Raw genomic sequence first — 41,171 nt, forward strand, 5'->3', positions numbered from 1 at the left:
GCCTAAAAGTTGCAAGCTACTTAGGTTTACAGGAGAATCATTTACAAAAGCTCTGGATTTACCTGAAGGTAAAATTTCTCTTCTTATAATAGTTTGAGTTTCGTAATCAAGATCGTTGGACTGAAAAAAGTTTTTTAAATTATAGTTTGTAACATCGAAAACAGCTTCAATAATACATTTTTTTGAAGTATCTTTTATACTGTTTAAATCGGCCCTTTTTCCTAAAATAAGAGATAAACCTCCTAATAGGATAGATTTTCCTGCTCCGGTTTCTCCCGTAATAATAGAAAAACCTTGGTTAAAATTAACCTGAAGGCTATCTATTAAAGCATAATTTTTTATGGATAAAGATGTAATCAAAAGAATTTCTAGAATTTAGGTTAAAGATAGTTAATTTCAAGAAAAAGCCTTGTTGTAGTTCTTACTTGTATAATAGTAAGCTTAGAATTTTATTTCCCGCCATTGGCCAGAATACATAGGAGCAATATTGTTAAGAACATCTATTAGCTTTGTAATTTCTACTTGAGGTCCTGCACTAAATATATCTGTTATTTCGTCTGCCTTGGCATCAAAAAATGTTCTTAAAAGAAACGAATTAGGCCGTACCCTATTCATGGCTTCCAAACTTATTAAAGAATTAGCGATATTAGATTTAGCTTCCTTTTGGTTTTCACTCATTAAATCTAAACCTTCTCTATGATATTGATACATAACTTTTCTGTAGCCCTCAAAAGTTTGAGATAGCATATTGTCTACTAACATATATCTAGATTGGTTACCGTCGCTTAATTTCCATCCTTTGGTATTTTCTACCTGAGAGTAATTTACTATGGTTTGAGCTTGTCTAAAATATGGATCTCCACCGTTTAACTCGAAGGTATCCGCATCTATTCCTAAAATCATATAGACATGGAAAGCTAAGACCGAAATTAAATTAGATTCGAAGGAATTAGGGTTAAAAACCATATTCTGAAATTCCAGATATCTAAAAGTAAAGTCTTTATCGTTTACGTTATGAACTGTTGTTGTATAAGACGATCCATAAACAGGTCTTGAAGATTGCACTTGAATAGTAGCCTTAAAAACATCTCCCGAATGTTCTGTAATATTAATAAACATAGAACTTTCAATACGCTCCTGCGAAGAGAACTCCTTATCTGTCCATTTAGTGGTATTTACAAACTCGAAAATTTGATTTTCTAAGGTCTTAAAAACAGGTAAGTTACTGTTTCCTGTTTGGTCTGCATTAATAACTACCTTACAGTTTAATTCTTGTGCTTGGATTGAAAAACTAGAACACAGCAATAAAAATATGAAAATCCTATTCATGTAATTTTTTTATAATTTCGTTTAAAAGATCTTTTGCTACCTCTGCTTTAGATTTTAATTTATAAGCGGTAATTTTATCTTTATCATCAATGATGGTTACTTTATTGGTTTCAGTTTTGAAACCTGCTCCTTTATCTTGTAACGAATTTAAAACAATTAAATTTAAATTCTTTCTTTTTAATTTTCCTTTTGCATTTTCTAGCTCGTTTTCCGTTTCCAAAGCAAAACCTACTAGAATTTGATTTTTCTTGATAGCTCCTAATGATGCTAGAATGTCTTTTGTTTTTTCTAATTCAATAGTTAGACTTGGATCGTTTTTCTTTATTTTTTGATCGGCTACTAATTTAGGTCTGTAGTCGGCCACTGCTGCTGCCAAAATAGCCACATCTACCTGATTGAAATGCTTATGTGCTTCTAAATACATCTCTTCTGCAGAAGTAACAGGAAAAATTTTTACTAAACTATGATTTAAGCTAAGATGTGTAGGTCCAGAAATTAAAACAACCTCAGCTCCTAGATTAGCAGAAGCGTTTGCTATTTCAAAGCCCATTTTCCCGCTAGAGTGATTTCCTATAAAACGTACAGGATCTAAAGCCTCGTATGTGGGTCCGGCAGTAATTAAAACTTTTTTACCATGAAGAGGTAACTTTTTAACTATATCTTTTTCTATAAACGAAAGAATATCTTCAGGTTCTGCCATTCTACCTTCTCCATATAAACCGCTAGCCAACTCGCCACTTGTAGCTGGAATAATTATATTCCCATAGCTTTCCAATTTTATAAAAGATTGTTTTGTAGTTGGATGTTTATACATATCCAAATCCATAGCAGGCGCAAAATACACAGGGCATTTTGCCGATAAATAAGTAGCTAAAAGCAAATTATCGCAAGTGCCATTTGCCATTTTAGACAAGGTATTTGCTGTGGCAGGAGCAATAATAAAAAAATCTGCCCAAAGACCTAATTCTACGTGATTGTTCCATAAATCACTATCCACATCGTCAACAAATGTTGAGTGAACCGGGTTCTTGGACAAGGTAGAAAGTGTTAACGGAGTAACAAAGTCTTTTGCAGATGGTGTAATAACTACTTTTACATGAGCTCCTGTTTTTACAAAAAGCCGAACTAATGAAGCAGCCTTATAAGCGGCAATTCCAGCACTAATGCCTAAAAGGATATTTTTGCCGCTTAATATAGACATCTTGTTTATGCTTGAGTATCGTCTTCTGTGTTTCTGTAATAAATTTTATTATCTAACCATTCTTGCACTGCTAAAGCGTAAGGTTTTGGTAGTTTTTCATAAAATTTAGAAACTTCAATTTGCTCTTTGTTTTCAAAGATTTCTTCTAAACTATCGTTAAAAGTTGCAAATTCTTCAAGTTTTTCAATTAACTCTTTTTTAATTTCAGAATTAATTTGTTCTGCTCTTCTAGCAATAATGGAAATAGCCTCGTAAATGTTACCAGTAGGCTCGTCTATTTTATTTCTGTTGTATGTAATTGTATTAACAGGAGCTTTGATTTTTTTTAAATCCATTTTATTCTATTTAGCTTTTAGTACTATATTCTTCTAATTCTTTATTAATATCTTCTAACATTTCATTAGCCTCTTCCATACGTTCAGAATCACCATAATTCTTTTTGTAGTTATTGTAGTAGCTTTTGGCTTTTTCCAAACGTTCTTTTTTCTTAGATTCTATACTATTCATAGATACTTTATATGCAGAATCTAATTTGTAGAAAAATGCATCTTCTCTATATACTGAACCTGGAAAATCTAAAATAAAATTATCGAATGCTTTAATTGACGCATTATAATCTCCAGTATATCCAGCAATTTTATTGTATTGCTTTGCTATCTCGTAGGCTTTCAATTCTAATTTAAAATCTAAATCTTGGATTAACTTATTTGCTTCTGGAACATACTCTGAGTCCGGAAATAAATTAATAAATACTTGTAATTTATCTATAGCATCTCTAGTTTCTGTTTGATCCTTAGAATGAACAGGCGATAGCATATAAGTGGCTTTACCACTTAAAAAAGCTGCTTCGTCTACTTTTTCACTGTCTGGGTAAGCTGAAGCAAAACGCTCGAATTGGTAACTAGCCAAATAATAGTCTTTCATTTCATAAAAACTATTAGAGTATAAAAACATCAACTTTTCGGCTTGTGGTTTCCCGCGATAATTAGGAACAATTTGAGCAAAAAGTTTATTTGCTTTCGCATATTTCCCTTTATTATAGAGCTCTTCCCCTACTTTAAACTTTTGGGCAACATCTGGCTTTTTTAAGGCTTTTTGATAGGAGCTACAAGAACTTAAAACAGTGAAAGTTATAAATAAATAAAAAAGTTTCTTCATAATTTTTAAACAGGAGGCAAAATTAAGCTATTTTAATGGATTTTAAAAATATTATTTTAAGCTAAAATAAACGCTTAAACACGCTTTATTTAAGGTTTAAGGATAATTTAACTTTTTTGCAATTTTTTTATAAATCCTTCTATCTTCAGTTTTAAGGAATCTGTAGCTGGAACTAAAGGTAATCTTACGGTATCTTTACAAAGTTTTATTTGCTCTAATACAGCTTTAATTCCCGACGGATTGTTTTCAGAAAAAATTAAAGAAATTACATCCAAAAATTGATAATGAATCTTATAAGCTTGATTAGAGTTACCTTCTAATCCTAATTTAATCATTTTTGAAAACTCTTTAGGAAAAGCTTGACCTATAACCGAAATCACTCCTACTCCACCCGCTAAAGTTACCGGTAAAGCTAGATCGTCATCGCCTGAAATAATTGAGAAATTTTCTGGTTTATTTTTAATTAATTGAAAATATTGTCCTAAACTTCCAGCAGCTTCTTTAATAGCAACAATATTATCAAAGTCTGTGGCTAATCTAATTACTGTTTCTGGCAACATATTAGAGGCTGTTCTTCCAGGAACATTATATAAGACTATAGGTCTTGGTGAGGCCAAAGAAATAGCTTTAAAATGCTGGTAAATCCCTTCTTGAGTAGGCTTACTATAGGCTGGAGAGACCGACAAAATTGCGGAAATATGCGTGAAATCTGTTGATTTTAATTCTTCAAGTACATCGGCTGTATTGTTTCCTCCAATTCCCAAGACTAACGGCACACGATTGTTATTAGTTTTAACTATAGTAGCAATTATCTCTTTTTTCTCCTCCTTTGTAACAGTAACACTTTCTCCTGTTGTTCCACTAATTACTATATAATTGGTTCCGTTTTCTATATTAAAATTTACAATACTTCTTAAGGCTTCATGATCGACACTTAAGTCGTTTTTAAATGGTGTTATAATGGCAATCCCTAAACCTGATAATTTGTTTTTCATGAATGTAATTTATTTAATACGTTTAAATATTTTTTTAATTCGGTTTTAAAAAGATCTAAATTCTCTAAATCGGCTTTAATAATTAAATCGTTAATCCGTTTATCCATTTGAAAAACACCTACTTTAAATGGTGCTTTAGAGGCTGCAGTTAAATATTTTAACTCCAATACATCTGTTGCGTAATAACTAATTAACATATCGAATTCAGTATCTAAAAAAGCTTGTAATTCGGTGTTATTTATTCTACCATTCCATGTAAAATCTTTCGTATTATAGCAAGTATCCCAAGAATAGTCTAACTTATCTTTACTTTCTGTAAAAGCAATAATTTTCAGCTTATTAGACCTTACACTTATGGTTTGAGCCAAGGATTTTAAAGCTTCAAAATCGGTAGTTTCATCAGCGTTTAAAATTATTCCTATATGTTCTATTTTATCAGTATTAAAACGTGTTTCTCGTTTTTTTAAAATACTATTTAACTTCTTTTTTATAGATTTTTCTTTTAAACCCTTTAAAATCATTATATATTTATACTTTGTTACAAAGGTAGTAAAAGTACTCACAAAAAATTATTAAAACACACATGTTTCATCATGAACTTTAAACCTCTTTTTACACTAGTTTTTATTACATTTATTGTTGGTTGCAAACAAGAAACGCAACATTTAACACGAATTGAAGGAAAGCAAATTCCTATTACAGATAGCTTAGAAACAGACGAGAAAATTGAGAGCTTTATAAAACCTTATAGAACTCATTTAAATAAAGATATGGACAGTGTAATTAGCTATGCTGCCGATACTTACTCTAAAAGTGATGGAGAGTTAAATACGGCGATAGGAAATCTATTTGCCGATGTTATGTTTGAGGAAGGAAATCCTGTTTTTAAAAAACGAACAGGAAAAGATATTGATATGGTTCTGGCCAATCATGGAGGTATTCGTGCCATTATTTCCGAAGGCAATATTACAACCAGAACAGCTTATGAAATAATGCCATTTGAAAATAGCATTGTTGTTGCTCCAATAAAAGGGAGTCAAGTAAACCAAATGATTGCTTATTTGCTTAGGGCAAAAAGAGCACATCCTATTTCTAAATTAAAAATTGCCGTAGACAAAGACTATCAGTTAATAGAAGCAACTATAAACAACAAACCAATAGACACCTCTAAAACATATTATGTTGCCACTAACGATTACCTATATGACGGAGGAGATGGCATGGATTTCTTTCATCCAAGCGATACTTTATATGTGTTAAATTACAAAATACGAAATGCTTTTCTAGATTATTTCAAGAAACACGATACAATTAATCCTGTGCGCGACGACAGGTTTATAAAGTTAGAAGAGTAGTAATTATAAAGCTTTCGTAAGGATCTGATATATTAAAAGCAATCGAAGTCGAAGAATGACAACTAAAAAATAATTTATTTTAAACTCATGAAAAGGAGAAATTTTATTCAAAAAACATCTGCAGCAACAGCTTTAGTAACCGTAGGAAGTTTAGGGCTATCATCTTTTGCATCTACTAAAAACGCGACAAAAATTACCATACTACATACCAACGATGTCCATAGTCATATCGATCCTTTTGGCCCGGAAGACGGCAGAAACCCAAATAAAGGAGGTGTTGCTAGAAGAGCAAGCCTGATTCAGGATATTAGAAATGAAAACCCAAATACACTTTTATTAGACGCTGGAGACATTTTTCAAGGCACCCCATATTTTAACTATTACGGGGGTGAATTGGAGTTTAAACTTATGAGTAAGTTAAAATATGACGCAGCAACTATAGGAAACCACGACTTCGACAATGGTATTGATGGCTTATACGCGCAACTACCTCACGCTGAATTTGATTTTATTTCTGCCAATTACGATTTTAAAAACACCATCTTAGACACACACGTTAAACCTTACAAAATATTTAATAAAGCTGGTATAAAAATTGGTGTTTTTGGAGTAGGTATAAAATTAGATGGACTAGTTTTAAAAGACCTCTACAAAGAAACTGTTTACCATGATCCTATTGAAATTGCTCAAGATATGAGTAGAATACTAAAAGAGGAAGAACAATGCGATTTGGTTATCTGTTTATCTCATATTGGTTATAAGTATAGAAATAACCCTGATAAGCCTAGCGACTTAAAGCTTGCGGCTAACACAAAAGATATTGATTTAATTATTGGCGGACATACACATACCTTTTTACCTAAGCCAACGGTTGCCCAAAATATTGAAAATAAAAATGTTCTTGTAAATCAAGTGGGCTGTTTTGGTATTAATTTAGGACGTATAGATTTTACTTTTGATGCTGACAAAAACAAATCGGCAAATGGCGCTTCTATTATTGTCTAGTTAAGCTATAAGTGGTCTTTGATGGTATAAATTCTGAAGTTAATTTATTACTAACCGGATCTCTTTTACGCAATCTATTTTCTCCAATAACAAAGTTGAACAGAAAGAATAAACCAACCAAATGCAAGGTATGGTTTAACATAACAAAACTCCAATTGTAGATATAGTAATTACTTATATAGTGTAGAATATCTGAAAACACAAAACTTAATGTAGTAAATAAAAATAAAATAGCCTGCTTGGTATCTGAGCTTAAATAAACAATAAACGAAACAAATGCCAACACCAACAACGAGATACTTTTAGCCACAAACAAATTAACCTCTGTTGTATCGATAATTTGAGTTTTTACAACTACAAATAATTCGTATAGAAAGTACGAATTTATACTTATCACAATCAGTAAATAAGCTGCAACTACCTTATCAAATCTAATGCGTTTAATTTTTGATGCTATATAAATTGTAAGAGCTAAATAACTCAAAAAATGCATCAATCCAGAAAATTTTATCAGGGTGTTTTTGTTTAAAAATAATGAAGAAAAATCTCCTATAAAAGACAAAACAAAAAAGACTATAAACAAGTAGTGGACATAGCGATTTTTAATATAATAGAACATTACAAAAATTGGAATAAACAGAGGTCTTGTAATCTGTATCAACATGCTGTTTTCGCTTAGAGAAGCAAGAACATTTAGAATCATCAACAAAAACAGAACACAAAGAAATATCCTGTTGTAACTATATTTTAGCCAGTCTTTCACAGTAATAAACATAAGTAGGTTGACTCAAATATAATTAATTACAACGATATAAACATGCAGTTCATCGAAAAGTATGTTAAAATCTAAAAGAACCGTCTCTTTTATAAATTTAAAGATTCAAGAAATATAATTATAAAGACTGTCCGCTTAGGATTTAATAATCCATTTAAACGTTTTTACACTTCTAGTTCTGGCATGTAAGTAGAAAAAGAAAAATGCCATAACAAATAATAATGTAGAGGTAAAATTAAGTATGTCTGTCTCTGAGATATAAAAATAAGCAACCTGGATAAATTCGGAAAACACAATACATAGGCAACCTATAAATAATAGTAAGGTTTTTTTATTATCGTTATAAGAATAGTTAATTAAGGCGAAAGTTAGCAACAGAAGCATCACTATATTATAAACTAATTCTATATAAATTAAATTAGAATGGTCTATAACTGGATACACAATTGTTATTAACATATAAACAATATAAACATTCAAAACAGCTAAAATACTGAGTGATAATTTATAATTTTTAAACACCTTTTTAAAGTCTAAATCTTTTAAAACTTCAATAAGTAATAAAATATATGCCAATATATAAATGGTGTTTCCTATAACATAATAAGTGTCTAAAGCTGTAGTTGTATCGAGATAAAACTGAGCCACAGTGGATAATTCTGAAATAGAAAAAAGCACTAAAAACCCTGTAAAATAAATTGATTTATCTTTTACATTTATAAAATAAACTAAGGTGATTAACGGAACAATCAGCGATTTGGAAATAGCTGAAACAAGATACTCCCCTTGCACCTGAAAAAGCGCAAAAGAAACACAAAGCATGATAATAAATGCAATTAAAATGTTTGATTTATTTAAAATCATACAATCATCATTTGAAAGCAAATATATACAAATATAGTTATTAATCGGTAAAATACTGCTTTTTATCGATGAAATACATTTGATTTCTCAGTCCAAATATTACAAAAGGGAATAATTAGTAGCAAATCAACCACTTAGAACTATGATTAATGCGCTCTTTAAAATATAATTTTTAAATATAGCTATTAGAACGCGAACTATTATTTTCTTTTACAGTAGCCTGGAAATAAAACAGAAGGAAAGCACTTAATTCTAGCAGTATTGAAACAAACCTAAGTCCAACCATTTCTTCAGAAAGATAAAAATAACCAATCCATAAAAATTCCGAAAAAGTAATAGCTAAACATCCACAAAACAGCAAGAGAGCTTTATTGCTTTCGTTAAGAATATAGTTGAAAAACGACATAGTTAAGATAGCCAAGAGAATAACATTATAAGTTTGTTCTATAATTTGAACTACTATTAAATGATTAGTCTCAAACATAATAGGACTAATTATAGTAACCATAACATACATTATATACACATTGAGCAAAGTAAGAACTACAAAATGGATAGGGAATTTTTTAAGAACCTGTCTCAAGCTTACCGTTTTTACTATTTCTAGCAATAAGAAAACATAGGAGAGCATAAACAAACCATTACAGATAAAATAAACTGTTTCATTATAACTTTGTTGATCGAAAAAATTGATAAGATCTGCTATGGAATATGTCAGTAAAAACAAACTAAAATACAAAGGTTTTTTTTTAACTTTTACAAAATAAAAGACAGTAATAATTGGAGCTATAAGCATTTCTAAGAAGATATCTCCGCTAAAATGAAAAAGCTCAAAAAGAGAATATGCTAAAAAATTATTTGCCATAAAACACTGACTAATTGTTAGTTCGTACGCACAAATATATCTAATAAAATACAATTAATCGGTAAGTAAGCACTCTTTATCGATTAAAATATTTAATTACAGCTTAAGACAGCATTTCCATAAAATCTTGCTCAGTTATTATAGGAATACCCAAATTCTCAGCTTTAGTTTTTTTACTTGGTCCCATATTATCTCCGGCCACTACATAATTGGTCTTTCCAGATATAGAGGAAGACACCTTCCCTCCATTGTCTTCTATTAGTTTTTTAAGTTCATTTCTAGACACTATATGGAAAACACCGGAAACCACAAAAATACTACCATCCAGTTTGTTGGTTTGACTAGCTAATTTTTCTGCAGAAATCTCTAATTGAACTCCAAAACCCTTTAATCTAGCAATAATTTCTTTGTTCATTTCAACATTAAAGAAATCTGTTACACTTTCTGCAATCTTAACTCCTATTTCGTCTACGTTTATTAAGTTATCATGCGTAGCCTCAGCTATTGCATCAATACTTTTATAATGCTTTGCCAGTTTTTTTGCAACTGTTTCTCCAACATATCTAATCCCTAAGGCATATAACACACGTTCAAATGGTATTTGTTTAGACTGCTCGATACCTTGAATTAAATTATCTGCACTTTTTTCGGCCATACGTTCTAAAGGTAAAATTTGTTCTTTGGTTAATTCGTATAAATCGGAATAGTTATCAATCAAATTTTCATTTACTAACAGAGCAACCGTCTCACCACCCAATCCTTCAATATCCATCGCTTTTCTGGAAATAAAATGTTGGATTCTACCAATAACTTGTGGCTTACAACCATTGTAATTAGGGCAATAATGCTGGGCTTCTCCTTCAGTTCTTACTAAAGTTGTATCACATTCAGGACATTGAGTAATATATTTGGTTGGTAGAGAGTTTTCCGGTCTTTTGGTTAAATCTACAGCAATTATTTTAGGAATAATTTCTCCGCCCTTTTCAACAAAAACTTCATCTCCCACACGAATATCTAATTTTTCAATTTGATCCGCATTATGTAACGACGCCCTTTTAACTGTTGTTCCTGCCAACTCCACAGGCTCCAAATTAGCAACGGGTGTAATAGCTCCGGTTCTTCCAACTTGATAACTAATACTGTTTAACCTGGTGGAAACCTGCTCTGCTTTAAATTTGTAAGCAATAGCCCAACGAGGTGCTTTTGCGGTATAACCAAGTTCCTCTTGCTGATATAAATTATTGACCTTAACTACAACGCCATCTGTCTCGTAAGGCAGATTATGTCTATGCTCGTCCCAATAATTTATAAACTCAAACACGGCTTCAATAGAACTTACAAGTTTCGCTGCTTGTGGCACTTTAAACCCCCAAGAACGGGCTTTTTCAAGACCTTCAAATTGGGTGTCGAAATTTAAACTGTTTCCCACAATACTATATAATAAACACTCTAGAGGTCTTTTAGCAACCTCCGTACTATCTTGTAATTTTAAACTTCCAGAAGCGGTATTTCTAGGGTTTCTATATGGTTCCTCACCTATTTCTATCCGTTCTTCATTCATTTTATTAAATCCTTCAAAAGGCAGTACAATTTCACCTCGAATATCAAATTTCTCAGGAAAATCTCCTTTTAATCTTAAAGGCACAGACTTAATGGTTTTTATATTAGCAGTAACATTATCTCCTTGAACCCCGTCTCCTCTAGTAACTGCTCTAACAAGACTCCCCTTTTCATAAGTTAGATTTATTGAGGCACCATCATATTTTAATTCACAAGTAAATTGCAGTTCTCCGTCCACCAACTTTTTAATTCTAGTTTCCCAGTCCAATAAATCTTCTTTGGAATAAGAATTATCTAAAGAGTACATACGTTGCTCGTGAACAAGTGTTTCAAAATTTTTAGTAACCTCTCCTCCCACTCGCTGACTTGGAGAATTAGGGTCAAAAAACTCTGGATGCTTAGACTCCAACTCTTGAAGTTGTTTTAATTTTATATCAAAATCATAATCGCTTATACTCGGGTTGTCTAATACGTAATAATTGTAATTGTATTTATTAAGCTCTTCTCTTAATTGTAAAATCTGTTCTTTAGTAGTCATTTATTAAAAATTTTTTAAGCCTTTTAACATGCGATTATTTCCAAATATATCCAGTTTCAACTCCAAGTCGTTAAAACCCTTTTCCTGTAATAATTGTTTAGTTTCGTTTCCAAGATATTGATTAATTTCAAAAAACAACAATCCGTTATTCTTCAAATTTTCAACAGCAAAATCGGTAATAATCTCATAAAACTTCAAAGGGTCATTATCTTCAACAAACAAAGCTAAATGAGGCTCGTGTTTTAATACATTATTCTTAATTTCCAATTTTTCCAAATCTCTTACATAGGGAGGGTTTGATACTATAACGTCAAACTTTATGTCGAGGTTTTGCGGCCAGGAATTCTTATCTAGGATGTCCGTATTAATCAGGTTTATATCTACTTTATTTAATTCAGCATTTTGTTTAGCTACTTTTAAAGCTTCAGCACTAACATCCACAGCAAAAACCTGAGCATTTGGAAGTTCTTTTGCTAATGATATAGCAATGCATCCAGTACCGGTACCAATATCTAAAATGGTAAAAGGTTGCGAACTTAGAATTTTATGCTTTGAATACTGAATTACAAGCGAAACAAGTTCTTCCGTTTCAGGTCTAGGAATTAACGTGTGTTTATTGACATGAAAAGGAAGTCCGAAAAATTCAGTTTCTCCAATTATATATTGAATAGGTTCTTCTAGCTTTAATCTACTTAAAGCTTCAAATAAAGGTTGTTCTTCTTCTTTTGAGACACTTAATTCTGGCTCTAGAACTAGAGCTATTCTATTAATCTTTAAATAATGTAATATTAAGATATTAAAAATGCTACCTACTTCGTTGGCACCAAAAATAACGTCTAATTCTTCATGAAATATATTTTGAATGTCCTTTAATCTCATAATGCTTTTATCATCCAGACATTACACGAATAATGTCCCGTATTTCCCATTGGTTTATCCAGAGATTTAAACCCCACTTTAGAATATAGTTTTTGTGCTGAAACCATATATGGTAAGGTTTCTAAATAACATTTTTTGAATTTGAAAATTATGGCACTTTCTAAACATTTTTGGATTAGCTTTTTGCCTAAACCGAGTCCTCTTATTTCCTTTAAAAAATACATTTTTTGAAGTTCGCAGATTTGATTCTCAAAACCAGCTAAGGGAGCAATTCCTGCACCACCCACTATCTCCCCTTCTTTTTCAATTACAAAATAAACAGACCTTTCGGCACTATACGTTTCTGTCATTTTATCTAAAGAGGTATCTTCATAAGCTGTTCCTACTTTTGGTGCACCTAATTCTACTAAAACATTTCGAATTACTTCTGCCATTTGTTCATTATCCTCGGTAGATATTTCTCTAATAACAATATTATTGCTCACTTTATTATGTTATTTTTACACTGAAATTTGTCGGGATGAAGATACATGAAAAATACCTAACACGTTGTATTGAAATTGCTAAAAATGGTCTTGGAACTACGGCTCCAAACCCAATGGTTGGCTGTGTAATTGTGTTAAATAGTGAAATTATAGGCGAAGGCTTTACAAGTGCTTATGGTTGTAATCATGCCGAAGTAAATGCTATAGCAGCTGTTAAGGATAAATCTTTATTAAAAAAAGCAACATTATATGTTACTTTAGAACCTTGTAGCCATTTTGGGAAAACTCCTCCATGTAGCGATTTAATAATAAAACACCAGATTCCAAACGTAGTTATTGGAACTACAGACACACATAGCCAGGTTGCAGGAAAAGGTATTGAGAAACTAAAATCTTCCGGCTGCCATGTAATAGTTGGTGTACTTGAAGATAAATGCAAAGAACATCATAAACGTTTTTTTACCTTTCACAATAAAAAAAGACCATATATTATTTTAAAATGGGCAGAAACAGAAGACGGGTTAATTGCCCCTGAAACTAGAGATAAACAAAAACCTGTTTGGATTACCAACGAGCAATCTAGACAATTAGTCCATAAATGGCGTGCAGAAGAACAGGCTATTTTTGTTGGAACTAAAACAGTTCTTGAAGACAACCCAAGTTTAACTGTAAGAGATTGGATTGGAAAAAACCCCATTAGAGTGGTTCTAGATAGAAGAAATAGACTTTCAAAAGATTTTCAAATTTTTAATAATGAAGCCATAACCCTTGTTGTTTCAGAAAATGAAATAGAGTTTTCAACAAATTTAGCCACTAGATTTTGCCATTATTTGCATAAAGAAAACATCCAGTCTATAATTATAGAAGGTGGAAGACAAACACTTCAAACCTTTATAGATGAAAAACTCTGGGACGAAGCTAGGGTTTTTACTGGAAAAGCTATTTTTAACAAAGGTGTTAAAGCTCCCGTTTTTAAAGGAAAACAAATTCAAGAGTTTTCCATTTTAGATGATAAATTAAGAATATATACAAATAAATCAGCCTGCTAAAATTTATTTTTAACAAGCGAGATAGACAAAAAATAAAAATGATTAAAACCCTAATATTCGATTTTGGTGATGTTTTTATTAACTTAGATAAAGAAGGAGCTATGAACCAGGCTCTAGAAATTTTTGAGCTAGAATTCCTTTCAGAAGAAATAATGGCAATTAACAGTTTGTACGAACAAGGCCTAATTTCAACAGAAGAATTTATAGAATTCTATCTAGAAAACTTCCCAGATTTAACCAAAGAAACTGTTTTAGAAGTATGGAATTGCATTTTAAAGGACTTTCCTGTTCATAGATTAGATTTTATTAAGAAGTTAGCCTCAGAAGAGAAATATCAACTTATTTTATTAAGCAATACCAACACGCTACATATAGATTGGATAAAAAACAACGTTACATTTTACGAAGAATTTAAAAGTTATTTTAATGTTTTCTATCTGTCGCATGAAATTAAATTAAGAAAACCCAATGCAGATATTTATCATTTTGTATTAACTGAAAACAATCTGAAGCCGGAATCCTGTCTATTTATAGATGATACTGAAGAAAACACAATAGCTGCAAACAAATTAGGCATCCACACATGGAACATCGATCCTAAAACAGAAGATGTTACTAATTTATTTACCATTAAAAAGAACCTCTTTTGATAGATCTGTTATTAAGCATTCTTGCTTCAACCTTTATTTTTCTACTTTTCAAATTGTTTGATAGGTTTAAAGTAAACACGTTACAAGCCATAGTAATTAACTATATAACTGCTTGTTTCTGTGGCCTGATAACGTCTAAGAACCATTTTAACCTCCAAGAAATAATTTATTCAGAATGGGTTTTTGGCGCTTTAATCTTAGGACTTCTGTTCATTCTTATTTTTAATGTTATGGCTATTACATCACAACTCAATGGAATATCTGTTGCCTCAGTTGCTACAAAAATGAGCCTGGTTATTCCTTTTGTTTTTGGTATTTATATGTATCACGAAAGCACAGGATTCCAGAAGCTTTTAGGAATTTTTCTAGCCTTGTTTGCTGTGTATTTTGTCTCAGTCAAAAAAAACACGCAATTCAACTTTAAAAGCAATCTCATGTATCCTATTATTCTATTTCTAGGAACTGGAATTATAGATACGTCTATAAAATATATAGAGACATCATATATAAAAGAAGGTGGTATACCTATATTCTCTGCAACCATCTTCTTTTTTGCAGCATGTTTTGGGTTTATAGTTTTAATAATTCAAATAATAAAAAAAGAATTCAAATTTAACCCACGAAGCATTCCTGGAGGTATTGCTTTAGGTATTGCTAATTATGCATCCATCTTTTTTATATTAAAGGCATTAAACCATGAGTCTTTAGAGAGTTCTACTATTTTCACTATTAATAATGTAGCCATATTGATTCTTACATCCATTGTTGGGCTATTAGCATTTAAAGAGAAACTATCTATTAAAAATTGGATTGGAATTGGATTGGCAATTATTTCAATCTTATTAGTAACTTTGGCTTAATGAATAAAAAAGACACCTATAAAACCTTAACTAAAGCCTCGAACGAAGTCTTATTTAAAGATAAAAACAGTAAATTTTTCGGCTACGCCTACCCGGCTATTAACGAAGATCAGGTAAAAGAACATTTAGAGACACTAAAAAAACAGCATCATTCTGCCAGACATTGGTGTTATGCCTACCAGTTTGGAACAACTGAAAGTAATCTACAATTCCGAGCAAACGATGATGGGGAACCTAATAATAGTGCAGGCATGCCAATTTATGGGCAAATACAATCTTTTGATGTTACCAATGTTTTAATTGTGGTAGTTAGATATTTTGGAGGTGTAAAACTTGGAGTTGGCGGCCTAATTAATGCGTACAAAACAACAGCTCAAATGGCTTTAGAGAATTCTAGAATCGTAACTAGAACTATTAACAAGCATTTTGAAATAAGTTTTGATTATAAAAACATGAATAAGGTTATGCGTCTTATAAAAGAAAACAATCTAAAAATTGTAAATCAGATTTTAGAATTAGACTGCAAAATTGAAATTTCTGTCCGGTTAAAGGATGCTCAAAAAGCTTTTGAAAGCTTCCAATCTATATTTGAAGTCGAAATAAAAGAATTAGAAAATTAGTCCATTATTTTTTCAAAAATATAGTCTGGACATTTTATCGGTCTTTTAGTTTTCATATCTATAAAAGCTAAAACTGTAGTAGCTATTATTAAAATTTCACCTGCTTGATTTGTAATTTCATAATCAAATTCTATCCTAACTGAAGGAGCTTTTTTGAGTTGAGTTTTTACTTTAAGAACCTCGTCGTAACCGGCTGATTTCTTATAGTTCAAACTCATTGAAACAACAGGAAGCATAACACCATCATCTTCCATTTCTTTATATGAAATACCTTTCTTGCGCAACCACTCGGTACGCCCCATTTCTAGGTATAATGCATAATTTCCATGGTGTACAACCCCCATTTGGTCGGTTTCACCATATCTCACTCTTATTGGTATTTCGTCGAAATTCATATCGGACTTTAGATTATTTTTCGTAGTTTAGGCAAAGCAATAAACATGAGGATAATTTTCTTAATATTCAATAGCAATTGATTTTTTTTTTAAGAAATTTGTTCACATATTTGTCCAGCTATAAAATCAGTCGGAGATTTCATGTCTCTATAATAATTAATCTATAAATCCTTAAAATTATAATGAGTGTAACTGCGCAATCGGTTTGGAACAATTGTCTTGAATTCATAAAAGATAACATTCAGCCGCAAGCATATAAAACATGGTTCGAACCAATCATTGCAGTGAAGCTTACTGATAAATCTTTGAGCATACAAGTGCCTAGTAAATTCTTTTACGAATGGCTCGAGGAACATTACGTAAAAATATTAAAAGTAGCTTTAACTAAAGAATTAGGAGAAACAGCTAAACTTGTTTACATTATAAAAATGGAAAACACTTATGGTAATAAACAACCATTTACTGAAAAAATTCCAAGTTCTAATCGCTCTGCAGTTAAATCTCAGGATGTTGACATTCCCTTAAACAATAAAAGCCCAGAATTAAGAAATCCGTTTATAATTCCAGGAATTAGAAATGTAAAAATTGAATCTCAACTAAATCCAAATTACAGTTTTGAAAACTTCCTAGAAGGCGACTCAAATCGCTTGGCTAGAAGTGCTGGATTAGCTGTAGCATCAAAACCTGGAGGAACATCTTTTAATCCCCTTTTAATTTTTGGTGGTGTTGGTTTAGGAAAAACACATTTAGCACATGCTATTGGTGTAGATATTAAAGATAAATACCCAGAAAAAACAGTTCTGTATATTTCTGCAGAAAAGTTTACTCAACAATATATAGACTCTGTAAAGAAAAATAATAGAAACGATTTTATTCATTTTTATCAAATAATAGATATTCTAATTATTGATGATGTGCAATTCCTTTCAGGAAAAACCGGAACGCAAGATGTGTTCTTCCATATTTTCAATCACTTACATCAAAATGGGAAGCAAGTTATTTTAACAAGTGACAAAGCTCCTGTAGATATGCAAGATATTGAACAACGTTTATTATCAAGGTTTAAATGGGGGTTATCGGCAGAATTGCAAAGCCCAGATTTTGAAACACGTGTGTCAATTCTAAAAAATAAACTATATCGTGATGGTGTGGAAATGCCAGAAGAAATAATTGAATATGTTGCAAAAAATATTAAATCTAATATTCGTGAGCTCGAAGGCGCCATTATTTCTTTAATTGCTCAATCGTCTTTTAATAAGAAAGAAATCACTATAGATTTAGCAAAACAAGTTGTAGAAAAGTTTGTTAAAAACACAAAACGCGAGGTTTCTATAGATTATATACAAAAAGTAGTGTCAGATTATTTCCAGATGGACATTGATACTTTACAATCTAAAACTAGAAAACGTCATATTGTTCAAGCTAGACAATTAGCAATGTTCTTTGCTAAAAAACTTACTAAAGCTTCTTTAGCTAGTATAGGATCTCAAATAGGAAAAAGAGATCATGCCACTGTGCTTCATGCATGTAAAACCGTAGACAACCTTTCTACAACAGATAAACAATTTAGAAAATATGTTGAAGACCTTTCTAAAAAGTTAGCTGTTTAACTAAAAACTTTCCGAAATTACCGGAGTATTACTATGACTAAAATTCTAATGGTATGTTTGGGTAATATTTGCCGTTCTCCTTTAGCGGAAGGCATTTTAAGATCGAAACTTCCCCAAGACAAATTTATTATAGATTCTGCAGGAACTGGAGATTATCATATTGGTAACCCACCTGATCCTAGATCCGTAAAAGTTGCAAACAAATATGGCTTAGATATTTCCACTCAAAAAGGTAGGCAATTTTCAGTGTCCGATTTTGATAACTTCGATTATATCTATGTCATGGACAGCTCTAATTACCAAAATGTAATACGATTAGCTAGAAATAATCAAGATGAGGCAAAGGTTAAAATGATTCTTAATGAAATTTATAAAAATCAAGATCATGATGTTCCCGACCCATACACAGGTGGAATTCAAGGTTTTGAAAGCACCTATAAATTGCTAGATGAAGCTTGCCAGGAAATAGCAACGAAACTCCATATGTAACTGAGAGTTAAGCTCTGTTTTTTTTTATTCGAAATTTTTGTACTTTGTAATACAAAATTTCAATAAAAAAATCAAATGAAAAATAAAGCAAGCCTCCTCATTCTGCTAATACTTCCTTATTTCCTTATAGCTCAAGAAATAGAATTAGAACTATTTGCTTCAGATTTTAGCAGCCCCTTAGATATAGAAAATGCCGGCGATAACAGATTATTTGTTGTAGAGCGTGGCGGGCTGATAAAAGTAGTTAATTCTGACGGTTCCATAAACGGAACACCCTTTCTCGATATAGATTCAAAAGTTTTAAGTGGCGGAGAACGAGGTTTATTAGGCTTAGCTTTTCACCCACAATATCAATCTAACGGAATTTTCTTTGTAAACTACATAAATAATAGCGGTAACACGGTTATAGCAAAATATATTACAAGTCCACCAGACTCTAATACTGTTAGCGTTAGTACCGAAGAAATTTTACTTACTGTAAATCAACCTTATAGCAATCATAATGGAGGGGATTTAGCGTTTGGAAACGATGGTTATCTCTACATTGGACTAGGTGATGGTGGTAGTGGTGGAGACCCGGAAAACAGAGCTCAAAACTTAACAACACACTTAGGAAAAATGCTTAGAATAGATGTAGATACATCCCCAAACGGCAACAATTATAGTATTCCATCTGATAATCCTTTTCCAAATACAGAAAACCCGAATGCTTTACCGGAAATATGGGCTTATGGCTTAAGAAACCCATGGCGGTTTTCATTCGATAGTCAAACACAAGATCTTTGGATTGCCGATGTTGGTCAAAGTGCAATAGAAGAAATTAATATGGTACCCGGGGGGCAAGCTGGTCTTAATTATGGATGGCGTTGTTATGAGGGGAGTGAAACATACAACAACTCAGGCAGCTGCCCAAATAGTTCAGAATTAACCTTTCCAATTTCAGAATATACACATACAACTAGCGGTAATTTTAAGTGCTCAATTACTGGAGGGTTTGTACACAGAGGAAGCCAGCAACCAAATTTTAATGGATGGTACTTTTTTGCAGATTACTGCAGCAACGAAATAGGTATACTTCAAAATACAAATGGTACTTGGAACATGACTTTTACTGAACAATACTCGGGAAATGGCTGGACATCATTTGGAGAAGATATTAACGGAGAACTCTATATAGTTGGAATTGATTCCGGATCTATTTTTAAAATTACAGACCCGAATTTAAACATTTCAGAAAGTGAATTCATGGAATTAAATATCTATCCAAATCCAGCAACTAACTTGTTTACTATTGAAAGTAGAAATCCACAAACTTTAATTGAAACCGTAAATATTTTTAGCATTCAAGGCAAACTAATAAAAACAGTTACAGGAAATAACACTTCTAATGTGCAAATAAACACTAGAAATCTTTCAAAAGGTTTATATTTAACAGAAATTATTTCGACCACAGGAAATAAAAAAACCCATAAACTTATTATTAAATAAAAACCTATTAATGACAAGCCAATTCGGAAAACTCTATTTAATACCTACCACTTTAGGAGACACTGCGCCTCTGGAAGTTCTACCGATTTCAGTAAAAAAAATTATCGAACAAGTAGATGTCTATATTGTTGAAAATGAAAAAAGTGCTAGACGCTTTATAAAACAAATAAAGCCCAGTAAAAAGCAATCTAGCTTACAAATATTTCATCTTAATAAATTTACAGATATTACCGATTTACCAAGTTTCTTAGAGCCTTGTTTACAAGGTAAAAATGTGGGTTTACTTTCTGAAGCAGGTTGTCCTGCTGTAGCCGATCCAGGAGCCGATATTGTAAAAATAGCACATCAAAAAAATATAAAAGTAGTGCCAATGGTTGGTCCATCGTCCATAATAATGGCTCAAATGAGTTCTGGAATGAATGGACAAAGCTTTGCTTTTAATGGCTATTTACCCATAGATAAAGATGAAAGAAAAAAAGAATTAAGACGCTTAGAGCAGTTTTCTTTTAGCCATAAGCAATCTCAGTCTTTTATTGAAACTCCTTACAGAAACAATAAATTGTTGGAAGATATTTGTAGCGCTTTAAACGATTTTACTTTGGTATGTGTAGCCTGCGATATAACTTTACCTACGGAATATATAAAAACACAAAGTGTAAAAGAATGGAAAAAAAATAGCGTAGACCTACATAAAAGACCTACGCTATTTATTATTCAAAAAGATTAATACCTAAGCCGAGTGTTTTACCTTGGCTCTTTTATTTGGTTCAATCTTCGAGGTATCATACCCAGAGAACTTTTTAATGTAATAAGAAATAGATGTTCCGTAGGCGTCAGAAAAACCATCAGCTCCGTAACTTCTTAAATATTTCTTTACATTTCCAGGTCCGGCTAAATGAGCAGCAGCTAAAATTCCAGACTCTGTAATTTTTGTACCGTTAATTACTTTACCAGAAAAACGTTTAATGTCTTTTCTTAACACCCATTTGTTACGTTCTGCATTTGCTATAAACGCCTTTTCTTGCAATTCTGGATTGCTTAAAAAGTGAACAGGGTTGTAAATGCCTATCAATTTTAATGTTTCTTTTCCAAATTGATACTTCCCCAAATAACCAAAAGTATTTACAGTAAAGTAATCTCCTCCAGATTCTTTAAAGCCTAAAGCTTCTTTGAACCCTACAAAGGATTTTCCTAAAGTTGGTGAAAAAGGTGGTTGAATTTCGTGAATTGGAAATAGGTTGTCTTGAGAAACAACACCTGGAACTTCATTGTTAAATGCATATCGAGGTGAGGTATAATTTTTCTCTTTAACCGATTTGTTCATATAAATCGATCCAACAACCAAGAAACATATTGTAAGTGATAAAACTAAATAACTCCCAATATTTTTTATCATATCTTTAAATTTCTTCAGTAAATATCTAAAAGATAATCACTTGAAAATTTCAGTGTGCAAAGATAGAACATTTTTTTAATATCTGAAAATTAATCGATTAAGTGTTTCTAAAAGTAGATTCCGTGGAACTTGATACCATTTTTATCGTTAAACTCCATAGTTGGAAATGGTACTTTTACCAGATTAAAAACATCAAAAAGTGTCTTTAAAACATGAGATTTTGTTTTAATTCTGGTTAAATCTACATCTAAACTCAAATAATATTGTCGGTAAGGATCTGAATGAAATACAAAATCTTCATTTAAGGAGTTTGTTCCAGAAACCATTCCTTCTGCTCCGTATCCAAAAGCTACATTTAACCATTTGGGAATTTTACTATTTTTAAAAAAAGAATGTAAATTTAAGCTTAGCCAATAAGTCTGACCATTATAATCTTTTAAAAACTCTTCCAAAAGTCCGTCCCCTAATTTATCAGGATTTTGTAGTGCGTATTGAGTTCTGTGGAACGAATACTTTAATGTGATACGTTGTTCTCTCCAAAGTAATTCTTGTCCCACAAATAATCCAGTTCCAACAATATTGGCCGCCATATCTCCCCAGGAAAAACCCCATTCTTCCGAAAAACCATCAAACACCTCTACAGCTGTTAAAAATCCTAACCCAAGACCAGCGCCATATATTAATTGAGATTTTTCATTTGCACCACTCCAATTTAAAGTACTTGCTCCTAACCTGCTTAATTGATATGAAGAAAAAACATGTCCTAGTTTATCCATCTGCATCCATTCGCTATTATCATCAAACGTATGAAAATTAGATTTTTCATAATCAGCATACCACAACTGATTTAACCCAAGCAAAGTTAAGCTAGCTAAAGAAACTTCTGTAATTACAACAGCATTTCGTCTAGATACATTTAAAGTATCATTGGGTTCTAAAAAACTATTTAGTTTACTTTGAGAAAAAGAAGTCACAGTAATTAAACAGGCAAATATGGTATGTTTAATTCCCATTTAAAACCTATCTGTTAATTCCTTGAGACGACAAGTATCTATGATATTCTCGAGCATTTGCATTATGTTGACTTAAAGTCTTAGCAAATTTATGATAGCCTAGCCTTTTGGCATCTGCAGCAAAATAGAGATATTTATGTGATTCTGGATTTAATACAGCATCTATAGCTGTAATATCTGGCATAGCAATAAGCCCAGGAGGCAAACCAGTATATTTATAAGTATTGTACGGAGAATCTATATCCTTATGTACATTTAAAACTCTTTTAATAACGGTACCTTGGTATTGTGGCAATTGGTATGCTGCAAATTTTAAAGTAGGATCAGCTTGCAAAGGCATACCTATACGTAATCTGTTTAAGTACACGCCAGCTATTCTTGGTTGTTCTACAGCTTGTTTTGATTCCTCATGAACAATAGATGCCAAAGTCATTACTTCATTTTCTGTTAAACCTATCGCTTTGGCTTTGGCTTTTCTACTGTCGTTCCAGAAACGTTTATATTCTTTTAGCATTCTATCTCTAAAATCTAAAGCTGAGGTATTCCAGAAAAACTCATAACTATTAGGAATATACATACTTAAGGCATTTGCCATAGTAAAAGAGTTATTTGCTAGAAACTCCTCGTTAGTCATTACTTGATACAACTTTAAACTATCTGGTTCTATTTGCATGGAGACTCTTCCCGCTAGAGATATTAAATCTGGCTGATTGTTAAATGCTAAGGTTATTGGCAGGTTTTTACTTCTAATGGAATTAATAATATCATTATTATTCATTCCCTTCTTAATAAGGTATCGTCCTGCTTTAATATTGGACGTGTACTTTTTTTGTTTTGCAAGAGCGTCAAACTTTTCAATATCTTTTAGCAAAGGTTTTAATTGCTCTCTAACTTCCATGTAATTAGCATTAGTTGGAATATAGATATAAGCCTGGTCGTTATTGAATGCCGTGTTATCCACTAACATGACTCTGTAAATATAATTAGCAAATATACCAGCTATTACTAGTCCTATTAAAGCTATGGCAACAAGAATTTTTTTAAAATACATTAATTAATACGTTGAAGTAAATATTCATTTTTATAAGAACCATTAACATAGTTCCAGTCTTTTTTTAAACCAATTATCTGAAAGCCATGTTTTTCAAAAAGCTTTAAACTAGCTTGATTATCTTCGGTAATATTACAATACAATTGGTGTAAATTTAAATGTTTTTTACAATAATTGATTAGTAACCCGAGAGCTTCATTTCCAATTCCTTTTTGTCTTTCTTCAGTTTCTTTGATTAAAATTCCTACTCCAGCCCTACTATTTTTAGGATCGAAATCGAAAAGATCTATCATTCCAAGGGCAATATTACTATAATTTGAAATAACTAAACGCAATTGTTTAACTTCATATATATCTTTATGTGCATTTTCTAGATATTGCTTAATCAAAAATCTGGAATATGGAGTTTGAGTATGACTAATTTCCCAAACGGCTTCATCATTTTCAACACTGTGAATAAAATCTAAATCCTCTGGCTCTAAAGCTCTTAAATATATTTCTTTTCCTTGTAATGTTAGCATGTCCAAATTCCTTTAAATACTTTAACTGCGGGTCCCATAAGCCAGATATCTCTATAAATACCTTGTTCTTCTTTAAAAGAAACCTGTAGCTGTCCTCCTTCTGTTTCTAAACTTACTAAATGACTTTTTGTTTGACCTGTTTCAAACATGGCAAGCGCAACAGCAGTTACTCCAGTACCGCAAGATAAAGTTTCATCTTCTACTCCCCGCTCATAGGTTCTTACTTTAAAAACATCTTCTGAGAGTTTTTTAACAAAATTAACGTTAGTACCAGATTGATTATAAGGTTGTCCATAACGAATTCTTGAACCTACCTCTTTAATTGGTAAATTAATTAAATTATTCTCTAATTGAACATGATGTGGAGAACCAGTATTTAAAAATACATATTGCTGATGGTTTTCAATTGAAAGAACATCTTGCATTTGAAGTTTTATCATATTCTTATCAATAATAACATGATGCAAACCATCAATAGCTTCAAAAGTTGCTTTATTTTGAATTATCTCTAATTGCTTTGCAAAAGCTGCAATACAACGTCCGCCGTTACCACACATAGAACTTTCGTTACCATCTGCATTATAATAGACCATTTTAAAATCCCATTCTGGATGGTCTTCTAATAGGATAAGTCCATCTGCTCCTATGCCAAAACGTCTGTTGCACAGATTAGAAACCAATTTGGTATTGTTTTTGTCGAATTGTAGTTGACGATTATCAATCATCACAAAATCGTTTCCTGTTCCTTGATATTTGTAAAATGTAAATTCCATAAGTCAGGCAAATATATGAATTATGAGCATCAATTATCTTGTTAAACAGAGGTTAAATATGACGTTAAAAATCGTTAAAAATTAAAAATGAATTCAATAATAAATTAATTTTAATCGTTATTGAATTGTAAACCATTTAATCCCAATAAATAATGAAAAAAATTGCAACTTTAGTTTTAGTTTCAGTATTAGGTGGAATTATTACACTTTCGGCCTATAAACTTTTTTTAGAAAATAATAACACACAGACGACTAATCAATTGAACGAGGCTGCGACAGTATTTCCTGTAAGCAACTATTCAAATTCCAGTTTTATTCCGGAAAATAGCATCAATTTTACCAAAGCAGCAGAAAAAACTATACACACTGTTGTCCATGTTAAAAATACCACGATAGGAAGTTCTAGACAGTTAACTTTTGAAGATTTATTCTATGGCAGATCGCCACAACGTTCTCAGGTTGGTACTGGATCTGGAGTAATAATTTCTCCGGATGGATATATTATTACTAACAATCATGTTATTACTGGCTCAAGTGAATTAACTGTTACACTTAACGATAACAGTACCTACGAAGCTACAATAATTGGCTCTGATGATAAAACAGATATTGCTCTATTAAAAATTGATACGGAACAAGAGTTACCATATACGACCTTTGGAGATAGCGATCAGGCTAAAATAGGAGAATGGGTTCTAGCTGTTGGAAATCCATTTAATTTAACATCTACAGTTACAGCTGGAATTATTAGTGCAAAATCTAGAGATTTAACTGGAGGTAGAAATACGCAATCTTTTATCCAAACAGATGCTGCAGTAAACCCTGGGAATTCTGGAGGTGCTTTAGTCAATTCTAATGGCGATTTAATAGGAATAAACACAGCAATCTCATCTCAAACAGGTTCTTATATTGGTTATTCTTTTGCTGTACCTAGTAATATTGCAAGAAAAGTTGTGGAAGATCTTCTTGAATACGGAAACGTCCAAAAAGGTGTTTTAGGAGTTTCTGGAGGCGCATTAAATAGCAATTTTGCAGAAAAACTAAGTGTTGCAGAAACAGAAGGTTTTTATATCGATACGGTAGAAGAACAATCTGGAGCTCAAGAAGCTGGACTTAAACCAGGTGATATTATAAAAAAAATAGACCATGTTAAAATCTCGAAGTTCTCAGATTTATCAGGATATTTGTCTACTAAACGTCCGGAAGATGTGGTTCAAATTACATACTTAAGAAGTGGACAATTAAAAGAAGTTCCTGTTACCTTAAATAAAAACTTAAATTTCAGTATTCCACCCTTTGGAATTGTTAAAAATGCCACGAAAGAAGACCTTAAAAAATACAATACAACTAATGGGGTTAAAATTTCAAGATTGAGTCAATCGTACTCAAAATATTTAAGAGATAACGGCGTTAGAGAAGGAGATATTATTATTTCTATAAACAATATTAAGGTTTATAATATAGATGATGTTCAGGAAATTATATCTAATAAATCTGCCTACGAACCTTTAAGAATTGAGCTTATTAATTCTAATGGTCAAATAGAAAGATATAATTTTAAGTAAGATTTTATCACAAAAATAAATTACAACCCTCTAGAATATTCTAGAGGGTTTTTATTTAAAAAAACTAAGTCTAAAACATTTAAAATGTCTTATTTTTGCAACCAAATTCAAATCAGCCATTTATATGGTTGAAAAACATTTAACAACCCGTCTGCTATCAAGGTAGGGACACTTTAAAATTAAAAACAATGAGTTTTAACGAAACTTTTGAAAATGAGCTGGCTTTTCAAGCTGATAGAAGAAAAGCTACTGTAGAGTTTATTAAAATAGTAAGCGACCTATGGTACGACAAATCTATTGAATTGGTGCTTTTTAGAAACCAATTAATCGATAGAAACGTTAGCCAAATTTTAAATTTACACGAATACGCTGGTGAAATTGTCCAGAAACCAATTTCTATTTTCGATTCTGTTGAAATTGCCCAGGCCATTCAAACTTTAGATTTACCACCATCCAGATTAGATATTGGTAAACTAACTTACGAGTTCCACTTAGAAGAGAAAAAATTCAGTAATGCTTTAGCCTTTGTTGCAGATAAATTAAAAGATGCCAGCAAAAAAAACACAATTAAACCTAAAGATGTAGTTCTTTACGGATTTGGTAGAATTGGCCGTTTAGTTGCTCGCGAATTAATTACACTTACCGGTAAAGGTAGTCAGTTGCGTTTAAGAGCCATTGTTACTCGTGGAGCTATAGACCAAACAGTTTTAGAAAAAAGAGCCTCTTTATTGAGAAATGATTCAGTGCATGGAGATTTTCCTGGAACTGTAATTGCCGATTTAGAGAATAGTGCTTTAATAATTAACGGAACCACCGTAAAAGTTATTTCTGCAAACAATCCTGAAGATATAGATTATACGAGTTACGGTATTAATAATGCTTTAGTGATAGATAATACAGGAGCTTTTAGAGATAAAGAAGCCTTGAGCAGACTTTTATCTTCTAAAGGTGCTGACAAAGTATTACTTACAGCCCCAGGAAAAGGAGTTCCAAATATTGTTCATGGTGTTAATCATTTAGAACATGACCCAGATAAAGTAGATATATTTTCTGCTGCATCATGTACAACAAATGCCATAACTCCTATTTTAGATGTAGTTGAAGATGCGTATGGAGTAAAAAGTGGACATCTTGAAACCATTCATGCTTATACAAACGACCAGAACTTAGTAGATAACTTTCATAAAAAATACCGTCGTGGACGTGCAGCTGCATTAAACATGGTAATTACCGAAACTGGAGCTGGAAGTGCAGTTGCCAAGGCCCTACCTGCTTTAGAAGGTAAACTAACTTCTAATGCTATTCGTGTTCCTGTTCCAAATGGCTCTTTAGCTATTTTAAATTTAGAATTGAATAAAGAAACTTCTTTAGAAGAAATTAATTCTTTAATTAAAAATGCTGCTATTGAAGGAGATTTAGTCGAACAAATAAAATATGAGTTAAGCGACGAACTTGTTTCTAGCGATATTGTTGGAAGCTCTGCTCCTTCTATTTATGATAGCAAAGCAACCATTGTTAGAAAAGACGGAAAAAACGTATTACTATATATATGGTACGATAACGAATATGGTTACAGTCATCAAGTTATCAGATTAGCCAAATATATTGCAAAAGTAAGACGTTATACCTATTATTAATAGTTGAAACATCCAAAATTAAGTTTCATTCGTATATACAAAAGCCTCGCAATAGTGAGGCTTTTTCATAATATATAGTTGAAACTAAACACAATTCGCTATTTTTGCAAAAATTAAAATTAAAAAACTCCCAAATGAATATTTTTAAATCCTTGTTGTTCGCGCTTTGCATTATATCATTTAACACTTATGCACAAAATCAAACTGACGACGAGAAGCTTTCTTTATCAAGTGGCAATATAGATAACCAGTTTGATTATGTTATAAAACGCTCTAACAATTATCAAGACTACAAAGTTGTAAAAGCTAATTGGTTGTACACCTTAAAATCTCACACTTTAGATTCTTTAAAAGCCATCCAAATTCAATTGGACAGCACGAAGTTAGTTATAAAGAATCAAGCAGATGAAATGGCTTCTTTAAAGACCAATTTAACAAATACACAACAAGATTTAGAGAAAACTACCGACGAAAAAAATAATATGGCTTTATTTGGATTGCAAATGAGCAAATCTAACTATAACGTATTAATGTGGTCTATTATTGGTGTGCTTTTAGCATGTTTATTACTATTTATCTATAAATTTAAGAATAGTAATGTGGTAACTAATGAAGCGAAAAAAGCACTATCTGAAATTGAAGATGAATTTGACGAGCACAGAAAAGTGGCTCTAGAAAGAGAACAGAAAGTAAGACGTCAATTACAAGACGAATTAAATAAACAAAAATGAATAAACTAAAAAACTAATTCATTTAATTAAAATCTGTAAATTTTCGTTTACAGATTTTTTTTTTACCCATGGTTGAATAGTCTCAAAAGACCACAAAATCGGACTTAAAACTTCCTTCCAAAACTTCAAATTACCTAAAACAATTCAATTATATTTGCAGTCACAAAGTCTTATCATGCGTATAGATATTATAACCGTTTTACCGGAATTACTTAAAAGTCCATTTGAAGCTTCCATTTTAAAAAGAGCAATTGATGCAGATTTGGTAGAAGTTCATTTTCATAATTTAAGAGATTTTACTACAGATAATTACAAAACCATTGACGATTACCAATTTGGTGGTGGTGCTGGAATGGTTATGATGGTAGAACCAATAGATAAATGTATTTCAAAACTAAAATCGGAAAGAAATTACGACGAAGTAATTTACATGACTCCAGATGGGGAAACCCTAAGTCAAGGCATTGCCAATCATTTGTCTTTAAAAGAAAACATCATTATTCTTTGTGGTCATTATAAAGGAGTGGATCAACGTGTTCGCGACCACTTTATCACAAAAGAAATATCTATTGGAGATTATGTATTGTCTGGAGGCGAACTTGGCGCTGCTGTTTTATGCGATGCTGTTATCCGTTTAATTCCTGGAGTTTTAGGAAATGAGACCTCTGCCCTAACAGATTCTTTCCAAGATAACTTATTGGCACCACCTATTTATACACGCCCAAGAGAGTATAAAGGTTGGAAAGTACCAGAAGTATTGTTTAGTGGAAATTTTCCTAAAATTGAAAAATGGAGAGAAGAAAAGGCTTTTGAACATACAAAAAACAGACGTCCAGATCTTTTAGACGAATAACTAGAAAACCAATATAAATAAGCGTTAAAAGCTATTCTTAAAGCATTGTATATAATTTTTAATTTAAATAAAAAACTAGTTTAAAACTTAATAAGTAAGAACTTTAAGAAACACTCAAAAACTTTTTACTTTTATCTTTTATCTTATATCTTTTTAATTATCTTTGCACCCAATTTCGGGTTAACCTCTGGCGATAATCGTATATGTTGTTTCGAATTAATCATAATAAAATATAAAGATATGGAATCTTTAGTAAAATTTGTACAAGACGAATTTGTAGCAAAAAAAGATTTTCCAGAATTCAAAGCTGGAGACACAATTACTGTTTACTACGAAATTAGAGAAGGTGAAAAAGTACGTACTCAGTTCTTTAAAGGTGTAGTAATACAAAAAAGAGGAACAGGAACTTCAGAAACATTTACCATTAGAAAAATGTCTGGAACTATTGGTGTAGAGCGTATTATACCTGTTAACATGCCTGCCTTACAAAAAATTGAAGTAAACAAAAAAGGTTTAGTACGTAGAGCTCGTATCTATTACTTTAGAGGTCTTACTGGTAAGAAAGCAAGAATCAAAGAAAACATGAAACGTTAATAAACGTTTAATAACCTTGAAAAAGCCCTGTATATAGGGCTTTTTTTATGAACAATTGTTAATAACATACGTTCATAACCAGTTGATATCTAATATGTTAAAATCCTTGGAATAACGAACAATCTGTTGTATCTTAGTACTAGAATTTATAAACAACGTTTTGTTGGTTTCATGTAAAAAGTGAATTAGTTATAGACTCTAAAAGAAACGTTCTTTATTATAATTGTTTTTTGAGATTTTAAGGAAGCATGTGTAACATGGTAGACCAAGAAATCATGATACTTTTAGAAAGATTATATGATTAGTCAGATAATACTTAGAAAAGTTGAAAGTTTCTTATAACTAGAAAATGCGAAAGTAAGTACGGTTAACAGAAACAATGTCTTATAAATTGCAGGTTGTTTTTACAACAAACAATGATTAACACATCAAGAAAAACAATTTTTCAGAAACATTTCAGCAACATGTCAATACATTTTGAAAGTTGCATTAAACGAATGTTTCTTTTGAAATAGTAAAACTTGAATTGAAAGGTGTAGCTTAAAACCTATACTTATTCGGTAGAAATGCTAAGTTAGATCATGTTAAACTGTTTCAAAGAAAGCCATGTCAGTTATAGATATTAATCTATTGTGATATGGCTTTTTGTTTTATAGAAACCTCCTATCTTTGTCTTTCCAAAATTTAGATTCTAAAAATGACCTTACCCCTTATTATAGATAAAGATTTTAAAAAAATTGATTTTACAAAAACAGAACTACAAAAAGCTGAATATGATAATTGTAGTTTTATAGATTGTAACTTTTCAGAAACTTACCTCGCTACCATTACTTTTACAGACTGCGAATTTGTTAGTTGCAACTTGAGCAATGCAAAAGTAAAAAACACAACCTTTAAAGATGCCATATTTACAGAATGTAAATTACTTGGTATTTCTTTTAATGAGTCTAATCCGTTCTTAATGTCTTTTACGTTTAACCAATCAAACTTAAATTTCTCTTCATTTAATAAATGCAATCTCAACAACACCACTTTCAATAATTGTCAATTAGAAAATATCGATTTCTCTGACACCAATTTAAGTCAAGCTAAGTTTTTAGACTGTAATTTGAATTATAGCACTTTCAAAAATTCAAATTTAGACAAAGCCGATTTTAGAACTTCATATAATTTCTATATAAACCCAGAAATAAACAGCTTAAAACGTACAAAATTTTCGAAAGAAGGTGCTTTGAACCTATTAAAATCTTATAATCTGGATATAGAATAATTAAAATTAGCAACAGACAATTGCCTTTTTTATCAAGTTGATAAAACAAGGCTATTTAAAGGGTTCTTGGGTTAAAAACAGTTTATAATTTCATATATTTGCATGGCTTAAAAAACAAGCAAATTCTATTAAATAAAACTGAAAAATACTTATGGCAAATCCATCTACAATTATTTATACAAAAACGGATGAGGCTCCTGCTTTAGCAACCTACTCTTTTTTACCTATTGTAAAATCGTTTACAAAACCAACAGGAATTCAAATTGAAACAAAAGATATTTCTCTTGCAAATAGAATTTTAGCTCTTTTTCCAGATTTTTTAACTGATGAACAAAAAGTAAGTGACGATTTAGGAATTTTAGGAAAGCTGGTAAAACAACCAGAAGCTAATATTATAAAATTACCAAATATTAGTGCTTCTATTCCTCAATTAAAAGCTGCTATTGAAGAGCTGCAAACAAAAGGTTTTAAATTACCTAATTATCCCGACGAACCTAAAAACGATTCGGAAAAAGATATAAAATCACGTTACGACAAAGTTAAAGGAAGTGCTGTAAACCCTGTACTTCGTGAAGGAAACTCAGATAGACGTGCACCTAAAGCTGTAAAAAATTACGCTAAGAAAAACCCACATTCTATGGGGGAATGGTCCAAAGATTCTAAAACTCATGTTTCAACTATGGGTAAAGGAGATTTTCAAGACAACGAGAAATCGGTAACTTTAGATAAAGCAACTTCAGTCTCTATTCAATTAAAAAGAACTAATGGTGAAACTGAAATTTTAAAGGATAAGTTGAACCTTTTAGAAGGTGAAATTATAGATGCGACTGTTTTAAGCAAAAAAGCGTTAATCGACTTTTTAGATGCACAAGTAAAAGATGCTAAAGAAAAAGGAGTGCTTTTCTCTTTGCACATGAAAGCTACCATGATGAAAGTGAGTGATCCAATTATTTTTGGTCACGCTGTAAAAGTATTCTTTAAAGACTTATTTGCTAAACATGGTGATACATTTAAATCTATTGGTGTAGATGTAAATAATGGTTTTGGAAATTTACTTGAGAAACTACAAGAGCTTCCTGCAGATAAACGTGAGGAAATAGAGAAAGATATTGTTGCTGCATATAAAAATGGACCAGCATTAGCAATGGTTAATAGCGATAAAGGCATTACCAATCTTCATGTGCCAAGCGATGTAATTATCGATGCTTCCATGCCTGCAATGATTAGAACCTCTGGACAAATGTGGAATGCAGACGGAAAATTACAAGACACTAAAGCAGTTATTCCAGACAGTAGTTATGCTGGAATTTATACAGCAACTATAGATTTCTGTAAAGAGCATGGTGCTTTCGATCCTACAACCATGGGTTCTGTACCAAACGTAGGACTTATGGCTCAAAAAGCTGAAGAGTATGGTTCTCACGACAAAACCTTCGAAATAAAATCTGAAGGAACTGTAAGTGTTATCGATGCCTCAGGTAAGGTTTTAATTGAACACAAAGTAGAAGCTGGAGATATCTGGCGTATGTGTCAAGTTAAAGATGCACCAATCCAAGACTGGGTAAAACTTGCAGTTACAAGAGCTAGAGCCTCTCAAACTCCTGCCGTTTTTTGGTTAGATGAAAATAGAGCACATGATGCCGAATTAATTAAAAAAGTAAATTTATACTTAAAAGATCACGATACATCTGGTTTAGATATCAGAATTCTATCTCCTATCGAGGCTACAAAATTTACTTTAGAAAGAGTAAAAGCCGGAAAAGATACTATTTCTGTTTCCGGAAATGTTTTGAGAGATTATCTAACAGACTTATTCCCTATTCTAGAATTAGGTACTAGTGCAAAAATGCTTTCTATTGTTCCTTTAATGAACGGTGGTGGTTTATTTGAAACTGGAGCTGGTGGTTCGGCTCCTAAACACGTACAACAACTTTTAGAAGAAAACCATTTACGTTGGGATTCTTTAGGTGAATTTTTAGCACTTGCTGTTTCATTAGAACATTTAAGCGAAGCTACGAATAACCCTAAAGCCTTAGTTTTAGCCGAAGCTTTAGATCTAGCCACAGAAGAATTATTAGATACCAATAAAGGTCCTTCTAGAAAAGTAGGAGAAATAGATAACAGAGGTAGTCATTTTTATCTAGCCATGTACTGGGCACAAGCATTAGCTGAGCAAAAGAAAGACACCGACTTGCAAAAAACCTTTACTTCTATTGCTAAGAAATTAGAAGAGAATGAAGATAAAATTATGCAAGAGCTAAACAGCATTCAAGGACACGCTACTAATCTTGGTGGTTATTACAAACCTATAGAAAATGAAATAAAAAATGTTATGCAGCCAAGTAAAACATTAAACAGCATATTACAAGCTATTTAACAAAACCAATATTATGTTAATTAAAGCTCCTTCTAGGAGCTTTTTTTATACTTTAGTAAAAACACACCTACATTAATGAAGATACGAACACTGTGGTTTCTTATAATTATTGGATTAAAATTTAATGGACTTTCTGCACAAGACAAAGTAACACTAAGTGGAATAGTATCTGACGTAAGTAGTAACGAAACTTTAATTGGTGTTAATATTTTGTTTCCAGAGCTGCAAACTGGTGCCACAACCAACGAGTATGGGTTTTACTCCATAACTGTCCCAAAGGGAACTTACAATATAGTTGTTAGTTATTTAGGGTATTCTAATATTTCTGAAAATATTTCTCTTGAAAATAATTTAAATAAGGATTTTAGTTTATCAGAATCTCTTGAAAGTCTAGACGAAGTACTTATCCAAGAAAATGTAGAAAAACTGAATATTAAAAAGCCACAAATGAGTGTCAATTCCTTGACATCAAATACTATTAAAAAGATTCCTGTAGTTTTTGGTGAAGCAGATGTAATCAAAGCTATTACATTATTGCCGGGAGTTACAAATGCTGGAGAAGGCTCTTCAGGATTTAATGTTCGTGGTGGAGCAGCAGATCAGAATTTAATTCTTTTAGATGAGGCTACTATTTATAATTCCTCTCATCTTTTCGGTTTCTTTTCTGTTTTTAATCCAGATGCCATAAAAGATTTAAAACTCTATAAAGGTGGTATTCCGGCTAGATATGGCGGACGTGTTTCTTCGGTTTTAGATATCTATCAAAAAGAAGGAAATAGTAAAAAGTTTCATGTTAATGGTGGTATTGGTTTAATTTCTAGTCGGCTTTTAGCCCAAGGACCTATTAATAAAGGAAAAGGCTCCTTCTTGTTAGGAGGAAGAGCAACTTATGCTCATCTATTTCTTCCACTTTTTGATCTTGAAAACAAGGCTTATTTTTACGATTTAAACACTAAAATAAGTTATAAATTAAATCAGAATAACAATGTATATCTCTCTGGATATTTTGGACGAGATGTATTAAGCTTTACCGATAGTTTTAAAAACACCTATGGTAATTCAATTTTAAACTTTAGATGGAATCATTTATTTTCGGATAAAATATTTTCAAATTTATCTTTAATTTATTCCGATTATTACTACGGCTTAGATTTAGGTTTTATAGAGTTCAATTGGAATTCAGGCATTAGAAACTTCAATCTTAAATACGATTTTAAGCATTATTTAAGTAACAAAATTCAGTTACAATATGGTTTAAATAGCATCTATCACAAATTCAATCCTGGTGAAATAGAACCTTCAAACCCAGAATCCGGAATTAATGCTCAAAAGTTAATAGATAAATACGCCTTCGAAAATGCACTATATATAGATGTTGAACACAAATTAACAGATAGATTAAGGGCGTCTTATGGTTTACGTTATAGTTCCTTTTTACGCCTAGGACAAGACGAGCTAAATGTATACAAAAATGATGAAGCAGTTATTTTTAATCAAGAACTACAAATTTATCAAAAAGCCGAACCAATTGGTGTAGAAAGTTATAAACGAAGTGATGTTATTACTTCTTTTGGAAATTTAGAACCACGTTTAGCACTAGCATACGAACTTAATTCGAGTACTTCTATTAAGGCCAGCTATAATCGTATGAATCAATATTTGCATCTCTTGTCCAATACAAGTTCTCCAACACCTTTAGATATATGGACGCCAAGTGGAAAATATATTAAACCACAACAATTAGATCAAATAGCTTTAGGATTTTTTAAAAACTTCGATGATAATACCTATTCTTTAGAGGTTGAAACTTTCTACAAAAAAGTAAAAAATAGAATTGATTATATTGATGGTGCAGATTTAATAGCAAATAATGCCATCGAACAGGTTATCTTAAATGGTGAAGCTAAAGCCTATGGTTTGGAATTATTATTCAGAAAAAATCTTGGTCGCTTTAAAGGTTGGCTAGCTTATTCTCTATCTAATTCTGAGCAAAGAACACCCGGAAGAACCTCTAATGAACCAGGAATTAATAATGGAGATTGGTATAAAACTGCTTACGATAAAACTCATGATATTTCGGTAACCGCAAGTTACGACCTTACTACAAAGTGGTTCTTCAATCTCAATTTTATACTTCAAACAGGACAACCAAGTACCTATCCAAATGCGCAATATGAATATAATGGACTTAATATCCCAAACTATGGGTTAAGAAACGAATATAGATTACCTACTTATAATAGATTGGATATCTCAGCAACTTATGTACCAAAACCAGATAAAAATAAAGGCTGGCAGAGTGAATGGGTTTTTGGTATTTATAATGTATATAATAGAAAAAATGCGGCGTCTATTTCATTTCAACAAAATGAAGAAACACGAGTTAATGAAGCAGTAAGACTTTCAATTTTTGGAATAGTTCCATCTGTATCCTATAACTTCAAATTTTAAAATCATGAAGAAGAATATTATTTTACTAACTTTCCTTTTAGCACTCTTCTCTTGCGAGGATGTTATAGATGTAGATGTACCAACATCTCAACCACGTTTAGTTATAGAAGCTTCTATTAATTGGGTAAAGGGAACTCCTGGAAATAATCAATTTATCAAATTAACCCAAACGGCTCCTTATTTTGATACCGAAGTTCCTCCTGCAAATAATGCACAAGTTACAATAACAGATCAGTACAATAATGTCTTTAATTTTATTGAAGATAATCAAACTGGAATCTACTATAACTCTAATTTTATTACTGAAATAAATGGTGTTTATAATCTAACTATTGTTTACAAAAATGAAACTTATACAGCCACAGAAACACTTTTACCAGTGGCAGAAATTGATTATGTAGAACAAAATTTGGAAGGAGGGATTACGGGTGAAGATATTGAAATTAAAGCTTATTTTACAGATCCAATAGACGAAGAAAACTACTATTTTTTTGAATTTATACCGAACATTCCTGTTTTTGCAACATTAGATACTTATAAAGATGAATTTGTAAATGGCAATCAAATTTTTGGGTATTATTTAGAAACAGACTTAAACATTGGAGACGAGGTACTAATTAGAAGTCATGGTGTGTCTAACCAGTTTTATGAATTTATGTATATTCTACTACAACAAACAGGTAGTAGTGGAGGTCCGTTTGCAACGCAACCGGCAACTGTAAGAGGTAATTGTATAAATACAACAAATCCAGATAATTATCCATTTGGTTACTTTAGACTCTCAGAAGTTTCAGAAGTTTTATATGTTGTCCATGAATAACCTAACTTAAAATAAGTACTTAAATTTTAAAATATTGTATTTTTGAAGTGATGAATTTTACTAAAACTACAGAACAAGAGTCTCATTACAATCACCTGGAAAAGATGAGTGTTAATGAGCTATTATCAAATATCAATGCTGAAGATAAAACAGTTCCCTTGGCTATAGAAAAAGCCTTACCACAAATTGAAACTGTAGTCAATAATATAGTTGCAAAACTTAATAAAGGTGGACGTTTGTTTTATATTGGAGCTGGAACTAGTGGCCGACTTGGTATTCTAGATGCTTCAGAATGTCCTCCAACCTTTGGTGTTTCCTATAATTTAGTCATTGGTTTAATAGCTGGAGGCGACTCTGCCATAAGAAATGCTGTAGAATTTGCTGAAGACTCAACAACTGAGGGCTGGAAAGATCTTCAAGAATATAACATTTCGAATAAGGATGTTGTAATAGGAATTGCTGCATCTGGAACAACACCTTATGTTATTCATGCTTTAAAAACCTGTAACGAAAATGGAATTATTACAGGATGTATAACATGTAATAAGAATAGTCCGTTATCACTTACAGCTAAATACCCAATAGAAATAGTTGTTGGACCAGAGTTTGTTACAGGAAGTTCCAGAATGAAAGCAGGAACAGCCCAAAAACTTGTACTTAATATGATTACTACTACCACTATGATTAAATTAGGTCATGTTAAGGGAAATAAAATGGTAGATATGCAGTTAAGTAATAATAAACTTGTAGAAAGAGGAACAAAAATGATTATGGACGAACTTCAGGTTTCTCAAAGTGAGGCCAGAACTCTTTTAGATAAATTTAAAAATGTTAGAGAAGCCATAAAGAACTACAATAATGGAAACTAAAAGAACGAATAAAGATATATTGATAAAAGGGCTAAAAAAAATGGGCTTATCTCTAATATGTATGTTTCTAGGCCCAACATTAATCTATGTGGCATTTAGCAACCAAGAAAAGCCCTTATATATTCCTATTTTAATACTTTCCATATTAATATGTGTTCTGGCAGTCTATCTGGCTTTTATAGGTCTAAGAACTATTATGGATAGCATGTTTTATAAACACTCCTCAAAATAATTAAATTTTAAGAAGTGTTCATAAAAGCTTAAATTCATCCAATTAATTACTCAAATTATCTATAACTAAACGTATTTCTCCATAGGTATATTTATCATCCAACTGATGTTTTAAATCTGAAAGATTCTCAAAAGTGGTTTTAGGAATAATTCTTTTTAGTTCTTTATAGTGCTTTTCAGACATCAAATCCGTTATTTTAACTTCTTTTGAAGAAATAAAACTAGCCAAATGTCCAAAAATTGTATTTTCGTTTAATTCTCTTTCATCTGCAATATCCTGAATACTTTTTCCTGCTTTAAAAAGTTTTAATGATATTTTTTTTGTGTCTCCTTTCTTTTTCTTTTTCACGGTAGAAGGTTCTGAAAATTCAATCCGATAATCAGTTTGGGATACATCTATATTGTTATTCTCACAATATTCTACAATTACGTTTAAAATAGCTTCTCCATACTTTTTAACACGTACTTTCCCCATACCATTTACCTGTAAAAGCTCTTCTATAGACGTGGGTAAAACTTCGCACATTTCGTAAAGAGATTTTTGATTAAAAATTTGATAATGAATCAAATCCTTTTCCTTAGCAATATTATCTCTTAACTCCCTAAGCAATTCAAATAAAACAGTGTTTGATGTTCCTTCAATTGGTGCTTTTCTTTTTATCTTAGGTTTCTCTTTGGTTATAAAAGAAGCTTTTCCGCGTAATTCCAAAAATCGATTACTATTAAAACCATTGGCAAGTTCTCTAAAGTACAGTAATTTAATTTCTACTAATTGTTCAATTAAATCAAGTTGCTTTGTAAGGTCTTTTTCTATTTCCTTATTATCAGTTGTAAAGTTCAGAGTGCCCAATGTAGAGACAAAAAGATTGTCTGTCTGATTTTTAAAGTAGTCAACAGCTTTAATAAATCGCTGTTGAACTAAGTTACTATTTTCAGGAAGTTCATAATCACCAAGAATAGTTTTTAACTGACCAATGAAACTAGTATTAATTTTTAATAATGGAATAACTCCTTCATCCTTTATAGTTAATAAAGGTTTTTCTATAAGACCTTCAATACTATTTCTATTTTTATAAAAAATGTCTATAGAACGATTTAATGGAAATAAAAAGTCATGATAATTAAGAATATCTGAAATACAATCTAATTGAAAGTTTTTTTGTGACATTTCCAAAATATTTTCATTTGGAATATTTTCTTCACTTTGCTTAGTAAATGATGTAATATTATCATCACTTATAATCTGGTTAGAACTAATTTTACCTTTTAGTACTAATCCATCAAGAGACTTGCACCTACTTAGTGCTACATAAGTTTGTCCATGAGCAAAAGCACCTTGAGCATCAATAATTGCTTTCTCGAAGGTCAATCCCTGACTTTTATGTATAGTAATAGCCCATGCTAAACGTAATGGTATTTGCTTGTAAAATCCTACTCTGTCTTCTTTTATAGCTTTACTCTCATTATCTACCGAATAATTTATGTTTTCCCAAACTTCTGGGCTTGTAGTAATATTAAAATCGTCTTCTGGACAACGTATAACCACTTCCTCTTTATTAAGTTCAATAATTTTTCCAATCTTACCATTAAAAAATCGTTTTTCAGGAGAACTATCATTTTTAATAAACATTACTTGTGCTCCAACCTTCAGCTCTAATAATTCATCATTGGGATAAGAATATTCGGGAAACTTACCTTCTACTTGAGCCTCGTATTTATAAACCTTGGACGACAATAAATTTAATTCCTTAAGGTTTACTTGCTCCGCTTTTTTATTATGAGTAGTTAAATATATATATCCGTCAGAATGATTGGGTTTAAAATCTGGAATATAGCGTTTGTTTAATTCGTCTGCAGATGTTTGCGTTAAAGTATTGTTTCGAATTTCATTCAATATTTTAATGAAATCTTGATTATCTTGTCTATATATATGCTTTAATTCAATAGTTAAAGCATTACAAGCCTGAAAAACGTGACTACTAAAAAAAAATCCTGTTTTATAATAAGATTTTAGAAGGTTCCATTCATGATCTTTAATTACAGGCGATAATTGTTGTAAATCACCAATCATTAAAACCTGTACTCCCCCAAACTCTTTTTTAGATTTTCGGTAACGTTTTAAAACACGATCAATACCATCTAGTAGGTCAGCACGAACCATACTAATCTCATCGATAATCAACAAGTCGAGCGACTTAATAATATCGATTTTTGTTTTACTAAACTTTCTATTAAAATTAGAGTTTTGTATCTGATTTTCTCCAGGAATTAATGGCCCAAATGGCATTTGAAAAAAAGAATGTATAGTAACTCCTTTTGCATTAATAGCGGCAACCCCTGTAGGTGCAACAACTATTAGACGTTTAAACGACTCCTTCTTTAGCTTATGCAAAAATGTCGTTTTACCAGTACCAGCCTTTCCTGTTAAAAATACATTTCTAGAAGTATTATTAATAAAGGCCCAAGCTAACTCTAATTCCTTATTGTCTTTCAACAGAATAATTTGTAAAATAGTTACACAAAAATCCTTATAAAGATACAAACAACTCGCGAACAAACAACTTTAGCTTTTATTTTAAATATGAATTAATAATAAAGCTTTACAAAGAACTTACATAACTAATATTATAGGGATATATGTATAATTGTGGTTATCTCTCATCCTTCTTTTCACTTCTAATATGCAAAAAAAAATCCCGATTCAATAAAATGAATCGGGATTCTAAAAAAGGCGATGACCTACTCTTCCACAAATGCAGTACCATCGGCGCTAATGGGCTTAACTTCTCTGTTCGGAATGGTAAGAGGTGAGCCCCATTGCAATAACCACCTTAAGTTGTTATCTCGCA

At 31.5% G+C, this 41,171-nt stretch carries 41 protein-coding genes and 1 rRNA gene (1 of these 42 cut by a window edge); 21 read left to right on the plus strand and 21 right to left on the minus strand.

Features of this window, described 5'->3' with window-relative positions; all coding sequences use genetic code 11:
* The 7 genes from recN to OS188_RS05665 all read right to left on the minus strand — a co-directional run.
* Window positions 1–360: the start of a DNA repair protein RecN gene (gene recN / locus OS188_RS05635; RefSeq protein WP_267147853.1), read on the minus strand. 1,293 nt of this gene lie to the left of the window's left edge; 360 of the gene's 1,653 nt are visible here — the first part of the coding sequence; the start codon lies at window positions 358–360; its stop codon lies beyond the left edge, outside the window.
* An 81-nt stretch (window positions 361–441) separates the two neighbouring features.
* Complete coding sequence (gene porD, locus OS188_RS05640; RefSeq protein WP_267147854.1) at window positions 442–1,329, minus strand: type IX secretion system protein PorD; 888 nt, start codon at window positions 1,327–1,329, stop codon at window positions 442–444.
* Window positions 1,322–2,530, minus strand: coding sequence for a bifunctional phosphopantothenoylcysteine decarboxylase/phosphopantothenate--cysteine ligase CoaBC (coaBC, locus tag OS188_RS05645; RefSeq protein WP_267147855.1), 1,209 nt, complete (start codon window positions 2,528–2,530; stop codon window positions 1,322–1,324). The genes porD and coaBC overlap by 8 nt, the downstream gene beginning before the upstream one ends.
* A 5-nt stretch (window positions 2,531–2,535) precedes the next feature.
* On the minus strand, window positions 2,536–2,865 hold the full coding sequence (locus tag OS188_RS05650; protein ID WP_267147856.1) for a DNA-directed RNA polymerase subunit omega: 330 nt from the start codon (window positions 2,863–2,865) through the stop codon (window positions 2,536–2,538).
* 10 nt (window positions 2,866–2,875) lie between these two features.
* Window positions 2,876–3,688, minus strand: coding sequence for an outer membrane protein assembly factor BamD (locus OS188_RS05655; protein ID WP_267147857.1), 813 nt, complete (start codon window positions 3,686–3,688; stop codon window positions 2,876–2,878).
* Window positions 3,689–3,795: 107 nt separating this feature from the next.
* Window positions 3,796–4,683 (minus strand): 4-hydroxy-tetrahydrodipicolinate synthase, encoded by an 888-nt coding sequence (gene dapA, locus OS188_RS05660; protein WP_267147858.1) that lies wholly within the window; start codon window positions 4,681–4,683, stop codon window positions 3,796–3,798.
* On the minus strand, window positions 4,680–5,246 hold the full coding sequence (locus OS188_RS05665; protein WP_267147859.1) for a DUF6913 domain-containing protein: 567 nt from the start codon (window positions 5,244–5,246) through the stop codon (window positions 4,680–4,682). The genes dapA and OS188_RS05665 overlap by 4 nt, the downstream gene beginning before the upstream one ends.
* 30 nt (window positions 5,247–5,276) lie before the next feature.
* On the opposite strand from OS188_RS05665, the gene OS188_RS05670 reads away from it, so the two are divergent.
* Window positions 5,277–6,038, plus strand: a complete 762-nt coding sequence (locus OS188_RS05670; protein WP_267147860.1) for a 5'-nucleotidase C-terminal domain-containing protein — start codon at window positions 5,277–5,279, stop codon at window positions 6,036–6,038.
* Window positions 6,039–6,125: 87 nt separating this feature from the next.
* Window positions 6,126–7,043 (plus strand): bifunctional metallophosphatase/5'-nucleotidase, encoded by a 918-nt coding sequence (locus tag OS188_RS05675; protein WP_267147861.1) that lies wholly within the window; start codon window positions 6,126–6,128, stop codon window positions 7,041–7,043.
* On the opposite strand, the gene OS188_RS05680 is transcribed toward OS188_RS05675, so the two are convergent.
* From OS188_RS05680 to OS188_RS05705, 6 genes are all read right to left on the minus strand, one after another.
* A complete protein-coding gene (locus OS188_RS05680; protein WP_267147862.1) occupies window positions 7,033–7,539 on the minus strand; it encodes a hypothetical protein in 507 nt (168 codons plus the stop codon). The two genes, OS188_RS05675 and OS188_RS05680, sit on opposite strands and share 11 nt — an antisense overlap.
* A gap of 414 nt (window positions 7,540–7,953) precedes the next feature.
* Window positions 7,954–8,682 carry a hypothetical protein gene (locus tag OS188_RS05685; RefSeq protein WP_267147863.1) on the minus strand — a complete coding sequence of 243 codons (729 nt, stop codon included), beginning with the start codon at window positions 8,680–8,682 and terminating at the stop codon, window positions 7,954–7,956.
* Between the two features lie 172 nt (window positions 8,683–8,854).
* Window positions 8,855–9,547 carry a hypothetical protein gene (locus OS188_RS05690; RefSeq protein ID WP_267147864.1) on the minus strand — a complete coding sequence of 231 codons (693 nt, stop codon included), beginning with the start codon at window positions 9,545–9,547 and terminating at the stop codon, window positions 8,855–8,857.
* A 103-nt stretch (window positions 9,548–9,650) separates the two neighbouring features.
* The gene (gene ligA / locus OS188_RS05695; RefSeq protein ID WP_267147865.1) at window positions 9,651–11,645 is read right to left on the minus strand and encodes an NAD-dependent DNA ligase LigA; all 1,995 of its coding nucleotides are present in this window, start codon (window positions 11,643–11,645) and stop codon (window positions 9,651–9,653) included.
* Between the two features lie 3 nt (window positions 11,646–11,648).
* Window positions 11,649–12,524: a peptide chain release factor N(5)-glutamine methyltransferase gene (gene prmC / locus OS188_RS05700; RefSeq protein ID WP_267147866.1), complete on the minus strand. Its 876-nt coding sequence runs from the start codon at window positions 12,522–12,524 to the stop codon at window positions 11,649–11,651.
* Window positions 12,521–12,958: a GNAT family N-acetyltransferase gene (locus OS188_RS05705; protein WP_267147896.1), complete on the minus strand. Its 438-nt coding sequence runs from the start codon at window positions 12,956–12,958 to the stop codon at window positions 12,521–12,523. The genes prmC and OS188_RS05705 overlap by 4 nt, the downstream gene beginning before the upstream one ends.
* 86 nt (window positions 12,959–13,044) lie before the next feature.
* Between OS188_RS05705 and ribD the strand changes: the two genes are divergently transcribed.
* The 4 genes from ribD to OS188_RS05725 are packed head-to-tail and all read left to right on the plus strand — an operon-like array spanning window position 13,045 to window position 16,188.
* Window positions 13,045–14,058: a bifunctional diaminohydroxyphosphoribosylaminopyrimidine deaminase/5-amino-6-(5-phosphoribosylamino)uracil reductase RibD gene (gene ribD, locus OS188_RS05710; protein WP_267147867.1), complete on the plus strand. Its 1,014-nt coding sequence runs from the start codon at window positions 13,045–13,047 to the stop codon at window positions 14,056–14,058.
* 38 nt (window positions 14,059–14,096) lie between these two features.
* Window positions 14,097–14,708, plus strand: coding sequence for an HAD family hydrolase (locus OS188_RS05715; protein WP_267147868.1), 612 nt, complete (start codon window positions 14,097–14,099; stop codon window positions 14,706–14,708).
* Window positions 14,705–15,568: an EamA family transporter gene (locus OS188_RS05720; protein WP_267147869.1), complete on the plus strand. Its 864-nt coding sequence runs from the start codon at window positions 14,705–14,707 to the stop codon at window positions 15,566–15,568. The genes OS188_RS05715 and OS188_RS05720 overlap by 4 nt, the downstream gene beginning before the upstream one ends.
* Window positions 15,568–16,188: an IMPACT family protein gene (locus OS188_RS05725; protein ID WP_267147870.1), complete on the plus strand. Its 621-nt coding sequence runs from the start codon at window positions 15,568–15,570 to the stop codon at window positions 16,186–16,188. Before OS188_RS05720 ends, OS188_RS05725 begins: the two co-directional genes overlap by 1 nt.
* On the opposite strand, the gene OS188_RS05730 is transcribed toward OS188_RS05725, so the two are convergent.
* A complete protein-coding gene (locus OS188_RS05730; RefSeq protein ID WP_267147871.1) occupies window positions 16,185–16,583 on the minus strand; it encodes an acyl-CoA thioesterase in 399 nt (132 codons plus the stop codon). The two genes, OS188_RS05725 and OS188_RS05730, sit on opposite strands and share 4 nt — an antisense overlap.
* A gap of 182 nt (window positions 16,584–16,765) precedes the next feature.
* Between OS188_RS05730 and dnaA the strand changes: the two genes are divergently transcribed.
* The 4 genes from dnaA to OS188_RS05750 all read left to right on the plus strand — a co-directional run bounded on the left by dnaA (window position 16,766) and on the right by OS188_RS05750 (window position 20,897).
* Window positions 16,766–18,193, plus strand: a complete 1,428-nt coding sequence (dnaA, locus tag OS188_RS05735) for a chromosomal replication initiator protein DnaA (RefSeq protein WP_267147872.1) — start codon at window positions 16,766–16,768, stop codon at window positions 18,191–18,193.
* A 33-nt stretch (window positions 18,194–18,226) separates the two neighbouring features.
* Window positions 18,227–18,682, plus strand: coding sequence for a low molecular weight protein-tyrosine-phosphatase (locus OS188_RS05740; protein WP_267147873.1), 456 nt, complete (start codon window positions 18,227–18,229; stop codon window positions 18,680–18,682).
* Between the two features lie 75 nt (window positions 18,683–18,757).
* Window positions 18,758–20,170, plus strand: a complete 1,413-nt coding sequence (locus tag OS188_RS05745) for a PQQ-dependent sugar dehydrogenase (RefSeq protein ID WP_267147874.1) — start codon at window positions 18,758–18,760, stop codon at window positions 20,168–20,170.
* A gap of 10 nt (window positions 20,171–20,180) precedes the next feature.
* Window positions 20,181–20,897, plus strand: a complete 717-nt coding sequence (locus tag OS188_RS05750) for an SAM-dependent methyltransferase (RefSeq protein ID WP_267147875.1) — start codon at window positions 20,181–20,183, stop codon at window positions 20,895–20,897.
* 3 nt (window positions 20,898–20,900) lie between these two features.
* Here OS188_RS05750 and OS188_RS05755 read toward each other — a convergent pair whose 3' ends face one another.
* The 5 genes from OS188_RS05755 to dapF all read right to left on the minus strand — a co-directional run bounded on the left by OS188_RS05755 (window position 20,901) and on the right by dapF (window position 24,924).
* Window positions 20,901–21,566, minus strand: a complete 666-nt coding sequence (locus tag OS188_RS05755) for a peptidoglycan-binding protein LysM (protein ID WP_267147876.1) — start codon at window positions 21,564–21,566, stop codon at window positions 20,901–20,903.
* Between the two features lie 107 nt (window positions 21,567–21,673).
* Complete coding sequence (locus tag OS188_RS05760) at window positions 21,674–22,579, minus strand: DUF2279 domain-containing protein (protein WP_267147877.1); 906 nt, start codon at window positions 22,577–22,579, stop codon at window positions 21,674–21,676.
* A 7-nt stretch (window positions 22,580–22,586) separates the two neighbouring features.
* Entirely contained in the window at window positions 22,587–23,630 is a 1,044-nt protein-coding gene (gene mltG, locus OS188_RS05765; RefSeq protein ID WP_267147878.1) for an endolytic transglycosylase MltG, read from the minus strand.
* Entirely contained in the window at window positions 23,630–24,151 is a 522-nt protein-coding gene (locus OS188_RS05770) for a GNAT family N-acetyltransferase (protein WP_267147879.1), read from the minus strand. The genes mltG and OS188_RS05770 overlap by 1 nt, the downstream gene beginning before the upstream one ends.
* Window positions 24,145–24,924 carry a diaminopimelate epimerase gene (gene dapF, locus OS188_RS05775; RefSeq protein WP_267147880.1) on the minus strand — a complete coding sequence of 260 codons (780 nt, stop codon included), beginning with the start codon at window positions 24,922–24,924 and terminating at the stop codon, window positions 24,145–24,147. The genes OS188_RS05770 and dapF overlap by 7 nt, the downstream gene beginning before the upstream one ends.
* Before the next feature lie 152 nt (window positions 24,925–25,076).
* Here dapF and OS188_RS05780 point away from each other — a divergent pair, with 152 nt between their 5' ends.
* From OS188_RS05780 to OS188_RS05830, 11 genes are all read left to right on the plus strand, one after another.
* Window positions 25,077–26,489, plus strand: a complete 1,413-nt coding sequence (locus OS188_RS05780) for a trypsin-like peptidase domain-containing protein (protein ID WP_267147881.1) — start codon at window positions 25,077–25,079, stop codon at window positions 26,487–26,489.
* Window positions 26,490–26,677: 188 nt separating this feature from the next.
* Complete coding sequence (locus OS188_RS05785; protein WP_267147882.1) at window positions 26,678–28,126, plus strand: glyceraldehyde-3-phosphate dehydrogenase; 1,449 nt, start codon at window positions 26,678–26,680, stop codon at window positions 28,124–28,126.
* A 134-nt stretch (window positions 28,127–28,260) separates the two neighbouring features.
* A complete protein-coding gene (locus tag OS188_RS05790) occupies window positions 28,261–28,857 on the plus strand; it encodes a tRNA (guanine-N1)-methyltransferase (protein WP_267147883.1) in 597 nt (198 codons plus the stop codon).
* Window positions 28,858–29,032: 175 nt separating this feature from the next.
* On the plus strand, window positions 29,033–29,710 hold the full coding sequence (gene trmD, locus OS188_RS05795) for a tRNA (guanosine(37)-N1)-methyltransferase TrmD (protein WP_267147884.1): 678 nt from the start codon (window positions 29,033–29,035) through the stop codon (window positions 29,708–29,710).
* 240 nt (window positions 29,711–29,950) lie between these two features.
* On the plus strand, window positions 29,951–30,304 hold the full coding sequence (gene rplS / locus OS188_RS05800) for a 50S ribosomal protein L19 (RefSeq protein ID WP_267147885.1): 354 nt from the start codon (window positions 29,951–29,953) through the stop codon (window positions 30,302–30,304).
* A gap of 697 nt (window positions 30,305–31,001) precedes the next feature.
* The gene (locus OS188_RS05805; RefSeq protein ID WP_267147886.1) at window positions 31,002–31,574 is read left to right on the plus strand and encodes a pentapeptide repeat-containing protein; all 573 of its coding nucleotides are present in this window, start codon (window positions 31,002–31,004) and stop codon (window positions 31,572–31,574) included.
* A gap of 151 nt (window positions 31,575–31,725) precedes the next feature.
* Window positions 31,726–33,951, plus strand: coding sequence for an NADP-dependent isocitrate dehydrogenase (locus OS188_RS05810; RefSeq protein ID WP_267147887.1), 2,226 nt, complete (start codon window positions 31,726–31,728; stop codon window positions 33,949–33,951).
* 75 nt (window positions 33,952–34,026) lie between these two features.
* The gene (locus OS188_RS05815; protein ID WP_267147888.1) at window positions 34,027–36,402 is read left to right on the plus strand and encodes a TonB-dependent receptor; all 2,376 of its coding nucleotides are present in this window, start codon (window positions 34,027–34,029) and stop codon (window positions 36,400–36,402) included.
* A gap of 4 nt (window positions 36,403–36,406) precedes the next feature.
* The gene (locus OS188_RS05820) at window positions 36,407–37,222 is read left to right on the plus strand and encodes a DUF4249 family protein (RefSeq protein WP_267147889.1); all 816 of its coding nucleotides are present in this window, start codon (window positions 36,407–36,409) and stop codon (window positions 37,220–37,222) included.
* 50 nt (window positions 37,223–37,272) lie between these two features.
* Window positions 37,273–38,091, plus strand: a complete 819-nt coding sequence (murQ, locus tag OS188_RS05825; protein WP_267147890.1) for an N-acetylmuramic acid 6-phosphate etherase — start codon at window positions 37,273–37,275, stop codon at window positions 38,089–38,091.
* Window positions 38,081–38,323, plus strand: a complete 243-nt coding sequence (locus tag OS188_RS05830; protein WP_267147891.1) for a DUF6095 family protein — start codon at window positions 38,081–38,083, stop codon at window positions 38,321–38,323. The genes murQ and OS188_RS05830 overlap by 11 nt, the downstream gene beginning before the upstream one ends.
* A 42-nt stretch (window positions 38,324–38,365) precedes the next feature.
* Here the strand turns inward: OS188_RS05830 and OS188_RS05835 are convergent, their stop codons facing one another.
* Together OS188_RS05835 and rrf are read right to left on the minus strand one after the other, a co-directional pair.
* Window positions 38,366–40,816, minus strand: a complete 2,451-nt coding sequence (locus OS188_RS05835; protein ID WP_267147892.1) for a helix-turn-helix domain-containing protein — start codon at window positions 40,814–40,816, stop codon at window positions 38,366–38,368.
* 232 nt (window positions 40,817–41,048) lie between these two features.
* Window positions 41,049–41,156: ribosomal RNA gene (gene rrf / locus OS188_RS05840) — 5S ribosomal RNA — on the minus strand.
* Window positions 41,157–41,171: the final 15 nt, after the last annotated feature.

The sequence above is a fragment of the Xanthomarina sp. F1114 genome (assembly GCF_026410255.1).
Lineage (GTDB): Bacteria > Bacteroidota > Bacteroidia > Flavobacteriales > Flavobacteriaceae > Xanthomarina.

What these genes read in the sequence shown, in the direction of transcription:
- porD (WP_267147854.1), bottom strand. Translation starts at nt 1,329, where the DNA reads ATGAATAGGATTTTCATATTTTTATTGCTGTGTTCTAGTTTTTCAATC.
- coaBC (WP_267147855.1), bottom strand. Translation starts at nt 2,530, where the DNA reads ATGTCTATATTAAGCGGCAAAAATATCCTTTTAGGCATTAGTGCTGGA.
- OS188_RS05650 (WP_267147856.1), bottom strand. Translation starts at nt 2,865, where the DNA reads ATGGATTTAAAAAAAATCAAAGCTCCTGTTAATACAATTACATACAAC.
- OS188_RS05655 (WP_267147857.1), bottom strand. Translation starts at nt 3,688, where the DNA reads ATGAAGAAACTTTTTTATTTATTTATAACTTTCACTGTTTTAAGTTCT.
- dapA (WP_267147858.1), bottom strand. Translation starts at nt 4,683, where the DNA reads ATGAAAAACAAATTATCAGGTTTAGGGATTGCCATTATAACACCATTT.
- OS188_RS05670 (WP_267147860.1), top strand. Translation starts at nt 5,277, where the DNA reads ATGAACTTTAAACCTCTTTTTACACTAGTTTTTATTACATTTATTGTT.
- OS188_RS05675 (WP_267147861.1), top strand. Translation starts at nt 6,126, where the DNA reads ATGAAAAGGAGAAATTTTATTCAAAAAACATCTGCAGCAACAGCTTTA.
- OS188_RS05685 (WP_267147863.1), bottom strand. Translation starts at nt 8,682, where the DNA reads ATGATTTTAAATAAATCAAACATTTTAATTGCATTTATTATCATGCTT.
- OS188_RS05690 (WP_267147864.1), bottom strand. Translation starts at nt 9,547, where the DNA reads ATGGCAAATAATTTTTTAGCATATTCTCTTTTTGAGCTTTTTCATTTT.
- ligA (WP_267147865.1), bottom strand. Translation starts at nt 11,645, where the DNA reads ATGACTACTAAAGAACAGATTTTACAATTAAGAGAAGAGCTTAATAAA.
- prmC (WP_267147866.1), bottom strand. Translation starts at nt 12,524, where the DNA reads ATGAGATTAAAGGACATTCAAAATATATTTCATGAAGAATTAGACGTT.
- OS188_RS05705 (WP_267147896.1), bottom strand. Translation starts at nt 12,958, where the DNA reads ATGGCAGAAGTAATTCGAAATGTTTTAGTAGAATTAGGTGCACCAAAA.
- ribD (WP_267147867.1), top strand. Translation starts at nt 13,045, where the DNA reads ATGAAGATACATGAAAAATACCTAACACGTTGTATTGAAATTGCTAAA.
- OS188_RS05715 (WP_267147868.1), top strand. Translation starts at nt 14,097, where the DNA reads ATGATTAAAACCCTAATATTCGATTTTGGTGATGTTTTTATTAACTTA.
- OS188_RS05725 (WP_267147870.1), top strand. Translation starts at nt 15,568, where the DNA reads ATGAATAAAAAAGACACCTATAAAACCTTAACTAAAGCCTCGAACGAA.
- OS188_RS05730 (WP_267147871.1), bottom strand. Translation starts at nt 16,583, where the DNA reads ATGAATTTCGACGAAATACCAATAAGAGTGAGATATGGTGAAACCGAC.
- dnaA (WP_267147872.1), top strand. Translation starts at nt 16,766, where the DNA reads ATGAGTGTAACTGCGCAATCGGTTTGGAACAATTGTCTTGAATTCATA.
- OS188_RS05740 (WP_267147873.1), top strand. Translation starts at nt 18,227, where the DNA reads ATGACTAAAATTCTAATGGTATGTTTGGGTAATATTTGCCGTTCTCCT.
- OS188_RS05745 (WP_267147874.1), top strand. Translation starts at nt 18,758, where the DNA reads ATGAAAAATAAAGCAAGCCTCCTCATTCTGCTAATACTTCCTTATTTC.
- OS188_RS05750 (WP_267147875.1), top strand. Translation starts at nt 20,181, where the DNA reads ATGACAAGCCAATTCGGAAAACTCTATTTAATACCTACCACTTTAGGA.
- OS188_RS05755 (WP_267147876.1), bottom strand. Translation starts at nt 21,566, where the DNA reads ATGATAAAAAATATTGGGAGTTATTTAGTTTTATCACTTACAATATGT.
- OS188_RS05760 (WP_267147877.1), bottom strand. Translation starts at nt 22,579, where the DNA reads ATGGGAATTAAACATACCATATTTGCCTGTTTAATTACTGTGACTTCT.
- mltG (WP_267147878.1), bottom strand. Translation starts at nt 23,630, where the DNA reads ATGTATTTTAAAAAAATTCTTGTTGCCATAGCTTTAATAGGACTAGTA.
- OS188_RS05770 (WP_267147879.1), bottom strand. Translation starts at nt 24,151, where the DNA reads ATGCTAACATTACAAGGAAAAGAAATATATTTAAGAGCTTTAGAGCCA.
- dapF (WP_267147880.1), bottom strand. Translation starts at nt 24,924, where the DNA reads ATGGAATTTACATTTTACAAATATCAAGGAACAGGAAACGATTTTGTG.
- OS188_RS05780 (WP_267147881.1), top strand. Translation starts at nt 25,077, where the DNA reads ATGAAAAAAATTGCAACTTTAGTTTTAGTTTCAGTATTAGGTGGAATT.
- OS188_RS05785 (WP_267147882.1), top strand. Translation starts at nt 26,678, where the DNA reads ATGAGTTTTAACGAAACTTTTGAAAATGAGCTGGCTTTTCAAGCTGAT.
- OS188_RS05790 (WP_267147883.1), top strand. Translation starts at nt 28,261, where the DNA reads ATGAATATTTTTAAATCCTTGTTGTTCGCGCTTTGCATTATATCATTT.
- trmD (WP_267147884.1), top strand. Translation starts at nt 29,033, where the DNA reads ATGCGTATAGATATTATAACCGTTTTACCGGAATTACTTAAAAGTCCA.
- rplS (WP_267147885.1), top strand. Translation starts at nt 29,951, where the DNA reads ATGGAATCTTTAGTAAAATTTGTACAAGACGAATTTGTAGCAAAAAAA.
- OS188_RS05805 (WP_267147886.1), top strand. Translation starts at nt 31,002, where the DNA reads ATGACCTTACCCCTTATTATAGATAAAGATTTTAAAAAAATTGATTTT.
- OS188_RS05810 (WP_267147887.1), top strand. Translation starts at nt 31,726, where the DNA reads ATGGCAAATCCATCTACAATTATTTATACAAAAACGGATGAGGCTCCT.
- OS188_RS05815 (WP_267147888.1), top strand. Translation starts at nt 34,027, where the DNA reads ATGAAGATACGAACACTGTGGTTTCTTATAATTATTGGATTAAAATTT.
- OS188_RS05820 (WP_267147889.1), top strand. Translation starts at nt 36,407, where the DNA reads ATGAAGAAGAATATTATTTTACTAACTTTCCTTTTAGCACTCTTCTCT.
- murQ (WP_267147890.1), top strand. Translation starts at nt 37,273, where the DNA reads ATGAATTTTACTAAAACTACAGAACAAGAGTCTCATTACAATCACCTG.
- OS188_RS05830 (WP_267147891.1), top strand. Translation starts at nt 38,081, where the DNA reads ATGGAAACTAAAAGAACGAATAAAGATATATTGATAAAAGGGCTAAAA.